General features: G+C 68.0%; 52 protein-coding genes, 1 tRNA gene and 1 other RNA gene (2 of these 54 cut by a window edge). 20 read left to right on the top strand and 34 right to left on the bottom strand.

Annotated features, from left to right (window positions below; translation table 11 throughout):
* Positions 1-2,430, bottom strand: the 5' portion of a protein-coding gene (locus LX88_RS44220) for an FkbM family methyltransferase (protein WP_258947572.1). It extends 1,101 nt beyond the left edge of the window; 2,430 of the gene's 3,531 nt are visible here — the first part of the coding sequence; its start codon is at positions 2,428-2,430; its stop codon lies beyond the left edge, outside the window.
* An 18-nt stretch (positions 2,431-2,448) separates the two neighbouring features.
* Positions 2,449-3,792 carry a type I glutamate--ammonia ligase gene (gene glnA, locus LX88_RS10815; protein ID WP_030481022.1) on the bottom strand — a complete coding sequence of 448 codons (1,344 nt, stop codon included), beginning with the start codon at positions 3,790-3,792 and terminating at the stop codon, positions 2,449-2,451.
* Between the two features lie 81 nt (positions 3,793-3,873).
* Here glnA and LX88_RS10810 point away from each other — a divergent pair, with 81 nt between their 5' ends.
* Both LX88_RS10810 and LX88_RS10805 read left to right on the top strand, forming a co-directional pair.
* Positions 3,874-4,509, top strand: coding sequence for an LppX_LprAFG lipoprotein (locus LX88_RS10810; protein WP_258947571.1), 636 nt, complete (start codon positions 3,874-3,876; stop codon positions 4,507-4,509).
* A complete protein-coding gene (locus tag LX88_RS10805; protein ID WP_258947570.1) occupies positions 4,510-6,042 on the top strand; it encodes an MFS transporter in 1,533 nt (510 codons plus the stop codon).
* Here LX88_RS10805 and LX88_RS10800 read toward each other — a convergent pair.
* Both LX88_RS10800 and LX88_RS10795 read right to left on the bottom strand, forming a co-directional pair.
* Positions 5,997-7,520 carry an alpha/beta hydrolase gene (locus tag LX88_RS10800; RefSeq protein ID WP_258947569.1) on the bottom strand — a complete coding sequence of 508 codons (1,524 nt, stop codon included), beginning with the start codon at positions 7,518-7,520 and terminating at the stop codon, positions 5,997-5,999. The two genes, LX88_RS10805 and LX88_RS10800, sit on opposite strands and share 46 nt — an antisense overlap.
* The gene (locus LX88_RS10795; protein WP_258947568.1) at positions 7,521-9,083 is read right to left on the bottom strand and encodes an alpha/beta hydrolase; all 1,563 of its coding nucleotides are present in this window, start codon (positions 9,081-9,083) and stop codon (positions 7,521-7,523) included. It lies immediately after the preceding gene.
* Between the two features lie 29 nt (positions 9,084-9,112).
* Between LX88_RS10795 and LX88_RS10790 the strand changes: the two genes are divergently transcribed.
* The 3 genes from LX88_RS10790 (at position 9,113) to LX88_RS10780 (ending at position 12,756) form a co-directional block, all read left to right on the top strand.
* A complete protein-coding gene (locus LX88_RS10790; protein WP_258947567.1) occupies positions 9,113-10,825 on the top strand; it encodes an NAD+ synthase in 1,713 nt (570 codons plus the stop codon).
* Between the two features lie 91 nt (positions 10,826-10,916).
* Entirely contained in the window at positions 10,917-12,101 is a 1,185-nt protein-coding gene (locus LX88_RS10785; RefSeq protein ID WP_258947566.1) for a sensor histidine kinase, read from the top strand.
* A 4-nt stretch (positions 12,102-12,105) separates the two neighbouring features.
* Positions 12,106-12,756 carry a response regulator gene (locus LX88_RS10780; RefSeq protein WP_258947565.1) on the top strand — a complete coding sequence of 217 codons (651 nt, stop codon included), beginning with the start codon at positions 12,106-12,108 and terminating at the stop codon, positions 12,754-12,756.
* A 6-nt stretch (positions 12,757-12,762) separates the two neighbouring features.
* Here the strand turns inward: LX88_RS10780 and lysX are convergent, their stop codons facing one another.
* Positions 12,763-16,065: a bifunctional lysylphosphatidylglycerol synthetase/lysine--tRNA ligase LysX gene (gene lysX / locus LX88_RS10775; RefSeq protein WP_258947564.1), complete on the bottom strand. Its 3,303-nt coding sequence runs from the start codon at positions 16,063-16,065 to the stop codon at positions 12,763-12,765.
* Here lysX and LX88_RS10770 point away from each other — a divergent pair.
* Positions 16,027-16,866 carry an alpha/beta fold hydrolase gene (locus tag LX88_RS10770; RefSeq protein ID WP_258947563.1) on the top strand — a complete coding sequence of 280 codons (840 nt, stop codon included), beginning with the start codon at positions 16,027-16,029 and terminating at the stop codon, positions 16,864-16,866. The genes lysX and LX88_RS10770 overlap by 39 nt on opposite strands.
* A gap of 138 nt (positions 16,867-17,004) precedes the next feature.
* The gene (gene panB, locus LX88_RS10765) at positions 17,005-17,859 is read left to right on the top strand and encodes a 3-methyl-2-oxobutanoate hydroxymethyltransferase (protein ID WP_258947562.1); all 855 of its coding nucleotides are present in this window, start codon (positions 17,005-17,007) and stop codon (positions 17,857-17,859) included.
* A gap of 10 nt (positions 17,860-17,869) precedes the next feature.
* Here panB and LX88_RS10760 read toward each other — a convergent pair whose 3' ends face one another.
* On the bottom strand, positions 17,870-18,727 hold the full coding sequence (locus tag LX88_RS10760) for a glutathione S-transferase family protein (RefSeq protein WP_258947561.1): 858 nt from the start codon (positions 18,725-18,727) through the stop codon (positions 17,870-17,872).
* 18 nt (positions 18,728-18,745) lie between these two features.
* Between LX88_RS10760 and pip the strand changes: the two genes are divergently transcribed.
* Positions 18,746-19,687 (top strand): prolyl aminopeptidase, encoded by a 942-nt coding sequence (gene pip / locus LX88_RS10755; RefSeq protein WP_258947560.1) that lies wholly within the window; start codon positions 18,746-18,748, stop codon positions 19,685-19,687.
* Here the strand turns inward: pip and LX88_RS10750 are convergent.
* The 12 genes from LX88_RS10750 to LX88_RS10695 form a co-directional block, all read right to left on the bottom strand.
* Positions 19,684-20,109 carry an RICIN domain-containing protein gene (locus LX88_RS10750; protein WP_258947559.1) on the bottom strand — a complete coding sequence of 142 codons (426 nt, stop codon included), beginning with the start codon at positions 20,107-20,109 and terminating at the stop codon, positions 19,684-19,686. The two genes, pip and LX88_RS10750, sit on opposite strands and share 4 nt — an antisense overlap.
* Positions 20,110-20,159: 50 nt before the next feature.
* Positions 20,160-20,921, bottom strand: a complete 762-nt coding sequence (locus LX88_RS10745; RefSeq protein WP_258947558.1) for a helical backbone metal receptor — start codon at positions 20,919-20,921, stop codon at positions 20,160-20,162.
* Positions 20,921-21,586 carry an NADPH-dependent F420 reductase gene (gene npdG / locus LX88_RS10740; RefSeq protein ID WP_258947557.1) on the bottom strand — a complete coding sequence of 222 codons (666 nt, stop codon included), beginning with the start codon at positions 21,584-21,586 and terminating at the stop codon, positions 20,921-20,923. Before npdG ends, LX88_RS10745 begins: the two co-directional genes overlap by 1 nt.
* 56 nt (positions 21,587-21,642) lie before the next feature.
* Positions 21,643-23,052, bottom strand: coding sequence for an RNB domain-containing ribonuclease (locus tag LX88_RS10735; RefSeq protein ID WP_258947556.1), 1,410 nt, complete (start codon positions 23,050-23,052; stop codon positions 21,643-21,645).
* Positions 23,053-23,081: 29 nt separating this feature from the next.
* Positions 23,082-23,276 carry a hypothetical protein gene (locus LX88_RS10730; protein ID WP_258947555.1) on the bottom strand — a complete coding sequence of 65 codons (195 nt, stop codon included), beginning with the start codon at positions 23,274-23,276 and terminating at the stop codon, positions 23,082-23,084.
* Positions 23,273-23,689 carry a hypothetical protein gene (locus LX88_RS10725; RefSeq protein WP_308203430.1) on the bottom strand — a complete coding sequence of 139 codons (417 nt, stop codon included), beginning with the start codon at positions 23,687-23,689 and terminating at the stop codon, positions 23,273-23,275. The genes LX88_RS10730 and LX88_RS10725 overlap by 4 nt, the downstream gene beginning before the upstream one ends.
* Positions 23,690-23,764: 75 nt before the next feature.
* Positions 23,765-24,766, bottom strand: a complete 1,002-nt coding sequence (locus LX88_RS10720) for a C40 family peptidase (protein ID WP_258947554.1) — start codon at positions 24,764-24,766, stop codon at positions 23,765-23,767.
* 3 nt (positions 24,767-24,769) lie between these two features.
* On the bottom strand, positions 24,770-25,366 hold the full coding sequence (locus LX88_RS10715) for a hypothetical protein (protein WP_258947553.1): 597 nt from the start codon (positions 25,364-25,366) through the stop codon (positions 24,770-24,772).
* A gap of 12 nt (positions 25,367-25,378) precedes the next feature.
* A complete protein-coding gene (locus tag LX88_RS10710; RefSeq protein WP_258947552.1) occupies positions 25,379-27,262 on the bottom strand; it encodes a hypothetical protein in 1,884 nt (627 codons plus the stop codon).
* Entirely contained in the window at positions 27,259-30,120 is a 2,862-nt protein-coding gene (locus tag LX88_RS10705; RefSeq protein WP_372511237.1) for an ATP-binding protein, read from the bottom strand. Before LX88_RS10705 ends, LX88_RS10710 begins: the two co-directional genes overlap by 4 nt.
* Positions 30,095-30,571 carry a hypothetical protein gene (locus LX88_RS10700; protein WP_090011217.1) on the bottom strand — a complete coding sequence of 159 codons (477 nt, stop codon included), beginning with the start codon at positions 30,569-30,571 and terminating at the stop codon, positions 30,095-30,097. Before LX88_RS10700 ends, LX88_RS10705 begins: the two co-directional genes overlap by 26 nt.
* A gap of 3 nt (positions 30,572-30,574) precedes the next feature.
* Entirely contained in the window at positions 30,575-30,853 is a 279-nt protein-coding gene (locus LX88_RS10695; protein WP_170176263.1) for a hypothetical protein, read from the bottom strand.
* A gap of 434 nt (positions 30,854-31,287) precedes the next feature.
* On the opposite strand from LX88_RS10695, the gene LX88_RS10690 reads away from it, so the two are divergent.
* The gene (locus LX88_RS10690) at positions 31,288-31,551 is read left to right on the top strand and encodes a ParB family protein (protein WP_245982911.1); all 264 of its coding nucleotides are present in this window, start codon (positions 31,288-31,290) and stop codon (positions 31,549-31,551) included.
* A gap of 48 nt (positions 31,552-31,599) precedes the next feature.
* Here LX88_RS10690 and LX88_RS10685 read toward each other — a convergent pair whose 3' ends face one another.
* From LX88_RS10685 to rnpB, 3 genes are all read right to left on the bottom strand, one after another.
* A complete protein-coding gene (locus LX88_RS10685) occupies positions 31,600-33,183 on the bottom strand; it encodes a DUF6345 domain-containing protein (RefSeq protein ID WP_258947551.1) in 1,584 nt (527 codons plus the stop codon).
* A gap of 155 nt (positions 33,184-33,338) precedes the next feature.
* A complete protein-coding gene (locus tag LX88_RS10680) occupies positions 33,339-34,463 on the bottom strand; it encodes a threonine synthase (protein WP_258947550.1) in 1,125 nt (374 codons plus the stop codon).
* A 17-nt stretch (positions 34,464-34,480) separates the two neighbouring features.
* Positions 34,481-34,872: RNase P RNA component class A (rnpB, locus tag LX88_RS10675), an RNA gene on the bottom strand.
* A gap of 174 nt (positions 34,873-35,046) precedes the next feature.
* Here rnpB and LX88_RS10670 point away from each other — a divergent pair.
* Entirely contained in the window at positions 35,047-35,568 is a 522-nt protein-coding gene (locus tag LX88_RS10670) for an NAD(P)H-dependent oxidoreductase (protein ID WP_258947549.1), read from the top strand.
* A gap of 39 nt (positions 35,569-35,607) precedes the next feature.
* A complete protein-coding gene (locus LX88_RS10665) occupies positions 35,608-35,889 on the top strand; it encodes a hypothetical protein (RefSeq protein ID WP_258947548.1) in 282 nt (93 codons plus the stop codon).
* Between the two features lie 2 nt (positions 35,890-35,891).
* Here the strand turns inward: LX88_RS10665 and LX88_RS10660 are convergent, their stop codons facing one another.
* Entirely contained in the window at positions 35,892-36,980 is a 1,089-nt protein-coding gene (locus LX88_RS10660) for a bifunctional RNase H/acid phosphatase (RefSeq protein WP_258947666.1), read from the bottom strand.
* A gap of 65 nt (positions 36,981-37,045) precedes the next feature.
* On the opposite strand from LX88_RS10660, the gene LX88_RS10655 reads away from it, so the two are divergent.
* Positions 37,046-37,128 (top strand) — tRNA-Leu (locus LX88_RS10655).
* On the opposite strand, the gene LX88_RS10650 is transcribed toward LX88_RS10655, so the two are convergent.
* The 6 genes from LX88_RS10650 to LX88_RS10625 all read right to left on the bottom strand — a co-directional run bounded on the left by LX88_RS10650 (position 37,110) and on the right by LX88_RS10625 (position 42,610).
* Positions 37,110-38,873, bottom strand: a complete 1,764-nt coding sequence (locus tag LX88_RS10650; protein ID WP_258947547.1) for a recombinase family protein — start codon at positions 38,871-38,873, stop codon at positions 37,110-37,112. The two genes, LX88_RS10655 and LX88_RS10650, sit on opposite strands and share 19 nt — an antisense overlap.
* 151 nt (positions 38,874-39,024) lie before the next feature.
* Complete coding sequence (locus LX88_RS10645; RefSeq protein WP_258947665.1) at positions 39,025-41,118, bottom strand: FtsK/SpoIIIE domain-containing protein; 2,094 nt, start codon at positions 41,116-41,118, stop codon at positions 39,025-39,027.
* Entirely contained in the window at positions 41,115-41,756 is a 642-nt protein-coding gene (locus tag LX88_RS10640; RefSeq protein ID WP_258947546.1) for a hypothetical protein, read from the bottom strand. Before LX88_RS10640 ends, LX88_RS10645 begins: the two co-directional genes overlap by 4 nt.
* On the bottom strand, positions 41,753-42,085 hold the full coding sequence (locus LX88_RS10635; RefSeq protein ID WP_258947545.1) for a hypothetical protein: 333 nt from the start codon (positions 42,083-42,085) through the stop codon (positions 41,753-41,755). Before LX88_RS10635 ends, LX88_RS10640 begins: the two co-directional genes overlap by 4 nt.
* Positions 42,082-42,420, bottom strand: coding sequence for a WhiB family transcriptional regulator (locus tag LX88_RS10630; RefSeq protein WP_258947544.1), 339 nt, complete (start codon positions 42,418-42,420; stop codon positions 42,082-42,084). The genes LX88_RS10635 and LX88_RS10630 overlap by 4 nt, the downstream gene beginning before the upstream one ends.
* The gene (locus tag LX88_RS10625) at positions 42,413-42,610 is read right to left on the bottom strand and encodes a helix-turn-helix domain-containing protein (RefSeq protein WP_093602853.1); all 198 of its coding nucleotides are present in this window, start codon (positions 42,608-42,610) and stop codon (positions 42,413-42,415) included. The genes LX88_RS10630 and LX88_RS10625 overlap by 8 nt, the downstream gene beginning before the upstream one ends.
* A 166-nt stretch (positions 42,611-42,776) precedes the next feature.
* On the opposite strand from LX88_RS10625, the gene LX88_RS10620 reads away from it, so the two are divergent.
* The 3 genes from LX88_RS10620 (at position 42,777) to LX88_RS10610 (ending at position 45,251) form a co-directional block, all read left to right on the top strand.
* Complete coding sequence (locus LX88_RS10620) at positions 42,777-43,181, top strand: helix-turn-helix domain-containing protein (RefSeq protein ID WP_093602851.1); 405 nt, start codon at positions 42,777-42,779, stop codon at positions 43,179-43,181.
* A gap of 145 nt (positions 43,182-43,326) precedes the next feature.
* Positions 43,327-44,904, top strand: coding sequence for a transcriptional regulator (locus tag LX88_RS10615; RefSeq protein ID WP_258947543.1), 1,578 nt, complete (start codon positions 43,327-43,329; stop codon positions 44,902-44,904).
* Positions 44,901-45,251, top strand: a complete 351-nt coding sequence (locus LX88_RS10610; protein ID WP_258947542.1) for a signal peptidase I — start codon at positions 44,901-44,903, stop codon at positions 45,249-45,251. Before LX88_RS10615 ends, LX88_RS10610 begins: the two co-directional genes overlap by 4 nt.
* On the opposite strand, the gene LX88_RS10605 is transcribed toward LX88_RS10610, so the two are convergent.
* Positions 45,252-46,811 carry a transcriptional regulator gene (locus tag LX88_RS10605; RefSeq protein WP_258947541.1) on the bottom strand — a complete coding sequence of 520 codons (1,560 nt, stop codon included), beginning with the start codon at positions 46,809-46,811 and terminating at the stop codon, positions 45,252-45,254. It lies immediately after the preceding gene.
* Between the two features lie 202 nt (positions 46,812-47,013).
* Between LX88_RS10605 and LX88_RS10600 the strand changes: the two genes are divergently transcribed.
* Positions 47,014-47,916, top strand: coding sequence for a Scr1 family TA system antitoxin-like transcriptional regulator (locus tag LX88_RS10600; RefSeq protein WP_258947540.1), 903 nt, complete (start codon positions 47,014-47,016; stop codon positions 47,914-47,916).
* A 675-nt stretch (positions 47,917-48,591) separates the two neighbouring features.
* Here the strand turns inward: LX88_RS10600 and LX88_RS10595 are convergent.
* Both LX88_RS10595 and LX88_RS10590 read right to left on the bottom strand, forming a co-directional pair.
* Entirely contained in the window at positions 48,592-50,193 is a 1,602-nt protein-coding gene (locus LX88_RS10595) for a hypothetical protein (protein WP_258947539.1), read from the bottom strand.
* Between the two features lie 112 nt (positions 50,194-50,305).
* On the bottom strand, positions 50,306-51,334 hold the full coding sequence (locus LX88_RS10590; RefSeq protein ID WP_372511260.1) for a YaaC family protein: 1,029 nt from the start codon (positions 51,332-51,334) through the stop codon (positions 50,306-50,308).
* Between the two features lie 739 nt (positions 51,335-52,073).
* Between LX88_RS10590 and LX88_RS10585 the strand changes: the two genes are divergently transcribed.
* The 4 genes from LX88_RS10585 to LX88_RS10570 all read left to right on the top strand — a co-directional run bounded on the left by LX88_RS10585 (position 52,074) and on the right by LX88_RS10570 (position 54,785).
* On the top strand, positions 52,074-52,715 hold the full coding sequence (locus LX88_RS10585; RefSeq protein WP_258947537.1) for an RNA polymerase sigma factor: 642 nt from the start codon (positions 52,074-52,076) through the stop codon (positions 52,713-52,715).
* Between the two features lie 34 nt (positions 52,716-52,749).
* The gene (locus LX88_RS10580) at positions 52,750-53,403 is read left to right on the top strand and encodes a hypothetical protein (protein ID WP_258947536.1); all 654 of its coding nucleotides are present in this window, start codon (positions 52,750-52,752) and stop codon (positions 53,401-53,403) included.
* A 123-nt stretch (positions 53,404-53,526) separates the two neighbouring features.
* Positions 53,527-53,796, top strand: coding sequence for a hypothetical protein (locus LX88_RS10575; RefSeq protein ID WP_258947535.1), 270 nt, complete (start codon positions 53,527-53,529; stop codon positions 53,794-53,796).
* Between the two features lie 89 nt (positions 53,797-53,885).
* Positions 53,886-54,785, top strand: a complete 900-nt coding sequence (locus tag LX88_RS10570) for an NADP-dependent oxidoreductase (protein ID WP_258947534.1) — start codon at positions 53,886-53,888, stop codon at positions 54,783-54,785.
* Positions 54,786-54,818: 33 nt separating this feature from the next.
* On the opposite strand, the gene LX88_RS10565 is transcribed toward LX88_RS10570, so the two are convergent.
* From LX88_RS10565 to LX88_RS10555, 3 genes are all read right to left on the bottom strand, one after another.
* Positions 54,819-55,796 (bottom strand): NAD(P)-dependent alcohol dehydrogenase, encoded by a 978-nt coding sequence (locus LX88_RS10565; protein ID WP_258947533.1) that lies wholly within the window; start codon positions 55,794-55,796, stop codon positions 54,819-54,821.
* Positions 55,793-56,470 (bottom strand): DUF2306 domain-containing protein, encoded by a 678-nt coding sequence (locus LX88_RS10560; protein WP_258947532.1) that lies wholly within the window; start codon positions 56,468-56,470, stop codon positions 55,793-55,795. The genes LX88_RS10565 and LX88_RS10560 overlap by 4 nt, the downstream gene beginning before the upstream one ends.
* A 95-nt stretch (positions 56,471-56,565) precedes the next feature.
* Positions 56,566-56,663: the final stretch of a response regulator gene (locus LX88_RS10555; RefSeq protein WP_258947531.1), read on the bottom strand. 574 nt of this gene lie beyond the right edge of the window; 98 of the gene's 672 nt are visible here — the last part of the coding sequence; its start codon lies beyond the right edge, outside the window — the gene reads right to left on this strand; it ends in the stop codon at positions 56,566-56,568.

Genomic DNA, 56,663 nt, shown 5'->3' with positions numbered 1-56,663 from the left:
CTGCCGGCGGCCCTGACCCGCCATGTCCGCGCGCACGCGCACGACCCCGTCGTCGACGCCGACCAACTGGTCGACGAAGTGCGACTGCCGTTGCGCGACCTGCTCGACCTCGGCGCGGAGCAGTTCCAGCTCACCGGCACCGACGCCGGCCTTCAGCGCGTCCTGCCTGTTGACCAGCTCGGACACCGTGCGCTCGACCCCGTCGATCAGGGTGTGCAGCACCTGGCGCATGTGGTTGTCGTAGTGGTCCAGCGCGCGCAGCACGACCTTGCGCAGCGCGGGTGCCATCGGCGTCCGATGAGGGCCGTCCACCGTCGGCTGCCTCAGTAACGCGTGCTTGGCCGACTGCAGCGCGAGCATCGGGTCGACCTCGGCCTTCTTCTTCGGCCGGCGGGCCCGCCATCCGCGGTACGCGTGCTCGACGCGTTCGCGGAGGACCTCGGCGACTCGTGAGACCGAGCGCACGGACAGCACGTGCTGACGGCCGGCCGCACCGAGCGCGGCGGCCGTGGGCAGGTCGTCGGCCAACGAGCGCAGCAGCTTCGCGGCGGCCTGCACGTCCGGTTCGGCGCCCTGGTGGCACGGCACGAGAACAGCCGTCTTGCCGAACAGCTCGGCGACGGCGCCGTGGTCCGACGCGACGACCGGGACTCCCCGCACGGCGAGCTCGGCCAGGCGCAACGCGATCCGGTCGTCCGCCCCGCCGCGGTGCAGCGACACCACGGCGTCGGCGGTCGCGGCCACGTCGAGGCCTTCGACCAGCGAGATCCTCGGGTCGGAGGACGTGGCCAGGCGCAGTCGCTCGGCCGCCTCCGGGTGTTCGAGCGCACCGGACACGGCGATCTTCAGCTCGACGTCCGTCCGGTCCGGGAACGCGGTCAGGAACGCGGACACGGCGCCCAGCACGTTGCCCGGCCTGTCGAAGTCGTGGTCCGCGATCGCCGCGAACACCACCACTTCGCCGGGCTCGTGGTCACGCGCGCCGACGTCCTGCACGGGCACAGGCACCACACGCACGATGGGCCCGCCGATGCGTTCGGCGGCAGCGCGCGACGCCTCGGACGAGAGCCATAGTTCGTTCACGCCCGTGCGGTCGTCCGCGGCGGTGGCGTCCAACGCGACGTCGACGACGAACCGGCCGGAGGGCACCTCGTCCGAAGAAGAGGCGCGCACCACGACGGGATATCCGGCGGCGGCCGACACCGGCAGTCCCGACGCGCGCGCGGCGGCGAGCATCAGTTCCGCCAGCTGTCCTGAGCCGATGACGGACACACCGAGCTGGTCGAGCAGCGCCGGCCCCTCCGAGCGGGGCTGCGGCACGGCGGGCGCGGGCAACCGCCCGGAAGCGACGCCGACCCCGGCGCACCACTCGCGCCAGGCCTCCGCGTCCGCGCCGAAGGGCACCGGGAACTGCTGCTGCAGCGCGGTGTCCGCACGCCACACGGCGTCGGCCCAGCGCGTGCCACCGGCCTCGGTCTGCTCGCACGCCCACATGAGGAACCCGCCGCCACCGTCCTCACCGAACGCCGGCGGCGGTGTCTGCGCGGAGGCCCGGTAGTCGGCGCGCAGCTCGGACGGGATCTGCGTGCCGTCGATCAGGGAGTCGAACCGGTACGGCACGGGGGCCACGGACCAGCCGCACCGCACCAGTTCGGCGCGGTAGGACTGGCAGAGCTCGGCCACCTCCGGATGTTCCGAGAGCAGCACACGGGGACGTTCGGCGAAATCGGCGGACAGCAACCAGGGCCGCCGTGGGTCGAACCCGCGGAAGTGCACCGTCAGCAGGTCCTGGCCGATCACGGCCAACGAACCGGATTCGGTGCGGTGCAACGGCCGGTCCGCGACGTTCCACACGGACACACCGATCCGTGCGTCGCGCACGACGTGGTGCGGCACGATCGCCGGCATGTCCAAAGAGGTCAGGTAGGGCTCGGAACCGGGGCCGACGGCGATGAAACCGGGGTCGAATGCGCCCTGGTCGTGCAGGTCGGCGGGACCGGGCTGCAGGCCGTCGGACGCCAACGGCCGCAACGTGCGCGGCAGCATCACGACCGGTGCGGTGCGCAACGCCTCCAGCACGACCTTCGTGAGCGACCCGAACACCTGCACCCACGGGTCGAGGTACAGCACGGGCATGCCCTGCGACAGCAACGCCTCCAGCAGCCGCGGCACCATCGCGGCCTTCAGCCCGGCGGCGTCCAGGGACGTCGCGAGCACGTGCAGCTCGTCCTCGGCGACGCCGATGTCCAGCGGCGTCATCAGTCCGGGCCCCGCGTGCTCCGGCTGCGCGTCGACGACCAGCGCGACGAACCGGCCCTCGGGGTGCTCCGCGAGGAACGAGCTGGACAGGACCTTGACCGCGGGCAGCTCCGCCGCCGTGGCGACGGTGCACGCGCAGATCGTCGGCTGGAACTCGGGTACCTCAGTCACGGAGAGCACGTATCTGCCTCACAGCATGGGGAGAAGTGTGCGCAACTCGTACGGGGTGACGCTACGACGGTACGCGTCCCACTCCGTCCTCTTGTTGCGCAGGAAGAAGTCGTAGACGTGCTCGCCCAGTGCCTCGGGGAGCAGCTCCGAGTTCTCCAGTTCGGTGAGGGCCTCGCCGAGGTTCTGCGGCAGGTTCGCGTACCCCGCCGCGCGCCTTTCGCGGTCCGTCAGCGACCACACGTCGTCCTCGGCGGGCGGCGGCAGCTCGTAGCCCTTCTCGATGCCCCGCAGGCCGGCGGCCAGGATCACCGAGTACGCCAGGTACGGGTTGCACGCGGAGTCCAGCGAACGGACCTCGACGCGGCGCGACGACGACTTGCCGGGCGAGTACATGGGCACGCGCACCAGTGCGGAGCGGTTGGCGTGGCCCCAGCACACGGCCGTGGGGGCCTCACCGCCGACGATCAGGCGCTTGTACGAGTTGACCCATTGGTTCGTGACACCGGAGATCTCGCGCGCGTGCTTCAGGATGCCCGCGACGAACTGCTTGCCGATGTCGGAGAGCTGGTACGGGTCTTCCTCGTCGTAGAAGGCGTTGCGGTCGCCCTCGAACAGCGAGAAGTGCGTGTGCATGCCCGACCCGGGCTGGTCGGAGAACGGCTTGGGCATGAACGAGGCGCGCACGCCCTGCGTGATCGCGACCTCCTTCACCAGGTAGCGGAACGTCATGACGTTGTCCGCCATGGTCAGGGCGTCGGCGTAGCGCAGGTCGATCTCCTGCTGGCCGGGCGCACCCTCGTGGTGGCTGAACTCGACGGAGATGCCCATCGCCTCGAGCGCCTCGATGGCGTGGCGGCGGAAGTGCGTCGCCGTCTCGTGCGAGGTCTGGTCGAAGAAGCCGCCGTTGTCCGCGGGCTCGGGCTCGCTGCCGTCGCCGGGCAGGCCCTTGAGCAGGAAGAACTCGATCTCGGGGTGCACGTAGCAGGTGAACCCGGCCTCGCTGGCCTTCGACAGCGTGCGGCGCAGCACGTGGCGCGGGTCGGCCCACGACGGGGAGCCGTCCGGCATGGTGATGTCGCAGTACATGCGTGCCGAGTAGTTGCTGCCGTCCGGTGTCTGCCAGGGCAGCACCTGGAACGTCGAGGGGTCCGGCTTCGCGACCATGTCCGACTCGTAGACGCGGGCGAAGCCCTCGATCGCCGACCCGTCGAACCCGATGCCCTCGCTGAAGGCACCTTCGAGCTCGGCCGGTGCGACCGCCACGGACTTCAAGAAGCCCAGGACGTCCGTGAACCAGAGCCGGACGAACCGGATGTCGCGTTCCTCTAGCGTGCGGAGCACGAACTCCTGCTGGCGGTCCATAGAGCGCAGCTTAGGGCCCGCCGACGTACGTTTCTAAGCGGAGGCGGCATTTGACACAGTAGGAGTCTCTACGATCAGCGCATGTCCGCCCGTTGGTTGTTGGTTTGCGCACTCGCCCTGCTCACGAGCTGCACGTCCGGGGGAGATCTCCCCGATGGTGCGACCTTGCTCTCGAAGTCGGCCGACTCGATGCGCTCGGTCCAGAGCGTCCACTTCACCATCAAGGTCGACGGTGAGCTGCCGGACGTGCCGGTGAAGGAGGCCGACGGCGACCTCACCTCGGCCGGTGACTCGAAGGGCACCGCGAAGGTGACGTTCGGCGGGCAGCTGCTGTCCATCTCCTACGTGCTGACCGGCGGAAACCTGCACTTCAAGGGCCCGACCGGCGGGTTCACGAAGCTGCCGGCGGCGTTCGCGGGCCAGGTGTACGACCCCTCGGCCATCCTGAACCCGGACAAGGGCGTCGCGAAGGTCCTGTCCAGCTCGAAGGACGCCAAGACCAAGTCGTCCGGTGACGTGTCGGTGATCGAGGCGACTGTGCCGAAGGACGTGGCGGCCGGGCTGGTGCCGGGCATCTCCGCGGACGTGAAGGCGACGTTCTCGATCGACAAGGACAACAAGCTCAAGAGCGCGCTGTTCGAGCTCCCCGCCGGTCAGAAGGTCGACATCGGCCTCACGGACTTCGACAAGCCCGTCACGGTCACGGCACCCGCGTAGATGCCGGCCAAGAAGACGGCGAGCAGAGTCGCTCTCGCCGCGTCCGGCGCGGCCGTGCTGCTGGGGGCGCTCGACGCGTACGTCGTCGTCGGCGTCCTGACGGACATGGTCCGTGACCTGGGCATCGCGGTGAACGAGCTGGAGCAGGCGACGCCGATCGTCACCGGGTACCTGCTCGGGTACGTGGCGGGCATGCCGCTGCTCGGGCAGCTGTCGGACCGGCTCGGGCGGCGGTTCGTGCTGCAGGTCTCGCTGCTCGGGTTCCTGGTGGGCTCGGTGATCACGGCGCTGGCCGCGGACGTGCCGTTGCTCGTCGTCGGGCGCGTGGTGCAGGGCCTGGCCGGTGGCGCGCTGCTGCCGGTGACGATGGCGCTGGTCGCGGACCTGTGGGAGGAGCAACGGCGGTCGGCCGCTCTCGGGACCGTTGGTGCCGCTCAGGAGCTGGGGTCTGTTCTCGGCACGCTGTACGGCATCGCGGTGGCCTCGCTGTTCAACGCGTGGCCGTTGTTCGAGGCGTGGGAGCCGCAGAGCTGGCGGTGGATTTTCTGGGTGAACATCCCGTTGGCGATCATCGCGATGGTGGTCGTGCAACGCACCGTGCCGAACACACGGCGCGAGGTCCGCATCGACGTCGTGGGCGGGATGTTGCTGGCGGCGGCGTTGTCGTTGCTGGTCGTCGCGCTCTACAACCCGACGCCTGCCGAGTCCGTGCTGCCTTCGTGGGGCTGGCCGACGCTCATCGCGGCGTTCGTCGTGCTGGGCGGCTTCTTCTGGTGGGAACGCCGTAGTGCCGTGCGGCTCATCGACCCTGACGGCGTGCAGTGGCGGCCGTTCTGGGCCGTGCTCGGGGTGTCGCTGGCCGCCGGAGCGGCGTTGATGGTGACGCTGGTCGACGTGGAGTTGTTCGCGCAGACCGTGTTGCGGCGCGACTCGGCGTCCGCGGCGACGTTGCTGACGCGGTTCCTGATCGCGTTGCCGGTCGGCGCCGTGCAGGGCGGGTTCCTCGCGTCACGGCTCGGTGACCGCTGGGTGTCGTTCGGCGGGCTCGCGATGGCATCGGTGTCGTACGTGTTCATCGCGCAGTGGCCCGCTGACGTCAGTGGGCTCGTGCTCACGCGTGACCTGGCCATCGCCGGTTTCGGGCTGGGCCTGGTCATCGCGCCGTTGTCCGGTGCCGTGCTGCGTGTCGTGCCTCCCGTCCGGCACGGCGTGGCGTCGGCGTTCGTCGTCGTCGCGCGCATGACGGGCATGCTCGTCGGTGTGGCGGCGTTGTCCGCATGGGGACTACACCGGTTCCGCGAGCTCACGGCAGGCCTGAACACACCGCTGCCGTTCGGCGTCGAACCCGCTGAGTTCCAGCGGCGGATGGCCGAGTACCAGCGCGGGCTCACCGAGGCGCTGCTCACCGAGTACCACGAGATCTTCCTGATCACGGCGGTGATTTGCGCGCTCGGGGCGCTGGGTTCGGTCTTCCTGCCCGGAAGGGCTCAGCAGACCGAGTCCGTTTCGGGCAGCCTCAGGTCCACCAGGTAGTTCGTGCCCACGCCGTCGACGCAGCCGATGCCCGCGAGGAACGCCGTGTGCTGGTTTCCGTTGTACGTCAGCAAACGCGCCCCTAACGCCTGCGCGAGGTCCACACCGGACTGGTAGGGCGTCGCCGGGTCACCGGTCGTCGACACCACCAGCACCTGCGGCAGTCCCTGCACTCTGGGCGGGTGCGGTTCCGACGTGTGCGGAGCCGGCCAGAACGCGCACGGGCCGAGCGCGGTCTCGTCGGTGGGGATCGTGTCGTTGCCCAGCAGTTCCAACAGCCTCCGACGGTTGGACTCCAGGGTGGCCCGGTCCTTGATCGGCGGTTCGTCGACGCAGCGGATGGCCACGAACGCGTCCTGGATGCGGCTGTAGGTGCCGTCCTGGGCGCGGCCGAGGTACTGGTCGGCGAGCTGCAGCAGCGTGTTGCCCTTGTTCTGCCGCAACTCCTGGAGACCCTTCAGGGCGGTCTCCCACAGCCGGTCCGTGTACATCGCCTGGATGATCGCGGTGTTCGCGTCCGAGTGGGACAGCCTGCGGTCGCCGACCTGCAGCGGGGTCTTCTTGAGCGGCTCGATCATCTGCCGGAACTTGGACTCCGCGGCGCTCAAGTCCCTGCCGATGGGACAGTCGCGTTGCGCGCACCAGCCGGCAAAGCGCTGGAACGACTCCTCGAAGCCCTGCGCCTGGCGTGCCGACGCGGCCACCTTGTCGCTGTTGGTCTCCACCGCACCGTCGAGAACCATCGCGCGCACGTTGCGAGGGAACATCTCGGCGTACAACGTGCCGATGCGCGTGCCGTAGGAGTAGCCGAGGTAGGTCAGCTTGCTCTCCCGCAACGCGCCGCGCAGCACGTCGACGTCGCGTACGACGTCACGGGTACCGACGTTGCGCAGCAGGTCGATGCCGCTGCGTTCGGCACAGCGGTCGACGAAGAACTTGTTCTCCTGCTCGGTCAGGTTCGCGCTCTCGCCCTTGGGCCGCAGCCGTTGCGCGTCGCGTTCGGCGTCGGTCAGGCACTGGACGCGGGGCTGGCTCGCCCCCACGCCGCGCGGGTCGAAGCCCACGACGTCGAACCGCTTGCCGACCGGGTTGCCCGGCTGCATGTTCGCCACGTGCGACATGCCCGACCCTCCCGGACCGCCGGGGTTCACCACCAGGGAACCGACCCTCCGGTCCTTCTCCGCGGCAGGGCGCCGCAGCAGGCCGACGGTGATCGTCCCCGCGTCCGGGTTCTCGTAGTTGAGCGGAACGTACAGCCGAGCGCACTGGATGCCCTCGCGCTCGTACAGGCCCTTGCTCTTCGCGTCGGTGGCGTAGGGCTGGCACGCACCCCACGCCAGCGTCTGCTCGTAGAAGCGCGCCAAGCCCTTGCGCGCGGCGACGGGTGAGCCGTCGATGCGCGCGTAGGACGTGGACGTGCCGAGCAGAACGATCAAGGCGAACAAGGCCGCGGTGACTCGGGATCGCCTCTTCGTCATTTAGGCGCACCGGGTTCCGTCGGCGGGCAAGGTCTGGTCGATCAGGTACTTCACGCCGGCGCCGTCCACGCACTGGTCGCCCTGCAGGAAGACCGTGTGCTGGACGCCCTCGTAGGTGAGGAGCCGGGAGTTGAGCGCTTTGGCCAGGTTCACGCCCGCCTCATAGGGCGTGGCCGGGTCGCCGGTCGTGGAGATGACCAGCAGCGGCGGGATGCCTTCTGCCTTGGGCGGGCCCGTGCGCGCGGTGACCGGGGCCGGCCAGAACGCGCACGAGTCGAGGGCCGCGCCGGCCGGGTTGCCGTCGTCGAGGAACGGTGCCGCCTCCTTGTACTTCTTCTGGGTCTCCAGCAGCGCGTTCTTGTCCGTCAGCCGTGCGTCGTCAACGCAGTGCACCGCGTTGAACGCATCCGTGATGGTCGAGTACTGGCCCTGTTCGTCGCGGTCGAAGTACGCGTCCGCGAGTCGCAGCAGCGTCGTGCCCTTGCCGCTCTTCAGCTCCTGGAGGCCGTCGAGCAGGAGGGGCCACAGCTGTTCCGAGTACATCGCCTGGATCGCCGCGGTGATGGCGTCGTTGTAGGACAGCTTGCGACCACCGACGTCGACCGGCTTCTGGAGCAACGGGGTGGTGAGCTGCCGGAAGCTCAGGTTGGCGTCGGCGTCGAGTGGGCACTCCTTCTTCTCTCGGCACCACTTCACGAACTCGTCGAACGCCTTCTGGAAGCCGGCCGCCTGTGCGACCAGCGACGCGAGCTGGTCCTGGGTCGGGTCGACGGCACCGTCGAGGATGAGCGCGCGCACGTTCTGGGGGAAGGTCTCGGCGTATTCAGTGCCTATGCGGGTGCCGTACGAGTACCCGACGTAGCTCAGCTTCGCGTCGCCGAGCGCAGAGCGGAGGACATCCATGTCCTTAACTACGTCCCGCGTGCCCAAATTGGCGAGCATTGATGCACCGAATTTTGTACCGGCGGCACACTTCTCGGCATATGCCTTGTTCTCTTGCTCCGTTTGGGCGATTCCGGCCGGACTTGTGTCCGTGTCGAGGTCCAAACGCTCTGCGTCGCGCTCCGGTCCGGTGAGGCAGCTGACCGCCGGCTCGCTCGCGCCGATGCCCCTCGGGTCGAACCCGATGAGGTCGAACCTCGCCGCGAGGCCGGTCTTGCGGTAGGCCGGGACCATGCTCGCGGCCGACGCCATGCCGGAGGCTCCGGGACCGCCGGGGTTGGTCAGCAACGAGCCGATCTTCTGCCCGGTTGCCTTGTACCGGAGCACGCCGATGGTGATCGTGTCGCCGGTTGGCTTGCTGTAGTCGAGGGGAACCTTCAGGCGTGTGCACTCGACGTCGCGCCTCTTGCCGTACGCGTCGCGGCTCGACCCCGTCGTGGCGTACGGCTCGCAGTTCTCCCAGGCCAGCTGCTGGCCGTAGAACTCCTCCAAACCGGCCGGGACGACGCCGGCCGGGCCGACCTTTTCGAAGGTCACGCCCGGTTTGGCGGTCCCTTCGACGATCGACGTGCAGGACGCGAGCAGCGGAATGACGAGCAACACGCTCAAGAGACGGACCACAGCCCGATGGTATGGGAGATGATGAGGGCATGCCGCAGCTTCGGATCGCGCTGGCCCAGGTCAACGCCACTGTTGGTGATCTCCAGGGCAACGCTTCGCTGGTCGTGGAGTGGACGCGCAAGGCCCGCGAGGGCGGTGCGCACGTCGCCGTGTTCCCCGAGATGGTGCTGACCGGCTACCCGGTCGAGGACCTGGCGATCCGCACGTCGTTCGCGCGCGCGTCCGCCGAGGCGCTGGAGGCGCTGGCCGGGTCGCTGGAGAACTCGGGCCTCGGTGACGTCGCCGCCGTCGTCGGCTACCTGGAACACGACTCCGTCGGCCCGCGCAACGCCGTCGCCGTCCTGCACGGCGGCCGTGTCGTCGCACGGCAGTGCAAGCACCACCTGCCGAACTACGGCGTGTTCGACGAGCGCCGCTACTTCAAGCCGGGTTCGTCGCTGGACATCGTGCGGATCAACGGTGTCGAGGTCGGCATGGTGATCTGCGAGGACCTGTGGCAGGACGGCGGCCCGATCACCGCTCTCGGTGACGCCGGCGTCGACCTCGTGGTCTCGCCCAACGCCTCGCCGTACGAGCGCAACAAGGACGACCAGCGGCTGCCGCTGGTCGCGCGCCGTGCCGCGGAGGCCCACGCGCCCCTCGCGTACTGCAACCTGGTCGGCGGCCAGGACGAGCTGGTGTTCGACGGCGACTCGCTCGTCGTCTCCGCCGACGGCCAGCTGGTCGGGCGGGCACCGCAGTTCGTCGAGCACCTGATGTTCGTCGACTTCGACGTGCCGGGCGGCCGCGAGTACGAGCAGGGCCAGATCGGCGACTTCTACGTGCGCCGCGTGTACCTCTCCGACGCGATCCCGGCGTACGAGCCGTTGCCCGCGCCACGCGTGTTCGAGCCGCTGTCCGACGAGGCAGAGGTGTGGCACGCGCTGGTGACCGGTCTGCGCGACTACGTGCACAAGAACGGCTTCCGATCCGTGGTGCTCGGTCTGTCCGGTGGCATCGACTCGGCCGTGGTGGCTGCTCTGGCCGTGGACGCTCTGGGCGCCGACGCGGTCTACGGCGTCTCGATGCCGTCCTCCTACTCGTCCGAGCACTCACGTTCGGACGCCTCCGACATGGCTCAGCGCACGGGCCTGCACTTCACCACCGAGCCGATCGGCGAGATGGTGTCGACGTACGTCTCGCAGCTGGGGCTGACCGGCCTCGCCGAGGAGAACATCCAGGCCCGGTGCCGCGGCATGCTGCTGATGGCGTTGTCGAACCAGCACGGCCACCTGGTGCTCGCGACGGGCAACAAGTCCGAGCTCGCGGTCGGCTACTCGACCATCTACGGCGACGCGGTCGGCGGCTACGCCCCGATCAAGGACGTGCTGAAGACCCTGGTCTGGGACATCGCCCGGTGGCGCAACGCCGAGGCCGAGAAGCGCGGCGAGATCCCGCCCATCCCGGAGAACTCGATCTCCAAGCCACCGTCGGCCGAGCTGCGCCCCGGCCAGGTCGACAGCGACTCGCTGCCGGACTACGAGGTGCTCGACCGCCTGCTGGACGACTACGTCCACTGCGACCGCGGGTACGACGCGCTGCTGGCCGCCGGGCACTCGCCGGAGCTGGTGGACCGGGTACTGCGGATGGTCGACAAGGCCGAGTACAAGCGCCGTCAGTACCCGCCGGGCACGAAGATCTCGAACAAGGCTTTCGGGCGCGACCGGCGGTTGCCGATCACGAACGGGTGGCGCGAGGGCTGAGCACCGCCACGTACCCGGTCACTGAGGTGATCCACGGGAGTGGAGCCTGCTCTACCGCGCCGGACCTGGTCAGACCGCTACGTTTGCTCCCATGAAACGGTTCTGGGCGGCGCTGGCCTATCTGGCGACCGGATTGCTGACGGCCATCGCGGCCTGGCTCGCCATCGGTGTGCTGCTGCTGTCCGTGGTCGTGCTGCCGTTACTGCCGGTCACCGCGCCGTGGATCCGGCGGATCGTGGACTTCGACCGCCTGCGCCTGGCGCGCTTCAGCGGTGTCGAGATTCCGCCGTCGCCGCCGCTCGACGGGCCGTGGTTGCACCGGGCGCAGCGGGTGCTGGCCGATCCGGACAGCCGGCGGGACGGGTTGTGGGTGGTGCTGCACGCGCTGTTCGGCACGCTTTTCGGTGCGATCGCCATCGGCGTCTTCGGCGCGTTGGTGCAGCAGCCGGTGGCGGCGTCGCTGTGGTGGGCGGTACCGATGGAGAACTCGTTCGGCCTGCGCGTCGACTCGTGGGGGAAGGCGGCGCTGAGCGTGCCGATCGCGATCGGGCTGGCGTTGGTGCTGACCCAGTTGCCGCGGCTGGCGGAGCTGGACGCGAAGTGGGCGCGCAAGTTGCTGGCGCCGCCGAAGGCCTCGCTGGAGAAGCGGCTGGCCGAGGTCGTGGCGACCCGGGCGGCGGCGTTGCAGGCGCACGGGGCCGAGTTGCGGCGCATCGAGCGGAACCTGCACGACGGCACGCAGAACAAGTTGGTCGGTGTGGTCATGATGCTCGGCATCGCGGAGCGGACGCTCCAGCAGAACCCGGACAACGCGTTGCAGGCGCTGCTGCGTGCACAGGACGCGGCGGGCGACGCGCTCGAAGAGCTTCGCAACGTCGTGCGCAGCATTCATCCGCCGGTGCTGGATGATCTGGGACTGGACGGGGCGATCCAGGCGCTGGCGGCGCGCTGCCCGGTGCCGTGCGTGCTGCAGGCCGACCACCTCGGCCGGTTGCCCGCGGCGGTGGAGGCGGCGGCTTACTTCGCGGTGGCCGAGGCGCTCACCAACGTGGCCAAGCACAGCGGCGCCCGGCACGCGTGGGTCAGCCTGGGCATCAACGAGGACCACCTGACCGTTGTCGTGCACGACGACGGCAAGGGTGGCGCGGACGAGAAGCAGGGGACGGGCTTGGAAGGCATTCGCGGCAGGGTGGCGGCGTTGGACGGCAACGCGGAACTGAGCAGTCCCGAGGGCGGGCCGACCGTGCTCACCGTCGTGCTGCCGACGGGGAGGTGACCCGATGCGCATCGTGATCGCCGAAGATGACGCGCTGCTCCGCGAGGGGCTGACGTTGTTGCTGCGCAACGAAGGGCTGGAGGTCGCGGCGGCCGCGGACAACCCGGCCGACTTCCTCCTGGCCGTCGCCGAGCACGAGCCGGACATCGCCGTGGTCGACGTGCGGATGCCGCCGACGTTCACCGACGAAGGTCTGCGGGCCGCGGTGGAGGCACGCCGGCGGCACCCGAAGCTGGCCGTGCTGGTCCTGTCCGCGTGGGTCGAGCAGAGCTACGCGCACGAACTGCTCGCCGGCTCCGGCAGCGGCGGTGTCGGCTACCTGCTCAAGGAACGCGTCGGCAAGGTCGCGGACTTCCTCGACTCGCTGCACCGCGTCGCGAACGGCGGCACGGCGCTCGACCCCGAGGTGGTGTCGCAGCTGCTCGTGCGGCGCAAGGCGGACGACGCGCTCGGTGTGCTGTCACCGCGTGAGCGCGAGGTCCTCGGACTGATGGCGGAAGGTCTGTCGAACGCCGCCATCGGCGAGAAGCTCGTGATCAGCGCTGGAGCCGTGCACAAGCACATCGGCAACGTCTTCCTGAAGCTCGGCCTCAACAGCGAGGACGGCTCAGGAGACCGTCGCGTCCAGGCCGTGCTCGCCTACCTCGATCACTGAGCCGGTTCACTGAGGACGGACGAACGGGAAGAGCACGGTCTGCCGGATCGACGTGCCGGTCAGCATCATCAGCAACCGGTCGACGCCCATGCCGAGCCCGCCGGTCGGCGGCATGCCGTGCTCCAGCGCCCGCAGGAAGTCCTCGTCCAGCTCCATCGCCTCGACGTCACCGGACGCGGCCTTCAGCGACTGCGCCTCCAGCCGCCGCCGCTGCTCCAGCGGGTCGGTCAGCTCCGAGTAGGCCGTGCCGATCTCCGCGCCGAACGCCACCAGGTCCCACCGCTCGGCCAGGCGCGGGTCGACGCGGTGCTGGCGGGTCAGCGGCGACACCGACGTCGGGAAGTCGATGTAGAACGTCGGGCCGACGGTCGAGGCCTCCACGAAGGAGTCGTAGGCCTCCTGCACGAGCTGGCCGTGGTCCCAGTCCTCGTTGATCTCCACACCTCGTGCGCCCAAGTGCGCCCTGAGTTCCGCAACGGACGTGTCCGGGGTGACCGACGCGTTCAGAGCCCCGGAAACCGCCGTGTAGACCGGAATCACCGGCCACTCCCCCGAGATGTCGAACGAGCCCTCGGGCCGCACAGCGATCTCCGAGCCGAAGGCCGTGCGGGCCGCGTGCTGGACCAGCGTGCGCACCAGGTCGAGCATGACCCGGTAGTCCGCATAGGACTGGTAGGCCTCCAGCATCGTGAACTCGGGGTTGTGGGTGGCGTCCGCGCCCTCGTTGCGGAAGTTGCGGTTCAGCTCGAACACCCGGTCCACGCCCGCGACGCAGAGCCGTTTCAGGTACAGCTCCGGTGCGATCCGCAGGTACATCCGCATGTCGTAGGCGTTGATGTGGGTGACGAACGGGCGTGCGTTCGCGCCGCCGTGCACCGCCTGCAGCATCGGCGTCTCGACTTCGAGGTACTCCTGCGAGTGCAGGAACTCGCGCACGCTGCGGATGACGTCGCTGCGCAGCTTCAGCAGGTGCGCCGAGTCCTGGTTCACGACCAGGTCGAGGTAGCGCTGGCGGACGCGCGCCTCCGGGTCGGTGAAACCCTTCCGCTTGTCCGGCAACGGGTGCAGGCACTTCGCGGTCATCGTCCACGACGACGCCAGCACCGAGATCTCGCCGTGGTCGGACTTGACCACCTTGCCCGTGACGCCGACGTGGTCGCCTAGGTCGACGTCCGACTTCCACGACGCCAACGCCCCGCCCAGCGAGTCGACGGTCAGCATCAGCTGGATCTCGCCGCTGAAGTCCCGCACCCGCGCGAAGCAGAGCTTGCCCATCTCGCGCAACGCCACCACGCGTCCGGTGACCGAGACCTCCTCGCCGAAGCGTTCGCGGGCCCCGGCCAGGAGATCGGTGCGCGCGAACCCGACGGGGTACGGGTCGACGCCCTGCGCGACCAGCCGTTCGACCTTCGCGATCCGCACCCGGACCTGCTCCGGCCTGCGCACGGACTTCGGTTCTACCCGGATCGCGTCGATCTCGACGACCTTCGAAGCGAACTCGTCGCTGACATCCGTCTTCTGCAACGCCCGCTTGCGCAGGGAACGCAACGACGGCACGAAACCCTCGGCGACACCGGCTGCGATGCTGACCCGCGGCAACGACCGGGACCGCTGGTAGCAGAGGAACCTCGGCTCCCACTCCGGCAGGTACTTGGCGTTCGACCGGTACAGCGACTCCAGCTGGAAGAACCGCGACGCGAGCGACAGCACCCGCCGCCACGCCCGCAGCACCGGGCCGGCGCCGATCTTCTCGCCCTCCTCGAACACCGCGCGGAACATCGCGAAGTTCAGCGAGATCCGTTGCACGCCCAGGTGTCCGGCGGCGGCCGCGAGCTGGGCGACCATGTACTCGTTGAGGCCGTTCTCCGCCGCGCGGTCGCGGCGCATCAGGTCGAGCGACACGCCCCGGCGGCCCCACGGCACGAACGACAGCAGGCCTCGCAACGCACCTGACCTGTCGTAAGCCTCCACCATCACGCAGCGGCCGTCGCTCGGATCTCCCAGGCGCCCCAGCGCCATCGAGAAGCCGCGTTCGGTCTCGGCGCCGCGCCAGGCCTCCGCCAGGTCCAGGATGGACGCCATCTCGTCCGGCGCGATCTCGCTGTGCCGGCGGACGCGGGTGGTGTACCCGGCGCGTTCGACGCGCGACACCGCCTGGCGCAGCCCGCGCCGTTCCGGACCGGCGAGGACGAACCGGCGGACGTCCAGGATCGCCTCGTCGCCGATCTCCAGCGCCTTGAGCCCGGCGCCGGCGTAGACCTGCGCACCTCGTTCGGACGCGCCGAGCACGCCCGGTGTCCAGCCGTACGTGCGCGCCTCGGACAGCCACGCCCGCACGGCCTCGGGCCAGTGCTCCTCGTCGCCGATCGGGTCGGCGGAGGCCAGCGTCACGCCGCCGATCACCCGGTAGGTCAGGGCGGCCCGGCCGGACACCGCGAACACGACGCTCTTGTCGCGCCTGGTCGCGAAGTACCCCAGCGAGTCGGGCTCGCCGTCGGCCGCGAGCAGCCGGCGCACGTCGAGCTCCTGGTCGCCGGTGATCACGCTCTGGCTGCGGACACCGCGGAAGAACAGGTACATCGCCCGGATCGCGACCAGCACGCCGAACAGGCCCAGCACCACGCTCAGCCACTGCGGGCCCTCGGGGACGTCGAGCCGGCCGAGCCGGACCACCTCGCCCGTCGCCTGGTTGGCCGCCCACACGATCTTGTCGGTCTGCGCGACCAGCCCGCCGGGGAAGATCTCGGCGAGGCCCCAGCCGACCACGACCAGCCCGATCATGCCCAGCACGAACGACGCCAGCGCCCGCCGCAACGCGCCGCGGGCCAGCCGGGCGGGGAACGCCTCGCGCACCACGAACAGCAGCGCCACGAACAGCACCGAGGTCGTGGCGCCGACACCGAGGAACACCCAGTGCGGTTCTTCGCCCGGATCCAGGACTTCTTCAGGCGCCAGGGCCAGGATGACCATGATGGAGCCGACCAGCACCAGGCCGATGACCTGGAACAGCAGCAGCGTCCACAGAGCCGCTCGCTTGTGCCTGCGCAGGGCGGCCCCGAGCACGAAGAACACCATGGCGATGAACAGGTTGCCGTCGATCGGCAGACCGAAGAAGTACCCGATGCCGTCGGCGAGGTCGGTGAACCAGCCGTCCTCGGGCAGAATCACCCTGAGCAGCGACAACACCCCGGCCAGCTGCACGATCGTCGCGATCGCGCCCGCGGTCTTCCACTTCCACGCCGGTGCCACTACCACTCCCGAGGTCAGCCGATGACCGTCATGATCCCGTCTTCCGCCGGAAGGGTGCATGTCGCCGCCTCCGGGCGTGTCGACGGACCCGTCGTGGTGCTCAGCTCAGGACTGGGCGGGGCGTGGTTCGACTGGGACCGGACCGTGCGGCTGCTGGCACCCCACGCCAGGGTGATCGTGTTCGACCGTCCGGGGCTGGGGTTGAGCGGCCCTGCCCGGCGCGGGCCGTCGCTGGCACGGGAGGTGGCGGTGCTCGACGCGGTGTTGCGCGGGGTGCCGCGGGCCGTCCTGGTCGGGCACTCGATGGCGTCGATGCACGTCGAGGCCTACGCGCGGCTGCGGCCGCACCGGGTCGGTGGCCTGGTCCTGCTGGACCCGGACGCCGAGACGCCGGGCTCCGGAGCCCCGTTCGACGTGTCGGCGGTGGTCGCGCAGGGCGTGCGGGCCATCGGCAGCCGCTGGCTCGGTGCCCGGATCACCGAGCGGTACGGGCACTCGTTCCGCAACCTGCTGACCGCGGTCTCGACGCTCGGCGTGACCGATCCGGCGCCTTCCGACCTGGTCGAACTCGTCTACCGGCGCCCAGGCGTCGGGCGGGCGGTGCTGTGGGAGCTCGCGTCGTACCCCGGTCAGGTGGCGACGCTCGAACGGCTGCGGAAGCGCCGGCCCTTGCCGCGTGTGCCCTGGTTGGTGCTCACGGCCGGGCGGAAGGTGTGGCCGGAGCACCGGTCGTTGGCCGCTCTCGTGCCGTGGGGACGCAACGTGCCGGTACCCGGAAGCAGGCACATGATTCAGATGGACCGGCCGGACGCCGTGGTCATGGCCGTCCGCGAGGCGCTTCGGGGCCTGCCCGGCGAGTGATTCCTGCTACCGGGCATGTGATGGAAGCCGCATCTGCGTTCCGTTTCCCGCCAACGGTGCCACTCTGGTGTTCGGCAACCGTGCACAAAGCGCCCGGGGACCCACTCAGGTGGGCTTCGAGGAAAGGAACGGTCGACGATGACCACTGCCGAAGTTTCCGCGCCCTACGGCTCCGGAGCGGGCCAGAAGCCCCCGGCCAAGCGGGTTCGCGTTCACCACCTGCGTGAGATGAAGGAACGCGGCGAGCCGTGGCCCATGCTCACCTCGTACGACACCTTCACCGCCTCGATCTTCGACGAGGCCGGCATCCCCGTCCTGCTGGTCGGCGACTCGGCCTCGAACACCGTCTACGGCAACGACACCTCGCTGCCGGTCACCGTGGACGAGCTCGTACCGCTCGTGCGCGCGGTGACGCGTTCGGTCAAGCGCTCTCTCGTGGTCGCCGACCTGCCGTTCGGCTCCTACCAGGTGTCGGTCGAACAGGCCGTGGCGACGGCGGTCCGGTTCATGAAGGAAGGCCAGGCGCACGCGGTCAAGCTGGAGGGCGGCGCCTACTTCGCACCGCACATCCGCGCGATCACGGCCGCGGGCATCCCGGTCATGGCGCACATCGGCTTCACCCCGCAGTCCGAGCACCAGCTGGGCGGTTACCGCGTGCAGGGCCGCCACGACAACCACGACGTCGTGGTCCAGGACGCGCTGGCCGTGCAGGAGGCGGGCGCGTTCGCGGTCGTGCTGGAGATGGTGACCGCCGAGGTCGCGAAGCAGATCACGCACGACCTCGTCATCCCGACCGTGGGCATCGGTGCCGGTCCGGACACCGACGCCCAGGTGCTGGTGTGGCAGGACATGATGGGCCTGAACCGCGGCAGGGCACCCCGGTTCGTCAAGCGCTACGCGAACATCGGCGACATCATGCTGGGCGCCGCCGCGGAGTTCGCCAACGAGGTGCGCGGACAGCAGTTCCCCGGCCCCGAGCACACCTTCCACTGATCACGTGCGTCTAGCGGGTCCAGAACTCCGGGTCTGGGCCCGCCGGCACGATCCCGCTCGGATTGACGTCGTGGTGCGTCACGTAGTAGTGGCGCTTGATGTGGTCCCAGTTCACGGTGTCCCCGAACTGGGCGTAGAGGCGTTTCGCGTACGCCCACAGGTTTGGCATCTCGGTCAGCTTGGTGCGGTTGCACTTGAAGTGGCCGTGGTAGACCGCGTCGAACCGGACCAGCGTGGTCCAGAGCCTGATGTCGGCCTCGGTGAGCTGCTCTCCGACCAGGTAGGTGTGGTCTTCGAGGTGGGCCTCGATGCGGTCCAGCTCGGCGAACAGGTTCGTGTAGGCCTGCTCGTAGGCCTCCTGCGACGAGGCGAAGCCGGCCTTGTAGACGCCGTTGTTGACGTTGTGGAAGATCGGCTCGATCCAGGCGTCGACCTCCTCGCGCAGGTGCTCCGGGTAGAGGGTGCTCTCCGGGCGCCACCTGAGGCTGAAGTCCAGGGTGATCTGCGGGTAGTCGTTGGTGACCACCTCCCCGGTCGTGGTGTCGACCAGCGCCGGGACGGTGACGCGGCCCTCGTAGGTCCCGTCGGCCTTGTCGTAGGCCTGCTTGAGGTAGTCGATGCCGAGCACCGGGTCGGTTTCCTGGAAACGCCAGCCCTTCTCGTCGCGGATCGGGTCGACGACCGCCAGGGAGATGGCGTCCTCGAGGCCGAGGAGCTTGCGGACGATGACCGCGCGGTGCGCCCACGGGCAGGCGAGGCTCACGACGAGCCGGTAGCGGCCCGGTTCGGGCTCCGGCCGTGCCGTGAAGCGGTTCGGCTGCCTGACGAACGCCCCCGTGGTGGAGGTCTCCTGTGAGAACTGCGCCATGTGTCCGACGATAGGCCCATGTACCCGGAGATCGAGCCCCACGCGTCGGGCCACCTGGAGACCGGTGACGGCAACCTCGTGTACTGGGAGGAGTGCGGCAACCCGTCCGGCAAGCCCGTGGTCTTCCTGCACGGCGGTCCCGGCGGCGGCTGCTCGCCGTCGCACCGGCGCCTCTTCGACCCGTCCGCCTACCGGATCGTCCTGTTCGACCAGCGCGGTTGCGGGCGTTCGCTGCCGCACGCCTCCGTGTCCGGTGATCTGTCACTGAACACGACCTGGCACCTCGTGGACGACATGGAGAAGCTGCGCACCTCGCTGGGCATCGACCGCTGGCAGGTCTTCGGCGGCTCCTGGGGTTCGACGCTGGCGCTGGCCTACGCCGAGACGCATCCCTCACGCGTGTCGGAGCTGGTGCTGCGCGGCATCTTCACGCTGCGGTCGTCCGAAGTGGACTGGTACTACCGCGGCGGGGCGGCGAACCTCTTCCCCGACCTGTGGGAGAAGTTCACGGCGCCGCTGGCCGGACTGTCCGGTGATCCCGTCGAGCTGTACGCCAAGCTGCTGGCGTCCGAGGACCCCGAGGTGCACGGGCCCGCCGCCGTCGCGTGGAGCACGTGGGAGGGCGCGACGGTGACGCTGCTGCCCCGCCCTGAGCTGGTGGCGGAGTTCGCCGTGCCGGAGTACGCGCTGGCGTTCGCGCGGATCGAGAACCACTACTTCGTGCACCGCGGATGGTTCGAGGAGGGGCAGCTCATCCGGGACGCCGTGCGGCTCGAGGACATTCCCGGCGTGATCGTGCAGGGGCGGTACGACATCGCGACCCCGGCGGTGTCGGCCTGGGACCTGCACAAGGCCTGGCCCGAGTCGGAACTGGTGCTGGTACCGGACGCCGGGCACGCCTACGACGAGCCCGGCATCCTCGCGGCCCTGCTGGCGGCGACGGATCGGTTCCGCGACTAGCGCAGGCCGTTCCACCTCGAGCTGGAAGTGCTGCAGGTCGCGACCGTCACCTGTGCGGTGAGGCACTTGCCGGTGCCGACGTTGCGGAACTGGAACGAGCTCCCCGCCGGCACCCGGCGCCAGCGCTGGTTGGCGCTGGTCGTGCAGGCCTGGCCGAGCACGTCACCGGAGGCGGTCGCGCCGAGACACCTGTCGGTGAGCATGTTGTGCGGCCAGTCGACGCCACCGCTGATCGGGACGATCCAGCGCTGCTCGTCGGAGAGTTCGTTGCACGTCAGCAGAACGACGTTGGTGCCCACGTCGGCGAGGCAGCGGTTGCTGCCGGCGAGCTGGTAGACGACGACGGGTTCGGCGCTGGCCGGGACGGCGGTGAGCGTGAAGGTGGCGGCGGCTGTCGCGATGATCGCGGCTAGTTTCCCCATGGGCGAGAATCCTGGCAGTGCACGGGGTTCCGCGAATCCACCCGAGGTTGTCAACCCTGGCCGTAGTCCAGTGCCCTCTGGAGGGCAGGCTTTGCTTCCACGAGCGAAGGCCCGTACCAGGTGAGGTGCCGGCCGTTGACGAGCGCGTAGGGCAGGCCGGGGAAGCTCTCCGGGCCGTCCTCGTGGGTGAACACGTACGGCTCGTCCGGGAGGACCACCAGGTCGGGGCGCTTGTCGTTGAGCTCGTCGAGGCCCGGACGCGGGTAGCGCTCGTCGTGCGTCGCGTAGACGTTCTCGATCCCCAAGCGCCGCAACACATCGGTGGCGAAGGTGTCGCGGCCGACGACGACCCACGGGCGGCGCCAGACCGGGATCAACGCGGTGAGCTTCGCGGGTTTCGTGTCGCGCCACAGCTCTTCGGCCTCGGTCAGCCACTCGGGAACGAGGTCCCAGCCGAGCGCGAAGAGCCTCCTGAGCGACTCCAGCGCCATCGGCACGGTCTTCGGCGCCTCGGTCACCCAGACGTTGACGCCGTTGGCGCGCAACCGGTCCACGTCCTCGGCGCGGTTCTCCTCGGAGTTCGCGATCACGAGGTCGGGCCGCAGCGCCAGGACCTCCTCGACGTCCGGGTACTTCGAACCGCCGACGCGGGCCACGTCGAGATCGGCCGGGTGGGTGCAGTAGTCCGTTGCGCCGACCAGAGATCCGGGGACGCTCACCGCGACTGCCTCGGTGATCGACGGCACCAGGCTGACCACGCGTCGAGGCTGGTCCAGCGGCACCGGCTCACCGAGGTCGTCGACGGGGAGCATCAGACTCCCGTGATCTTCAGGCCGGCGTGGGTCTTGTACCGGCGGTTGACCGCGATGAGGTTCGCGGTGAACGCCTCGACCTGGTGGGCGTTGCGCAGCCGTCCGCCGTAGACGCCGCGGAAGCCGGGCACGAGCTCGGCCAGTTCCCGGACGGTGTCGGTGGCCTCGCGGTCGTCGCCCAGCACCAGGACGTCCATGTCCACTTCGGACACGGTCAGGTCGGCGAGCAGCACGGCGGACACGTGGTGGAACGCGGCGGTGACCCTCGACTCCGGCAGGAGGAGCTCGGCCTGCTGCGCCGCGCTGCCCTCGGTGACCGGCAGTGCGAACGGCCCCTGCTTGTCGAAGCCGAGGGGGTTCACGCAGTCGATGACGATCTTCCCGGCGAGCTGGTCGCGCAGGCTGGCGAGCAGGTCTCCGTGCCCGTCCCACGGCACCGCGACCAGCACGACGTCGGAGTCGGCGGCGCAGTCGGCGTTGTCCGCGCCCCGGACGTCGCCGCCCGCGATCTCGACGATCTCCTTGGCCGCCAGCTCCGCCCGGTCCGCGCTGCGGGAGCCGATGATCACCTTGAGGCCCGCCTTGGCCCAGCGGATGGCGAGGCCCTTGCCCTGGGCTCCGGTGCCGCCCAGGACGCCGACGGTGAGGTCACGAATGTCTGTCACCCCTGCATCTTCACACGACCCGCCGGGAGCGGGCTGCCCAACGTGACCTTGGGCTCTCAGCGCACGGCCTCGAAGCGCACGCGCCGTTCGGCCGGGTCGGCCTCGGCCAGGCGCACGCGAATCGATTCACCTTCCGGCAACCGCTTCCCCGCGCACTTGGCGAGGATCGGCGGCGCGGACACGAACACCTCGGCCTCGTTGTCGCCGGACCGCAGCACCACGGCGTCGAACTCCTGCCCGACGCGTCCGGCCAGCACCCACGCCTCGACCTGGTCCAGCGACGCCCGCTCCACCTTCGAGGCGAGGGAGTCGGACGCCTCCATCAGCGACGGCAGCTGCGGCAGGGCCTCGGCCAGCCAGGCCGGCAGCTCCTGCCCGGCTGTGACCGCGAGGCACACCTCGGTGGCGAAGCGGTCGACCAGGCGGCGCAGGGGTGCGGTGACGTGCGTGTACGGGGCCGCGACACCCGCGTGCGTCATGAGTTCGGGAACGGACTCGTTGAACGCCGAGTAGCCCGCACCGCGCAGCAGCCGCGTGGCGTCCGTGAACAGCGCCAACGCTTCTGGCGTCGAGGCGTCCAGACCGGCCAGGAACGCGCCCGGCGACAGGTCCGCGGGCCACTTCACCTTCAACGCCGCCGCGGACTTCCGCAACGAGGCCACGGCGGAGTCGTCCGGGTCGGGCAGCGTGCGCAGGACGCCCACCTGGGCCTCCAGCATGATCGACGCGGCGGCCATGCCGGTCATCAGCGAGATCTCCGCGTTCCACGAGTCCACTTCGGCACGGGGCCTGGTGACCAGCTGCCAGCCGTCCCCGCCGGACTCGATCTCCTGCTCGGGCAGCTGCAGCTCGATCGCGCCGCGCTGCCGCGCCAGTGCCCGCCGCAACGGCCCGAACTCGGCCAGCGCCGCCACGGACGGGTGCGGATCGCCCGCGTCGAACGACTTCTGCACCGACTCGTAGTCGAACTGGGCCGTCGAGCGCACCATCGCCCGCCGCACCTCGACCGCCGTGGGAACGCCATCGGCCCCGCACGTGAACGTCCACAGCACCGCGGGACGCACGACTCCGGGCAGCAGCGACGCCGCGCCCTCGGAGAGCGCGGTCGGGTGCAACGGGACGTTGCCGTCAGGCAGGTAGAGGGTCTGCCCGCGCCGCCGGACCTCCAGGTCCAGTGGACCGCCGGGCGTCACGAACAGGCCCAGGTCGGCGATCGCGTAGTGCACGACGAAGCCGTCACCGGACTTCAGGACGCACAGCGCCTGGTCCAGGTCCTTCGCGCCGGGCGGGTCGATCGTCACCAGGGGCAGCGAGGTCAGGTCGGGGCGGTCTCCCGGGGAACGGGAGACCGCCGCCTCTGCCTCGGCGAGCACGGCCGCGTCGAAGGAGGCCGGCAGACCGAACTCGGTGCGGATGCCGTCGAAGGACACGTCCGCACGGCCCGTGCGGATCACCAGGGAAGCCACCCGCACAGACTAGTGGCGTGACCGACGAATCAGTCCTCGTCGTCGCCGCGCCACTTCTTGTCGGACTCGTCGGCTGCCTTGGTCCGTTCGCGGGCGATCTCCAGGGCGCGGGCCGCGGTGGCCTCGTCCGGATACGGGCCCATCCGGTCCGGGCCCTTGCAGCCCTTGCCCTGCTCCACCGTCTGGTGGGTCAGGCAGTAGTACCAACCGCTGGTGTCACTCATACGCGTTCGCCTCCCAAAGGCGCGGGGAACCCCCGCGGCGGCGTGGACTGGTTGGCGTTGGCGTACTCCGCCGGGATCGGGTCCAAACACGAGACCAGCACCGTGCGGTCCTCGGCGTTCTCGATCTTGCGCCCGGACCGGTCGCGGTAGACGAGAGAGCCGTCGGAGTCGATCTCCATGATCGCGCCGACCTCGGCCAGCTGTTCCTCGTCGAGGTCGGCCAGCTTCTCGTAGCGCGACGGCACCACCCGGTACACCGGCCACTTCAGGTGGGCGTAGGTGCGGTGGAAGTCCGCCAGCAGGTGCACGAGGTGCTGCTGGAACGGCAACGGCATGGCCTCGGCCAGAGCACGCGGGATCACCACGTAGTCGGCAGAGACTCCCGGTGCACCGGCCGCCACGTAGTCACGCACTGGTGTGCTCGACGCGGGCGGTCCGGAAGGCCTCGGAATGGGGTCGTGGTTGAACATGGAGCGCCTCCCCGCGATCTACACGCCCGGCCGGACGGCCAGCGGCATCAACTCGTAATAGTCCCAGTTGACCTTGCTGATCTTCACGACATCACCCGTCTGGGGAGCGTGGATGTACTCGTCGCCACCGAGGTACATGGCCACGTGGTGCACCGTCCTGGGGTTCGACGTGTCGGTCGCCCAGAAGATCAGGTCGCCTGCCTGGGCGTCGCGCACCGGGAGGTGGGCGCCGCCCTTCTCGTACTGGTCGTTCGCGACGCGCGGGATGCTGACACCGGCCGCGCCGAAGGCCTTCACCAGGATGCCCGAGCAGTCCCACGCGTCCGGGCCGTTGCCGCCCCACAGGTACGGCTCGCCCAGCTGTTCCTTGGTGAAGCCGATCGCGATGCCCGCCGCGTTGGACGCCAGCAGGAACTCCCCCGCGCCCGAGCCGCAGCCGGCCGGGTCGGTGATCGCGCCCAGCTCACCGAGCAGGAACGCCGCCATGGACTCCCAGTTGTGGTACCGGTCGGGGTACGCCGACCGCTCCACCGCCTGCGCCGAGTCACCGGGGCGCTTGTTCTCCCAGTCCGGCACCTTGAGCAGCACGTCGTAGAACTTGTTGATCGCGTACGTCGGGTCGGTCACCTCGGCCTGCGTGCCCCAGCCCATCGACGGACGCATCTGGAAGATGCCCAGCGAGTCGCGGTCGCCGTAGTTCAACGGGCGCAGGCCCGACTCGGTCATGCCGGCCTGGATCGCGATCTGCCACGCGAGCGGGGGCAGTTTGCGCTCCTGGCCGATGGAGATGATGCGCGCGACGATGTTGCGCTGCTCCTCGTTGAGGCGCGACGCGTCGTGACGGCCCTTGTCGCCGTTGCCCGAGTCCCACGGGCCGATGGCCGCGTTGCAGCTCATCCGCATCAGGTTCGCGCCGGCGGCGGGGTTCGTGGAATTGCTGACGACCTGCGACACGCCTGAGGTCGTGACCGCGATCACTACGATCATCGCCAGCGCCCCGATCAGCAACATCACGCGCATGGCTCAGTCCACCTTCGTGTAGCTGTTCACTCGCCACTTGCCGTCCGGTGCCTTGACCAGCGTGATCCGCACCTTGCCGAGGTCCGTGGGGACCTCGAAGTCGATCGACGACGTCGTCGACTTCACCGCCTTGACCTTGTCGGTGAGCTTGTCCGGCACGTTCCGCGGGTCGATCGTGGCCATCTGCGCGAGGAACTCGGGGGTCGTGTAGTCCTCGAGCTGCTTGAGCCACTTGTTGACGTCGTTGTTCGGCGGTGGCTTGACCCAGGTCTCCGCCCACAGCTCGGCGACCAGCTGCGCGTCGGCGGCAGGGGGCGCCGCCTTCGCCGAGTTGGACGGCGCCGGCGCCTTGGTCGGCAGCGACGTGCTGCTGCCCGGCAGCTGACCGACCTGGGTGCCCTGCGACGACGTCGAGGTCTGCCCGGCGGCGGACGGATCGGTGGGCTTGCGGTCGAGCACCTTCGGGATGATCACGCCGAGGGAGACCACGAGCACCACGAAGATGATGATCGAAGCGGCCAGGTGACGCGGGGAACGCAGCGGCCAGCCCCACAGCCTGCGGTAGACCGCGGCGCGGCCGCGGTTGGTACGGATCGGCACCTACGCCTCCCTTCAGTTGTCCCTGACTTCGAACCCGCGCGACGGCCGGTAGATCACGTGCACCGGACGCCCCGCCACCACTTCCGTCTCCGCTCTGCGCGGTTCCTGCACCGGCGCGGAGTAGGCGCCCGACCGCGACGGCACGAGCACCGCGTCGTCGACCCTGTCCCACTGCCGGTCGGTGACCGTGGGGGTGTCCACCACGCGCGACCGGGCGGCCGGCAGCGCCGCCGGACCGGATCCCGAGGGCAGCGCGCCCGCCCGCACCGACGAGGAGTCGCCACCGTTGACGATCTGGCCGGGCGCGGAGTCCCGGTCGAGCCGCTGCGCCGTCGCCATGACCGGGTTGGACGCCTCCGGGCGCACCCGGCCGCGACCGCGCTGCGGCACCGCGTCGCCGTCGGTCTCGTTCTCCCGCACGGAGTCCCAGAACTCGTCCTGCGGCGTCGGACCCGCCTGCTTCCTGCGGCCCGCGAGCTTCGACCAGACGCCGCCGCTCATCGGCAGGACGTTGCTCGCCGAGCCGACGGACATCTCGACCATCTGCCACATGCGGCGCAGCGGTTTGCCGATCACGAAGCACACGAGCGTCAGCATCAGGCCGAGCAACGTGCGGGTCAGCAGCGACAACCCCGTCGCGTTGAAGATCGCCTGCAGCAGCAACGCGTGCACACCCGCGAGGACCGCGAGGACCAGCACGTTGAAGATCGTCACGGCGGCCGCGCGGGCGACCTTGCGCAGCAGGTCGTGGTGCAGCAGCGCGACCAGGCCGATGAGCGGCCCGGCGAGCGTCAGGATCCGCAGCAGCAACTGGGCCAGCAGCACCGCGGCCTTCGCGAACAGCTGGAACAGCGAGAACGCGATGGACTGCAGCAGCGCCAGGAAACCGGCGCCGGTGCGGCTGCCGTCGGCGCCGTCGAAGTAGCCCTTGGCGGTGCCGAGCTGGGCCTCGAGGGCCTTCCACTCGGCCTTCTTGGCGTCCAGGGCTGCCTGGTCGGCGTCCTTGCCCTCGGCGATCTCGGCCGTGGTCCACGCCTGCGCCTTGAGGATGCGCGGCCCGTACTCGGCGGCCTGCGGTGCGTCCGGCGTGCCGAACGCGCCGCGCAGCCAGCTCTGGTAGACGACGGCGTCGTGCAGTTTCGTCGGTAGTACGTGGAGCGTGCCTTGTTCTTCAGGCGCCTCGATGAACCCCGCCTGGATCTCCGAGGTCTTGGAGACCAGTGTGTTGTCGAGGAGGTTGTAGAACTGCGGCAAGGCCAATGTGGACGTCGCCAGCCACATGGCCGCGAGCGCCCAGAGCCCGCGTTTGGAGATCGCGGCGAAGTCGCCGGTCCAGATCTGCCGGAACATCAGGATCGCGAGGAGCAGCGCCACCAGGCCGAACCAGCGCAGGTAGACGTTGTCGTAGACCTTCTGCACGCCGTTCTTCACGGCGTCGTCCAGCGGGACCAGCAGACCGCGGCCCATCACCGTGTAGTGCAACGCGTTCGTGGCACCGACGATGTTCTTGCCGATGCTGAAGAGCTCGTTGCCCGCCCACGTGTCGAGCGTGGCGTTGGCGTCCGGCAGGACACCGCACTTGGCCTGGTAGTTGTGCCAGACCATGCCCGCGTAGCCGTAGTCGAGGTACGGCGAGCCGGGCAGGCCGTTGCCGACGGGCGGGTCGAGCGCGCCGACCATGCCGGCGCCGGGCCGCTCCGGGTTCGGTGCCTCGCCACAGGATTGGGCGTGCGCCATCGGGGCACCCATGACCACCTGCAACGCCAGGACGGCCGCGACGAGGCCGACCGACCTGGCGCGTGCTGACGTGCGCGAGCTAGTCGACGATCCTGGGCGGAACCGCCGCCTTGCCCAGAGCAAGGCGGCGATCGCGAGCACGATCGTCAGCGCCGTCATGCGCCGCCGTCCCGGTGGCGGTTGGTGCCGTCACCGTGGGCCACGAGCTGGGCCTCTTCCTCCGTCAGTCCTAGCTCCATGTCCGCCGCCAGTTCGTCGTCGATCTCGTCGGGCACGTAGGCGGGCGGCATGGGAGCCGCGTTGGGGTCGTCCGCCGGCACGAGTTCGCCCTTGCCGTTGTCGCGCTTGGCATCGGGGGTCGTGTCGAGGGCGTTGCGCAGGTGTTCCAGATGCGGGCCGCTGAAGTCGATGCGGATCCGCTCCACACCACCGGCGCCGTCACCGAAGATGAACTGCCGCGGCGCGCGGTCGCGTTCGGTCGCGTTGCGCTCGCCACCGGGGCGGCGGCCGAGCGAGGCGATGACCTGCTCGTAGCCGGCGCCGATCGGCACCTTGAGCAGCCGCAGCGCGTCCGCCTGCGCCGAGTCGTCGTCGAGCCGGCCGACGAAGACCGAGTCGAGCAGCGTCACGAAGCCCTGGATCTTCAGGAAGTCGGCGGGGATCTGCGACGACAACAGCACGCGGACGTTCCACTTCCGCGAGTCACGCGCGAAGCGGTTCATCAGCACGCGGCCGGTCGGGACCTCGGAGAGGAAGAACGCCTCGTCGATCCAGACGCCCTTGCGCTGGTCCTTCGGCTTCTCGTAGATCGAGCGCTGGGTGAGCCAGGCGGCGAGGTTCAGCATCTCGACGCCGAGCGACTCCGCGTCCGTCCAGTGCTCGCGGCCGACGCCGTCCTTGGGCAGGTTGAGGCCCGCCATGGTGAGCACGGTGAGGCGGTCGTCGCGCACCTCGTTGTACGGGTCGAGGTTCTCCTCGGGGATCAGCAACGACATGCGCTCGCGCATCTCGTCGAGGAAGTCCGCGACGACGACGGCGTGCTCGTGGTGCTCGGACGCGTCCCGGCGCAGCGCCTCGAAGACGAGACCGGGATGGGCGTCGAAGCGGCCACCGACCGTGCGGACGGCACGCAGCAGCACGATGCGCGTCTGGGGCAGGCGCGCGACCTCGTACGGCAGCAGGCCGGTGAGCACGTCCAGCACGAGGCGGCGGCGGGTGGCGGCCGCGAGGGCCTTCTCCCGGCGCCAGGCCCGTTCCGGGTCGTCCTCGTCGAGGAAGTGGTCCAGCAGCGGCTCGGCGACCACCCGGTACGGGTTGAGGATGCCGGGCTGGGCGTTGAGCAGGTTGATCGGACGCGCGTAAGGCCGCAGTTCCGGCAGTTCGCACAGCGCGGACAGCGGGCCGGACGGGTCGAGCAGCGTCCAGTGCGCGCCGGCCCGCAGGGTCTTGTAGACCATGCCGCCGCCGAGGAACGACTTACCGGCACCCAGGCCCGCGACCATCGCCGTCAGGCCCGAGGCGTCGCGGAGCTCCTGCGCCATCCACGGGTCCCACGCGACCGGGCGGCGGGTGGCCGTCACGGTCTCGCCGAGCAGGATGCCGCGGCGGTCACCGACCTCGGCCGTGGCCGTGGGGACGGCGGACGCGGCCCACAGCACGCTGCCGCGCCGCAGGTACGCGCCGCTGGACAGCGGCTCGCCCGGGATGAACTCGCGCGCGATCGCGTACTGGGCCTCGGGGTGCTCGATCGCGACCTTCGGCTTGTACAGCTCCAGCAGCGACTGGGCCAGGCGCAGGGCCTCGCGCTCGGTCGGGCCGGAGACGGCGAGGCGCCACCACGAGCGCACGCGGGTGCCCAGCGCGGTGAAGCCCGACGTCATCTCGTCGTCGATCTCCAGCACGCGGCCGGCCTGGCGGGCCAGCGACTGCGGCGGTTCCAGCTCGTGCTCGTCGGTGTAGTGGCGGACCTGCGAGCGGACCTTGCTCATCTGCCGCGACAGCTCGCCCGAGACCTCTTCGGGCTTGCGCACGTAGATGCGGGCGGACCACTCGACAGAGGCCGGCAGCCTGTCCGCGCGCTGCACCCACGGGTCGTCGACCTCGGGGATCTGCAGGCCGTGCATGAGACCGACCGTCAGCACCGCGACGTGCCGCTTGATGCCCGCGTTCGAGCCGGTGCGGCCCCGCACGGTCACCGTCGGCGAGTAGGGCTCCTGGTGGAAGTCCGCGGCGTCGGTGAACGACGCCAGGTCCTCCGGTTCCCACGCGGCACCGGGCACGGCGGGCAGGTTGCGCGGCGCGGGCAGGCCCAGCGAGCACGACCTGTGCATCAGCCAGGACATCTCCTCGGCCGTCGCGGGACGGCCTTCGAGGCCGGCGGACCCGATGACCTGGTCGAGGTGCTCGACCTCGGAGTCCAGCGCCACCAGTTCGGCGTCCACGGCGTCCGGGAAGACCTTGCGCAGCACGGGGGCCGCGCGTTCGACGGCGCGGTCCATCATGTTGCGGGTCTGCACCTGAACGCCCAGGTAGACCTCTTTCTCCGCCATCGAGCGGCCCATGAGCTGCTGCTGCTCGCCGACCATGTAGTCGTCGAACGACAGCGTGCCGGGGGTGTCCGGCAGGCGCTTGACGGCGTTGTGCACGTGCGCCTCGGCCCACATGCGGATCGGGTACGGCCGCGTGGTCACCCGCAGGTGCATCCAGCGGCCCTGCAGCTCGGCGTACTGCCCGGCGATGGCGGCGATCAGGTCCTGGCGCTGCGAGTCGCTGCGGAACGACCAGCGCTGCGGCGCGAGCCGGTACCAGGCGTAGACCTCCTGGCCGGTGCGCAGCAGGTGACCGTCGATGCTCCTGGCGGAGATCGACGGCGTGTAGCTCGGCACGGCCTGCTCGCCGGGCAGGCGGCGGCCACGCTTCGAATAGGTGGCCCGGTCGCGGTCGCGGGGGTCGGCCGCGGCGTGCTGGGCGATGTGCTGGGCGGAGCGACGGTCACGGTCTCGCCGGCGTCCGAACACCGCGAACCTCCTTCTTACGGCTGTCTGGCGTCCGGCGGGGCTGGGCCTGCTGTCTCGCCCGTCGTTGTTGTTTCTTGGTCAACTTGGGACGAGGCCGCTGCGGACTGACCCGGATCCGGGCGGCGCTGGCCGCCCCGCCGGTGCTGGCCGTGCGCTCTCGAGGTGCGGTGAGCTCGCGGACCCACATCGACATGACGGCCGTGAGGGGCCGTTCATGGCTGATCCGCTGGGTGATGAAACGAGTGAGGATGATCGTCGCGACGAGGGCCCACGCGGTCGAGAAGAACCCGAACCCGATGCCCATCTGCCGTTCGATCGTGAGTACGACGAGGAAAACGACGATCCCGACACCCCACGCGACGTATCGCGCGCGCCAGGGGAACGTCGCCTTGGGCGGACCGAGCCAGACGGCGTCGACCCGGTAGACCTCGTCGTCGGTGCGGACCCGCACGGATCAGCCTCCGACGAACAAGCCGGCGAGCCACTTGCCGATGTTCGCGCCGGCGTCTGTGGTGACGGCGAGGCCGATGATGGCCAGCGCGACGATCACGCCGCCCAGACGGCGCATGACTCCCGCGTTGTCGCCCTTGCCACCTCCCAGCCAGAGCAGGAGGAGCGCGACCGTCAGCAGCAGCAGGGGAACGATGTTGTTCAGGATCCAGTCACGGACATTGCTTGTGCCCGGCACCGTCGGCTGCTGCTGAGCAAGTGTCACCAGGTCCATGGCGGTCATTCGGTACTCCAGAGGGCGCGGGGGCTAGCGCTACGAGTAGAACACGAGTTCGTCACGACGTGTGGGGCTGTTGCTGCGGGGTGTAGATCATCTGGCCGTTCCGCCTGGGGGGAATTACGTCTAATCTGGCCGACACATCATCACTGAGGAGCCGTCAGTGGGGAACACCAGGATCAAGATTCTCTCCGTCGCTGGCAAGGTTCACCCGACTGCGAACGCCCTGGTCACCCACAGTGCGTGCGCTTCAAACACGCGCATGCGCACACTCGTGCGACTGCCCTGAACGGCCGGTTCGCGACCCCTCTGATCGGCTCTGCCGGCACCGCGGGCGCGTTCCGGAGCGACGACTCCGAGGAGATTCGCTCATGCTCGAACCTGACCTCGTGCCGGACGGAAGTGTGGACGGAATCACAGCCTCCCCTAGTGCTCCAGGCGTGGACGAGCCTACCGGGCAGAGCACGCAATCCCGGCGCCGGGTCCAGCGGACGATCAACTTCGACAGGTCCGTGCTGGAGCGCGCTCGTGCGGCGGCCACCTACCTCGCCTCGTACGAGCCCCAGGCCGGGGTGCGGTCGCTCGCCGACATCGTGAATCCCGCGGTGCTGGCCTACGTGACCGAGTTGGAGGACCTCTACAACAACGGGGAACCGTTCCGGCCCGTGCTGCGGATGCCGTCGGGGCGGCCGGCGAACAGGTGAAGCCCGGCGGCCGAGGGCCGCCGGGCTTCTTCGGGGGGACGCCGGTCGCTAGGAGGCGCCGGAGATCCTCCAGAACACGCCGCTCGAGGCGTAGTCAGGGCCCACCGAGCCCTTGCCCCAGAAGTAGTCGTTGTAGTTGCCGAGCGCACCCGTCGAGGTGACGGGCCCCATGGTCGCCCAGCGGACGGACGCCGGCTGGGTGTCGATGCTGGCCTGCGCCCACGCGTCGCGGACCTTCATCGGGTTGTTCCACCACAGGAACGGCGAGCGCCACATGTAGTGACCGAACTTGCCGCCGTGGTTGGCGGAGTTGTAGCTGACGGTCGTGAAGCTGTTGATCTGGTGAAGGCCGCGGAAGGCCTGGCCCCAGCGCTGCGCCCAGGTCTGGCCGCCGGTGCTGTCTTCCAGGACCTGGCAGGTGAACAGGCTCATCCACTCGACGTCGTTCTGGCCCCAGCGCGCGTCGGTGTTCGCGAGCTTGCCGTCGGTGTGGCTGGAGCAGCCGGTGAAGTAGAAGCCGGTGCCGGAGCCGTGGCCCTGCCAGTAGGTGAGGTCGACGTCGTCGGCCCAGTTGGTGTCGTCACCGCCGGCGAACGCCGGGTCCTTGAAGTCGCTCTCCCACGCGTTGCCGTCGAGCCAGCTGAAGTCGCGGGTGATGCCGTGGTTGCTCGCCTCGGTGTTGAACGTGCCGATGTTGGCGGCGGTGTTGGGCAGGCCGGAGCAGTTGCCGGTGCCCTCGCTGCCGACCTGGGTGCCGACGCCCTGGCTCTTGAACTGCTGCCCGGGCCGCGGCTCCTGGCCCGGTCCCGGCTGCGGCAGCTCGGCGCCGACCGCGGCGGGCAGGGTGATGGCCTGCGGCGCGCCACCGTCGTCGTTGCGGCCGGCGCAGCGGAACGAGGGCTCGATCTTGTCGACCTTCTCCTCCAGCGGCGGGGCCACGTAGACGTAGCTCACCTCGGGCTTGACCGAGGCGCCCAGGTACTTCTGGCACAGCTCGGCGCCGTGCGCGAGGTCGTTCACCTCGACCGTGCCCGCCTTGTCGTAGGTGCGGGCCGCGTGGCTGACCGCCGTCACGCCCTGCGCGTCGAACGAGACGCGGATGTTCGCGCCCTCGCCCTCCAGCGGAAGGCCGCCGAGCTGGAACGTGTACGAGACGCTCGTGTCGAGGTTCGCCGTGAGTGCGTTGCGCCCGTTGACATCGGAGAGCTCGAACGTCGTGTGCTGGGCGCTGGGGGTCGCGTTCTCCGGCAGCACACCCGCTGACCTCAGGGCTTCCTGCGCACGCTTGGCGGCCTCGTCGGCGGGGATGGTCCTGATGCGCTTGATCGCCTCGGTGTCGAGCGCGGTCTGCGTGGTGGCGTTGCCGTCCTCGTCCGGCCTTCCCTGTCCTTTGTCGACGGTCGGCATGTACTGGTAGCGCTGCTCGTCCGCGAAGGACACCGCGCCGGCCTCGGATCTCTGGACGTCCTTGAGGCCGAACGCGCGTTGCAACCTCTGCGCCTGTTCCTGGTCGAGACCGGAGCTCTTCACCCCGTAGACGGGCAGCTCCGTGGCGTCCGCGGTCGCGACGCCGACCGCTCCCGCGGTGACGAGACTGGACAGGGCCAGCACCACCGTCAGCTTGCGTTGCATGTGTCTTCCCTCCCTCGGGGACGGCCGGCTGCAGGGGCCGGCCGTCTGACAGGAGGATCTGGGCTTGTTCGTGGTGATACCGGCAGTGGCCAGTTGCGGCGGGCGCACCACTCGAACGGCCGAAATTGTGTAACACCCTTGGGACGGTGGAGGATCTAGAGGCGGACAGCCGGGTACTTGATGCCCGCGCCGGTGTTCAGCACGACCACTTCGTCGTCCGCCCCGAGCCAGCCGTCCTCGCGCAGTACGCGGACGGCGCTGATCGTCGCGGCACCTTCCGGGCAGAGGAAAACGCCTTCGAGACGGGCGGTTTCGGCGCGGTCGGCGGCGATCTGCTCGTCGGTCACCGCCACCGCCGTACCATCGGTCTCCCTGATGGCCTGGAGGATGATGAAGTCTCCCAAGGGTTTCGGCACGTTGATGCCGAACGCGTCGGTGTAGGCGCCGTCCCAGAAGGTCGACTCGGCCTTGCCCTCGTCGAACGCCCTGACGATCGGCGCGCACCCGGTGGACTGCACGGCGACCAGGCGCGGCAGCTTTCCGTTGATCCACCCGAGCTCGCGCATCTCGTGCAGCGCCTTGTGAATCCCGATCAGGCCGACCCCGCCGCCCGTCGGGTAGACGATCACGTCGGGGACGCGCCAGCCGAGCTGCTCGACGATCTCGTAGCCCATCGTCTTCTTGCCTTCGATGCGATACGGCTCGCGCAGGGTCGACGCGTCGAAGAGGCCGACGTCCGCGATGGCCTTGCCGGCGTCGGCGATGGTGCCCGGCACGATCCGCAGCTCCGCGCCGCTCGCCTCGACCTCCTCGCGGGTGATCAGCGGGGCGTCCTCGGGCATCGCGATGACGCTGCGGATGCCGGCGCGGGCCGCGTACAGGGCCCAGGCCGCGCCCGCGTTGCCGTTGGTCGGCATCTTGATGCCCTCGATGCCGAGCTCCTTGGCCCTCGCCACGCCGACGGCCGCGCCACGGGCCTTGAACGAACCGGTCGGGACGAGCGACTCGTCCTTCATGAGCACGGTCGCGTCCAGCGCCCGGCTCAGCGCGGGCAACGGCACGAGCGGCGTCATGCCCTCGCCGAGACTGAACGCCGGGTCGGGGTCGCGGACCGGGAGGACGTCGCGGTAGCGCCACAGCGAGTTCTCGGCCGTCGGGCGGCGCACGCGCGTGAGGTCGTAGCGGGCCAGCAACGGCGAGGCGCACCCGTGGCAGAGGTTCTGGACGGCGTTGGCGTCGTGTTCGCGGCCGCAACGGGCGCATTCCAGATGCGAGAGCATGGCTTCATGCATACAGGCGGATGAGCCGGCATGTAAGCCGGATCCTGTTCATGGGACCGAGGTCCCAGTCGGCGGCCATCCATCTGGGCCTGCCGTTGCCGACAGGCTCTAGCGGCCTACCCGCGAGCATCGGGCGGGCAGCCCTCGAACGCTCGCGCAGCACCATCACTTGCGATCCGGTGCCCTCTTGGCCTTGCTCCGGGTGGGGTTTACCTAGCCGCCCCAGTCACCTGGGGCGCTGGTGGTCTCTTACACCACCGTTTCACCCTTACCGCGGCTTTCGCCGAGGCGGTCTGTTCTCTGTGGCACTGTCCCGAGGGTCGCCCCTGGTTGCCGTTAACAACCACCCTGCCCTGTGGAGTCCGGACTTTCCTCGACAGTCACCTGCCGCGGCCGCCCTGCCGACTCATCCGCCTCCCGAGGATATCCCAGCGGCTGGAACCGGTTGTCCACCGGTGCGGACGTTGGTTGACTTCAGCCATGACACGACGTCGCCACGTCGACTACGGCCGCGTGGCAGCAAGCCTGTGTTGCCACCTCTGAGTGCGTTCTTCGTAGCCGCGAACTCAGGGAGTGCCTTGCCATGTCCGATCTGCTGATCATCTCCGGTGCGCCGTCCCACTCCGCGCCCACCGGTGTCGTCGTGTCGTTCGTGGAGGAGCAGCTGCGAGCCGCCGGGCACCGCGTGTCGCTGCTCGACGTGCGGTCGCTGCCCACGTTGTCGCTGCTCACCGAGGACCTGCGGGACCCGCAGATCGCCGCGGCCGTGAGCGGGCTCCTGGCCGCGGACGGCCTCGTCGTCGCCTCGCCGGTGTACCGCGCGGCGTACAGCGGCCTCGTGAAGGCGTTGCTAGACCTGCTGCCGAAGAAGGCTTTGCGCGGGCGTGCGGTGCTGCCGCTGGCGACGGGCGGCAACCAGGGTTTCCTGGTCGCGATGGACTACGCGCTGCACCCGTTGCTCGCGGCCAAGGGCGCGGACCAGGTGGTGCGCGGCGAGTTCGTGCTGGACCGGAACGTCGGAACGCCCGCCGCGGCGGCGGCCCTGGAAGCGGCGGCCGACCGGTTCACCGCGGCGCTGACGCCCCGGCTGCGCAAGGTCAGCTGACACTTGCTCCTCCCTGGGACACTGCTCCGGGGAGGACCGATGAGACCGCTCCACATCGCCTTGGCCGTGGCGGCCGCAGCGCTGGCCGCGGGCGCGGTCCTGCTGTTCAGCAGCCAGGAGAAGACGGCCTCGACCCAGGTGAGGTCGACCACGGTGCCGTCCGGCTCACCCGGCGCGGGCTGGACCGAGGAGGAGATGCGCAACGCCCGCGGCCAGGACATGACAGCCGGCCCGAGCGTCGAGGTCCTGGTGATCGGCGGCACCGGTCTGGCCGCACTGACGATCCTGCTGGTGGCGCGCCGCCGTTCCTCGTCGCGCTGACCTCAGCCGAGGTGCGAGGTGTCGTTGATGAGCTTCACCGACGCGTGCCCGTCCGGGTAGAACTCGGCGATCGAGACGCCGGTGAGGTCGAGGTGCATCCGGAACAGGAACTGCGGCCCGACGTCCAGCGCCTGCCGAAGCAGCGTCTTGATCGGCGTGACGTGACTGACCAGCACCAACGTCTTGCCGCCGTACCGCGCGATGATGTCCGTGCGCGCCTTGCGAACCCGCGCGTGCACCTCGTCGAAGCTCTCGCCGTCCGGCGGCTTCACGGCCGTGTCGCCCAGCCACCTGCGGTGCACCTCGGGGTCCTGCTTGCTCGCCTCGGCGAACGTCAGCCCTTCCCACGCGCCGAAGTCGGTCTCGATCAGCCCCTGGTGGGTGACGACCTCGAGCCCGATCCTGTCCGCGAGCTTCTGCGCGGTCTGCTGCGCCCGCTGCAGCGGCGACGAGATGACGCCCGCGATGCCGTCCACCTTGGACAGCCGCGCCGCGGCCTTCTCCGCCTGCTCCAGCCCGAGCTCCGTCAGCGGGTGATCACCCCGCCCCGAGTAGCGCCGGTCGACCGACAGCTTCGTCTGCCCGTGCCGCAGCAGGATCAGCCGCGTGGGCTCCCCCGCCGCACCACTCCAGTGCGGCTGCTTGGCACCTTCGGCCTCCTGGGACCCTCGGGGCTCTTCGGGCTTCTGGGGTTTGGCCTCGTCGTCCATGGCCTCGTTCGCGAGCCTGTCCGCCTGCCGGTTGCGCTCACGGGGGATCCACTCGTACGCGATCTTCTGGAAGTCGCGCGCGACCTCCTGCGCCTCCCGCGCGAGGGGCTGCATCGAGGGGTGCTTGATCTTCCAGCGCCCGGACATCTGCTCGACGACGAGCTTGGAGTCCATCCGCACGTCGACGGTCTCGGCGCCGAGCTCCCTGGCCGCCCTGAGCCCCGCGATCAGCCCCTGGTACTCGGCCACGTTGTTGGTGGCGACGCCGATGAACCCCTTGCGCTCGGCCAGCGTCTCGCCGCTGAGCTTGTCGCGCACGACGGCGCCGTACCCGGCTGGACCGGGGTTGCCCCGCGAGCCGCCGTCAGCCTCGACGATCACCTTCACGGGCCGATCGTAGCCCCGCGTGCAGGTGCCTCCGGACGGCCTGTATTCTGTTCACATCAGTCTGGGTGGCGGAATGGCAGACGCGCTAGCTTGAGGTGCTAGTGCCCGAAAGGGCGTGGGGGTTCAAGTCCCCCCTCGGACACGGACGTTAAACACACGCGGAGAGGTCGTCGCATAGACGGCCTCTTCTGCTATGTCGTACCTGAGTTCGATGCCGAGGTCTTCATAGAGCTTGGCGAGCCTTTCCGGCTTCCCTTCCGTGATGATCGTCGTCACGTCGTCGAGCCCGTCGAGCCTCGCTTGGACTTCAGCGGCCGTGAGTGTTGAGGGCGCGGGCAGGCCTTTCAGTTCGGCGCTCGCCGCCGCGCGCTGTTCCTCCGCCTCGTTGATCGCCTCCACCAGCGCAACCGGATCGACCCCTGCCGCAATCGCCGCCTGAAACCGCCGCAATTTGGCCTCGGCGACTTCAAGCCGCTTCTTCGCTGCATCACGCGTCGTCGACTTCTCCGCCGAGCCACCCTGCGACTCGACGAGGTGAGCCACCGTCCGATCGATGCTCTTGCGGTCGAAGATCTGGCACAACCACTTGTTCAGCGGCTCCAACACCACGTTCTCGGCAAGATTCACCGTCCTGGGATGGCTGTTCAACGCCGCTGACCCCGGAGCCAACGAGCGCGCCAGACACCGGTAGTAGGTGTGCTCTTTCCGGATGATCGCCCCTTGCATCTTCCGCGTGCAGATTCCGCACCGCATCCGGCCTTTCAGGATGTACGGCCGTGCTCCGCTGGTGCGAGTGCGTTCGAGCTTCGCCCTTCCTCTCATTCCACCGGCTGCACGCGACTTGCGCAGTAGCTGGGCCTGTGTGAAGTCCTCGACCGACACGAGCGCCGGGTGAGCAGGTCGGCGAGAGCGAACGACGCGGTCCGGGCTCGACCGTCGGAACTTGACGACGTGACCGGCCGCCACGTCGTCCGGGTCGAGCAGCGTCTCGAACTTCCGCCACCGCCCAAAGAACGCGTAGCCCGTGTAGCGGGGGTTCTCCAGAATCGCCCGGACCGTGCTGCCCTGCCAGCCGTCGCCCTGTCGGTGCCGGTTCTGATCCGGCCGCAGGGCCGACGGGCACGGCACGCCGTCTCGGTTGAGCCGGGTCGCAATGGCCCTGTCCCCGAGGTCGCCGCCGAGATAGTCGGCGAAGATCCGGTGCACCGTCTCTGCCGACGAGTCGTCAACGGCGAGCACTCGCAGCCTGTAGCCCTCGGCCGACTTTCGAGGGTTCGGGTGAGGGCCACCGTCCACCACGACGTAGCCGTACGGTGCTCGGCCGCCCTGGTGCCGTCCCTCGTTGACGACCTGGGCATCCATAGCGGCACGGACGCGCGCCTGCACGTGCTGTCGCTCCGACTCGCTCATGCCGCCGAGCACGCTCATCAGCATCTTGTGCGATGGGTTGCGGGCGTCGAACTTGCCGCCGAGTTCGGGAACCCAGAGGTCGACTCCGTAGGCCTCGAACCGGGGTGCGATCAACGAGAACTGGTTGCCGAACCAACACCGCGTGCCTTCGCCGACCACAACGCCGGTCCAGCCCCGGTTGGGGTCTTTCAACGCTTCCAGCAACCGTGCCGCTTCGGGCCGCCGTTCCCAGGGCACGGACCGTGACTGACCAACATCGAAGAACTCCTCGACGACGACTCCGCCGAGCGGCTCGACGAACTTCTGGGCGTTGCCGAACTGCCAGCCGCGAGACGTCTCCGGGTCTTGGTTGTCCTCAGTCGAGCATCGGCCGCTGAACGCCAGTGGCCCGATTCCCTCGTCGATGACGCTCGCCACCTCGACGCCCCACAGGCCGTCGAGCGTCGCCCATGGGTCTGTGCTGATTTCAGCAGTCATCACACCTCCCCTCTCCGAGGTACGTCGAGTACCTCGATCTCGGTTTTTTCGATCAGCATCGCTAGCAGTATGCGGCTTACCTGCTTGGTTAGGACAGGTGGATCTACCGGCACGTGCACCGTGACCCGCTTCGCTTGCTGGTCATCGGCGGTCATGACGAGCCACCGGAAGAACTGATTTCAATGATCGCTGCTCGGACGTCGGCCGTCAGGTAGCCGCGTACTCGCCGGGTGTTGTCACCGTCCTGGACGTACTGGCGCGTCGGCCGACACTCGAACTCGGCCATGTCCGCACCGAACGCCGTCGCCTCGACTTCCAGCGCTTCGATGAGTTCGGCTGTGGGCACGAAGTCCCGCTCGTTCAGGTCGTCGCCGAGGTAGCCGACGAGTGATGCCAGCGGTTCGGGTAGCTCGACCTCAGCCAGGTTCGCCACGGTGCCGGTTCCGATGGCCTTGACAGCCGCCGAGCGGTCGAGCATCGGCGGAACGTCTTGCCCTGCCGCGTGTCCGCCCAGCGTCCCCTCTGCCTCACGCAGGGCACGCCCGCGCTGGCAGATCTCGCGCCAGTCCTCGTTGGGCATGTAGTAGGTCCGTACGGTCAGCGCGAGTACGTCGGCACCGGCTTGGGTCTCACCGTCCGGCCGCAGGATGCCTACGCCGCGATGGGACGGAAGTAGGCGACTGCTGTCGTATCCACGTGTGTTCATCTGCTCGCCGAGGATGATGTTGCTGTCGCGGAAGTCCATGACGCGCAAGGCGAAGCGGGAGCCGAGCACAGCGCGCAGCTTGGTCGGGATGGTCTTGCTGTCCGGCCGCTGCGTAGCCAGCACGAGGATGACGCCGGCGGCAGGAGCTTTCTTGGCCAGCCACGCCAGCAGCTCTCCGATGTACTCCCCTGCTGTGAGCTTCTTCCCTTGCACCTCAACGGGAGTGCGGTCCTCCAGTGCGATGTGGACCTCGTCGACGATCAGTGCCGTGATCGGCATTGCCAGCGACTGGTCACGGGACATGTCCGGTGTCACCTTCGACTCGGGACAGGTCACGTCGTCGAGATCCTGCATCCTCCGGTAGCGGTTCTGGACATCCGCGACCAGTTCGACGAGCCAGTCGAGGAACGCGAGTACGTGTTCGGCGTCGTCGCCCGCCATGAACCGATGGGCGACGTTCTCGGCGGCTTTCCAGTCCTTGCCGTTCTTGAAGTCGGCGACATAGAGCCGGACGTGCGGGTCCAAGATCAAGCCCGCGGCTGCCAATCGTTCGGCCATTGTCTTGCCCTGCCTGGGAAGCGCACCGATCAGGAGCGACGTCCACACCAGCGGCAGCGTGATCCGTCTGCCCCGTGCGTCGGTGCCGAACGGCACCGACCGCCATGCGTCCCAACGTTCGGCCGCCAGCAACGGCGTGCGGATCGGCGGCTTGGCGTACGGGTCCTCATCGGCAACCCACATCGCGACGCGTCCGGCGTGTCCACCGTTGCCTCGCACTCGCTCGACACTGAGTTGGATCTCGTCCACCGCCAGAGCCGACGCCAGGTCTTCCCTGTGCTTCACGACGTCGGCCGCCTTGCGGGTGGCGGGTAGGTCGACAGTGACCGCCCATCCCCCGCCCTGGTGCTTCGCTCGCTCGACGAGCCGCAGGCTCTCGTCCTTGCCGATCAGCTTCGCGTCGCGGAACGCGTCCACCAGGATCTGTGGGTCCATCGTCCACGCGAGCGAACGTGGCCCGGCGAGAGCGGCCTTCCGTCCGGGATTCCCGTCCTTCTGTCTACCGAGGATCGCCAACGCCGCCGAGCCGACGACGCCGGCAATCCACAACACTCGGTGCCCGTAGACGAGATCGAGGATCGCAAGGGAGACAACGAAAGCGACAGCTACAGCGCCGGTCACCTTCCATCGGAACAGCGTCAGTCCACGGATCTCAGCGAACTTGTCCGCGAGCTTCTCCGACTGCTCGGCCGCCTCGCGGTAGTCGCGCACTCGCACCCATCGCCGCCAGCCACGCACCGCGACCACCAGGCCGCGACACACAGCCCGGACGAGGCGGAACGGCGACCGAACCAACCACTCAAGCCTGTCTTTCGCGGCGTAGGCGAGTGCCTGCCGCGACTTCAACGCCGCCGGAACGAACCGCGATCGCAGCCACCAGCCGGCGAGCCGGTGGCTAGGTGGCGGCTGGATCGCGTCCTGCTGGTCATCGACGAGTTCACCCTCAAACACCGGTCCCGCCGGAACCACTTCGCCGTTCATGGCTTCACCTCGGCGTTCAGTGCCGCAGCCAACCGTGAGGACAGGCCGCGCGAGCACGCCGTCACCTCGCGCACCCACGCGGGCGTGACCGCCACGTCCGGCGTTCGTGCCGCTCTAGCAACCGCGAGGTAGTCGTCAAACGACGTCCTCGGATTCGCGCGCTTCGGCGCCTCTCGCCGAGGACTCGGTGAAGCCTGCGGTTCCGCCTGCACCGCTGTGTACGCGGCGACCGCCGAGCCGAGCTTGTCCCGAAGGTCGGTCACCGCCTCGGCGGCGACGAACACGACGAGTGGCGGAACCGAGTGCAGCACCACCAGCGCGGCCGATCCGGCGGCGTACGCGCTCCAGGTGTTCATGACGTACGTCGCGCCGAGCGTGAACCATTTCGCCGCTCGCACCCAGCCACCCATGCGGACGCCATGCCGTGCCGTGACCTGCTCGGCTCGGAGGATCGCCAGCAGCACCAGCGACACCATCGGGTCGAGCAGCCACGCGGCGGACCAGGCGAGCGACCACACCGGAGAACCGGCCGCCGCGAACTGCTGAACGTTGGTCATCGTGAATGCCAGCCCGAGCAGAATGCCGGTCCAGCACAATCGATCGACCTGTACCGCTACGCGCTCGATCGGTTCACTCATCGCCGTTCACCGCCTCGGCGACGAGGCTCGTACGTCGTCACGGTCAGGGCCTTGGTCAGGGTGTACGACGCGAACAGCGCGGGCACGGCCAGCACCGCGACGAGCAGCCAGCCGCTACCACGTTGGGTGATCACGATCCACTGCGCCACGACGATCAGCGCGGCGTTGAACAGCACGCGCCCGGCAAGCGAGGCGAACCGTGCACCTGTGCGTGCCGCGCTCGCCGCAGCCTTCGCGCGACGGGACGCCGTACGCCACACGAGCACCAGGACCAGCAGCGCGCCTACAGCGGCCATGATCTGAGTCGGAGTGAGGGTGAGAGCGTTCATGAACGCGGCCCCCTCTCGAAGCGGTCACCGCGTCGGAGCCAGTGCGGGTACAGCTCCCGCCGGTCGTCATCGGTGAGCGCACCCCATACACCGGTGGTGTTCTCACCAGCCGTGCGCAGCTCCAGTTCCAGGCACTCGTCTTGAACGGGGCACCCGGCACAGGTGCGCGCGGCGAGTTCGTGATCGGTCAGTTCTTCGCCAGCGTCGGGTGGCTCGTTCGTGAACGCCCACATGCACAGGCCGTCACGCTCGACGACCTCGGCGAGTTGGTCGGTCGGCACCCAGCGCAGGCGGTCCAGCGACCACGCGATGCCGATCAGTCGGTCGTCAGTCACGGAGCACCCCCGGACCGGCGTTGGCGAGCAGCGGCAGGAGCGCGCTCACAGGGATGACGGTCTGGCCGCGCCGACGTTCGGCGTGCAGCTTGCCGAGTCGGATGGCGCGGCAGACCTCGGACCGGTCGACGCCGAGGAGCCACGCGGTCTCGCGGATGGTGTGAGCGGAGGAAGACAGAGAAGTACGCATGAGGAATAGCCTTTCTGCGAGAAATGATGATTTCAGTTTCGTTTGTGCTGATATCAGCACTCTTGAAGACATGTGAAGTCGCAAACGGCGCGTGAAACGCCGTGTCACGGCGCAGCGCTCGAAACAGTGACTAATCTCAGCGCCGAGGCGGAGCGCGGAGGAATACGTGTCGGAGGATTGGGCGGCAGTCGCCAAGGCGATCAACCAGCGGGTGGACGAGCTGGGATTGCGACAGAAGGAACTCGCCGAGCGGTCGCACGTATCGCTCGCGATCGTCCGCGAGATTCAGCACAATCTCGTGGAGCGCCGGCGAAGCCCTCGAACCCTGGAATCCCTGTCCACAGCGCTGGGTTGGCACCCGCTGCACCTGGACGCCGTGCTGCGGGGGCGCACGCCTCCCGAGGTCGGCGACCCCGTGGTGGACCTTGCCGACACCCTGTGGACTCGAATGGACCGGGTCGAAGAGCGACTCGAAGACATCACCGATCGGCTTGACGCTCTCAAATCGGATATCGCATCGGTAATGGGCCAGGTCGCGGAAGTGGCGAAGCATGTCCGCGGTCGTCGTTAGCGCTGTGTTCCTGCTGGTGGAGCGGCTGTTTCCATGGCACTAATTTCACTGCGGAATCGCTCCGAATCCCATGCAAGACCTATGCAACTCCACCACAAAACCGCAGCAAGTTCCCTGCAAATCGCGCTTCGGGGGTAGCGACGAGATGAGCTTGACCAACGGTTGGACCGGTGCGGACGCGCGCATGTTGCAGGACGCTCTGCGGCTCAGTCAGGAGGCGTTCGCCGAGTACCTCGACGTCCACCCGCGAACGGTCGGCTACTGGCATCAGAAGCCCAGCTCACGACCCAAGTCTGAGATCCAGCAGATGTTGGACACCGCGCTCGATCGAGCGCCCGCAGACGTTCAGGCACGCTTCGCCGAGCTACAGGGCACCAGCACGTCCCCCGCCGCGACCGAGGCAGGCCCAGTCAAGGCGGCGGCCGAGGCCGAACAGCGGCTCGCCTCCGATCCGAACATCGTCGCCGCGCTCGACTGGCTCGACGAGCGCGGCACGCGCGAGCCCGGAACCGCCCGCCGCGCCGTCGCGTCACGGCTCGTACAGGTCGACGTGAATTCCTTGCAGGACAGGGGAAGTCGTCGCGGTCGCATTGATCAGCGCAAGGTCGCGCAGGCTCTCGCGGACTACTACGGCCGTGGTTCCGATGGCTACGGCCGATATGCCGCCCGGTTCGGCGACGTCGAGGCCGACACGAGCGTCTTCACGCGCTCCGACTGGCTCGATCTCAACTGTCCGCTGATCGCGACTCATGACCGTCTCAAGCTGATGCGTGCGGCCGGTGCCGCGCCGGTCTCCCTCGACGAGGAGGCGTTCGACCAGGCCGCTCAGCGTCTGGCCGAGTCGCTCGCACTCGGCATCCGCTTCGTCAACATGCCGCTGTACCGCCTACTTGGCGTCGACATGCGTAGGGAGTCGCTCGGCGGCACGGTCGGGGTCTCATCGTTCGTCGAGTACATCGTGACGATGGATCTCCTCGAAGGTGAGCTGGTCGATGCGCTGGCCAGCGGCGTGCAAGCGGGCGAACTTCCACTTCGTGACCGCTACCTGCCGGATCTCGACACCGTGTTGGACGTCGGCGGACGTCTCACCGCAGGCGGCACGCTCGCGCTGTGCGCGTTCGCTCGACCGGCAGACCCGTTCCGAGGCCCAGCAGACTACGTTCTTCTGGTGCAGGAGCGCTCAGGTCACGTCATCAACGCCGCCCGTCGGCTTGCCGTGATCCCGAAGGGCTTCCACCAGCCGCTGGTGGACTTCCGAGCTGACGCTCAAGTGGGCGCAACACTCCGACGCGAGATGGAAGAGGAACTGTTCGGCCGCCACGACATCGACAACACGGTGGGCGACCAACGCAGCGCCGATCCGATGCACCCGAGCCGCCTCTCCGAGCCGATGCGCTGGCTCCTCGGCGAACCGGGCCGTCTGCGGATGGAGTGCACCGGCTTCGGCCTGAACCTCGTCAGCGGGAACTTCGAGTTCCCGAGTCTGATCGTCGTTGACGACGAGGAGTTCTGGCAGCGCTACGGCGGGCAGATAGAGGCGAACTGGGAGACGGCGAATCTTCGCCAGTACTCCAGTGCCGATGCCGAACTCGTCGAGGAGCTCGCGGCCGACACGGCGTGGAGCAACGAGGGCTTGTTCGCACTCCTGCAAGGGCTTCGCCGACTCAAAGAGATCGGCGGTAGCCGCGTGAACGTGCCAACGATCGAATGGGAGATACGGTGACCGCGAACTGGAGCCAGGGCAACGCTGCGGAGGACGGAAGTTCTACTCGCGGCTGGCTGGTCGGGCACTTCATCGACCCGTCCGAGGGCGTGCGGGCGTCGAAGGACGTCGAGGTCAAGTGGTTCAATCACCCGGCCGGTGACAAGCGTATCGAGTGGACCTCGGACGACCAGCGAACGACCCTGGTTCTGTTGGTACAAGGGCACTTCCGCGTTGACCTGACCGAGGGCAGCGCGACGATGACCCGCCAAGGCGACTACGTCATGTGGGGCCCCGGCATTGACCACTCGTGGGAAGCCGTCGAGGACTCGGTGGTCATGACAGTCCGCTGGCCGTCGCAGACCTGATCAGCCGCCAAGCCGCCACTCGACCGGCGGCAGGCTGACACGGTCGCCGCCGACCTCACTCAGCCGACGCAGACCCTGGAGCAGCGCGAACAGTCCCTCGTTGCTCCAGGTCTCTTGCCTGATCAGCTCGCTTACAAGGTCGCCGTCGAGACTGGAGTACAGCCGCAGTCCGGCCGCCTCCCAGTTGGCCTCGACCTGTCCGCCGAACCGACGCCAGAACTCCTCGTCCTCGATCACGACGAGACTCGCGAACTCATAGTTCCCGCTGACGAGGTTCAGCCCGAAACCCGTACACTCCATGCGCAACCGGGTCGGTTCCTCGGCGAGCCACTTCATTGGCTCCGACCAACGGCCCGGATGCATCGGTACGGCCGGGCGCGCATCGCTAGCGGTCGCATCCACGTCGGGGCGGCCGAACAGCTCCTCTTCCAGCTCTCGCCGGAGTGTGGCCCCCACTGCTGCCTCGGCTCGCACGTCGGTCAGTGGCTGGTGGAAACCTTTCGGGATCACCGCGAGCCGTCCGGCCGCGTTCAACACTTGGCCGGACCGCTCCTGCACCAGCAAGGCGTAGTCTGCGGAACCGCGGACTTGATCATGCGGCCGAGCGATCGCACACAGCGCCAGAACGCCGCCCGCACACACGCGGCCCGACAGGTCATATACCGAGTCAAGACTCGGCAAATGCTTGTCTCGCAGGGGAGTTCGCTGAATGAGACTTCCGATCGAAACCGCATCGGTCAGCTCTCGTTCGAGTAGATCAGCAGTCAGCGCGTACTCGACGAAGGGCACGACGCTGACGCGTCCACAGACCCTCTGGCGGCCGAGGTCGACGCTCCGCAGTCGGTAGAGAGGCAGGTTGGTGAACCGCACGCCGAGCGCGACGGACTCGGCAAGACGTGACATTGCCGCCGATGCTTCGACATCGTCGAGCGGAGCACGACAGCCGTTGTCATCAGCGAGCGTCAGTCGATCCTGCGTACCGTCGAGCGGGCACGCCAAGTCGAGCCAGTCGGCACGGGTGACGACACTGGTCAAGATCTCAGCATCCGCGTAGACGCCTCGGTATATGCCGCGCTCGCCGTAGTAGTCGACAAGCGCGCGAGCGAGGAGCGTCCGCCCGACCCTGGTTCGCCGCGCGCCCGCGTCCAGCAAGTGCCCCAGGTCAAGTTCCGCCAGCCGTGCCCGTACCTTCGATCGGCTTGTTCCGGACTGCCACCCTGCCCGCTCGTCGAGCCAGTCGAGCGCGGCGGCCAACTCGACCGTGTCCCGCTCCGGCCGTTGCTGCTCGACGACCTCAGGTGGTCTCGGCTCTGACAACAGGTCGTCAATACGGACATCGAAGATCCGTTCCAGCAGACGCGCGGTCGCCGGCTGAACGGTCGGTCCTAGCGGCTCACCAGAGGGCTTTCGACCAGCGATAAGCCGCTGAAGATGCCGGACACCGATCGTTCCCGCCTCGTTGTGCTCGCGCGCGAACACCTCGGCGAACTCGACGAACTCCTGGAGTGTCTGACGCCGTTCCCGGATCTTCTGCTCCAGGACTGTCCGGAACGTCCGCAAGTCGCGCCACCTCCCAAGTCACCCATGTCGCCTTCATGTCGCCGCCAGGTCGTTCCGCTGACCAAGTGCTGATGAGACGTTGATTTCAGTTTGACACGGACCGCCTTGCAGCGGTCCCCCGAGCCGTCCGGCGGCGTGGACACCTCCCGTCCGCCTCAGCGCCGCCGGACACCCCACCTCACCAAGGATCTGAGGCCTACCGGTGAAGAACGACTTTCGCGCCTCAATGACAGAGCGGTCCGTTGGGCGAGTTCTGCGCAGATGGCGGGACACCCTCGGCTTGAGCCTTGCGGAAGCCAGCGCGAAAGCCAGATTTTCAAGCGCCAAACTCAGCATGATCGAGAATGCGGTTCAGCCATTGGACCCGCTTGACATCATGGTGCTGGGCCACGTCTACGGGGTGCCTAACGACGCATGGAAGCGAGAGGTTAGGCGCGCTGAACCCGTATCCGACATGCGCACCACTCCGGGCACTCGTACGAACAACGTCACCCTCAATGCAGCCGAGGATGTAGACGACGTCTACCTCGAAGCTACGACACTCCGAATGTTCGGCGCGGACATCATCCCGCGCTGCCTCCAGACGCCCGAATACCGTCTTGCTGCCCGGAAGATGGGTCGCCCCACGTATGTTGCAGACGATGCAATACGGCGAACAGAGGCACATGAACGCTGGATAGAGCGCTTTTGCGCTCCGCAGAATCAACGAGTCGTCGAAGTGCTGCTCACCGAGGACGCCGTTCGGCAAGTCCCTGGCGATCCAGACACTGCGAACGCGACACTCGTCCAGCTAATACAACTATCGGAGCTTGAGCGATTCACTGTTCAAGTTCTGACACGTGAACGGTGCCTCGATTCCCGACTGGCAACTTCATTTATCCACATCGTTTTTCCCCATCGGCAACATAACGACGTCGTCTATGCGGAGGACTCGAAAAACTGCCAATACATCGAGGATCCTTTGGTGTGCCAGTTAGTACTACAGAGTTTTAAAGAACTTCAACGAGCAGCTCTCGATCCGATCCAGTCTGTTGGGCTAATGGCCGAGATCGCGAGTTCGCTGACTTACGATTCAGCCGACCAAGCCACAGCAGGGGAATCTTAGATGGACAATCGAATCTTTGTTGCCCTGCACAGACTGAGTCCTCAAGGACTTGCCCTCAAGCGGCATATTCTCCACCGACTCCAAGAAGCAGCACCAGACTCCTTGATCGCTGCAGAAGTAAGAAGAGGAGGCCCGTCGCGAAACCCTGGGTCCGTCACTTACGCACTGCGAGCGCTCCAACGGATCGGCGCGGTCGAGTTCTTGCCAAGAGACTGCCCATACAAAAATGATCGTTGGCGCCTAAAACCTGCGGCGAACGATGCTGTTCGAGAGTTCCTCAAGGAGGCTCCCCAAGACGAGCAGATAGCCGTTGTCCCACTTCCACTCACCGATCGGCACCGAACAATTCTGGGCCTCCTGCGCGGTTCACCAAACAGATCATTCGCCGTCTCGGAGCTGACAAACAAGATTCCTGGCAGCAATGAAACAACGATCCGAAAACACGCCATGCAACTATTTGAGGCTGGCCATGTTCTGCGCACACTGTCCGACAGCAGCAAACCAGGAATTCCTCGGTACGTGTTTCAACTGAACCCCGCGGCGGAACATTTTTACCGCACTCAGATCGAATAAGGGTGGATACCGCGCCATAGACGCGCATGAGGACCGTCGATCACACAGAGCTTCGGCACGCTTTGAACGAATTTTTGGCGATTTTCTACTCATTTCTGGTACTTAAGGTTCAGGGATCTCACCCAGCTCTACCTCGATATCCGTCCCCTCGCTGGGCACGATCCTGAAGTTCGTCGTACCGCGACGAGTCGCACCTTCTACGAGCTCCGCACTGGGGACGTAAATGACATGTGCGCCAAGCTCAAGATCATTTCCAGCTATTTTCGCAACGTACGGGTCTCCAGTAGACATGCGCAGCGAACCCGGAGTTCGAATAAATGCTTCGCGGATATACTTTGGCTTCTTTGAGCTGACCTTCACATGGTTGATATTGGCGACGACGCGACGGCCCTCCAGCATTTCCACAACGCGGCGCGCTTCCTTTATATCCGTCGCAGTCCACCTGTGAGGCATTGGGAACGGCTCACCCAATACCGCCTGAATCCTTTCGAGATCTTCCGCAAACTGCACGACCTCGGCAGGTATCGAGATACTCTCTGGAGCCGGAATAGGTCTGGTCGTCAACTCATCGAGTGAAACGGTAATTGTGTTAACTGGCAAGGAGTGTTGCTGAAAACGCAGAATTGGAAGTATTGCGCCCGGCAACCTGGGCTTCGACCACTCGTACGACAAGTTCAAGGTGAAACGCCGATCCTCAGGAATGACCTTGAGTTGAACCTTGACAACTCCCGAAAGGTCCGAGCCGAAGATCGTGATTCCCCTTGTTCCCGCGACGCGCGTGGACCAGCGAATTGGGAGACTCGCCAAACGCTTCCCTATAGGATCTTGAAGTACTATTCGCCCGTTAAGGTCGATCTTCTCAGGCTTGACGGGCCCGATTTGAATGTGAACACTATCGTGACTCGCTTCAAATCCCGGAGGACCAGAGATCACAAAATCGCGTACATCGCTTGGCGAGAGCTCTATCCTTTCACCCCATTCTATCGCTGATTTCAGGCGCTCAATCATCCCCGGTTGCGTGTCGCCCGCTAGCACCGTGAACTGCATCGTAACTGGACTATCTTTCTCTGCATCACGATACTTCGGCCGAAGTCGAGCGTTAACGATCCGACCGTTTTCGACCGAGAAGTCGACCCGGTAAAATGGGTTAGAATCATCTATTTTGGCCGCGAGAAGCTCGATGCGCGGACGGGCAGCTTCCATACCGTGCACTGCGATTTCAGCACATGCTGCTTGTTCCTCCCTTAGTTCGCGGAGAAGATTAACGTACTCTTCCTCGGCGCCCATAAAGTGACGAACGATCGACGGGTGTTGCGCTAGATTAGCCTCTAGCCAATCACCACCCCTCCATACGAGCGGAAACGAGTAATTTCTCGAAACATCCTCGAACCACTCCCGTTCCGTTCGATTCGGGATCATTGGAGTGACGAGCGACCAGGCTGACGGCTTAGATTCCGCTGCAGCATCTAGGCTCTCTAGAATCTTGCGTTTGCGACTTCTAGACTTTGACAGGCGGTCTACATACCACTTTGACTGCCAAATATGAAGCTCATCACCGCTTCGCAACTGGTGGTCTCGCCCGCCGTCACCTCCAGACCCATCGATTCTTTCGGATTCCGGATGAAGAGTACTCAGCAGCGTACTAACGATTTTTTCAAACCGCTCTCCACTGCCGACGTTGACCCAGTTGATTCCATCTTTCACGAGAACTGCCGCTCCTTTTAACTTGAAATTGCCAGAGCCGATAATTTTATGTCACAAAATCGCCCTACCATCCTGCGATTTCAATGAGGCCCTGTGACCGCGTCAGCCACCACTAAGACTTCCCGGCGACTTCAATGATTGTCCTATGTATAAGTTCCGGCACGACCGCCAGAGAGCGATCCAGAAGGTACTCAATGGGTGCGGCGTCGTTACTTTCACTTACTGACGTTCTCTCAACCCATACCCGTGGCTCGTACCTAGCCAGCATGGACAACGCGTAAAGCATTGACCACCATATAAGAAATGGATGAGCCGCCAGGTCGCTCCCCCCAATTTTTGGGAAAGCACATACCATGCCTCGATAGTCGACCGTATGCTCCCTCAATGCCGCTTCCTCCGCGCCACTGACGCGTCGATCTGCTACCCACTCGATCTGAATTAGCGCGTTTCCGTCCGAGTCAAACCTAGGCTTGAGACGATCGCCATCCGACTCGGGAAATCTCCAGCTTCCTAAGGTTGGATATCTCCCAAGGTAATTGCCTATCCTTGCCCGCTCGGCGGCTACGTCTTCCGGCGTCAGCGACTCTGGCACCGAGCCATCAGGCGCTAAGCACAGCAGGTTACGCGGCACAGGATGAACTTCAATAGGCACCGCATCCATTGTTCTTATGATACTTGGCGACGCAATTGAGACCTGAAGAGGAATCAGATTGCGAGGCTGATCGAGCGGGAACCGCAGACTTTCGGGCAGAAGGCCCCAGATGTCGCCAAACCTTGTGGGATCGAAGTATGACGCGGCCTCAAGGATACCCGCAAGCTGCGGAAAAGCTCCCGAATCATGGTTGACGAGAGAAAGTTCAGCCAGTCGAGCATTCTTCCCAATCTCCTCCATGTTGTTTGCCACACGTATTCCATGACCAGAGATTCGGTACCCTTTATTGTCGACATTTCCAGCGGCAGCCGCGACTGCTCTACCTGCCTGCGAAATTCCGTAGAACGCAAGCAAGGGTCGAGACGCTGGGCCGACGTTAGATGCGGCGGTAAAGAGTTGTTCCGCTTGCTCTAATGCCGCTCCAAATGTGTCTTTTCGATGCCCTCTGGTTGCTCGACCAGGCGGATTCCACCGAAGACTGCGTAGCATCTGCCACGCAATCTTCGGTGGAGTAGTCTGCAAGTCAAGATAGGTTTGCCCGTACATTCAGACCCTCACAATGGACGCTCGGCGGCTGGACAGTTACTCGCCCTGGTTCTACACCCAACTTATGCCGGAGTTGAAGAGGACGCGCCAGCGCGACCGAAGTCCTTGGATCTATATACCAAGATGCGCGTCCACCGTGGACAATCTCGAACCCGCCGGAGTTCTAGTTTGCGCAGGTAACAACGCCAGCAGGAGCCGACCATGTGCAGCGCCCGCTGCTGCACCGCCGCCCTGCACAGGAACAACTGCCTCATCAGTTACCTCGTCCCGTCCGGCGTGAGCAGCAGTCGCCCTGGACACACACGCGCCAGATCCTGGGACAGCGGGACGGGGTGCTACCACCCTGTCCCGCTGTCGCCGCTCGGACCGTCTACGCAGCTAGACGATGGGTTTCTGGCTGTCCCGCAGGCTCGTCCCAACTTCTCACACTCATAGGACGGCTGGGACGGGTCTCGACCTACATCAGGCGTGTGCTTAGCGTGCAAGATCGTCCTCGGACACTGAAAATGATCAAGCAAATGAGGTCGCCGATAAGGCGGCCTCATTTGCTTTGTCGTACGTCCGCTTGATCCGGGTGCATCCGCTGACCTGCGGGGAGTGGACGCTCCACAGTGGACGGGCCCGCCTCCGCCCGGACGGCGAAGACTTGGCATCGGGCGAATAGTCGTTCAGGATGCCGCGCGTGCAGAGTGCGGCGAGGTTCGGCGACAGCGGTGAGATCTCCGGTGTCGCGTGGTCGATGCGCCGCGCGGATCCCGGGAACCCCGCTGGGGACACGGTCCTCGCGGCAGCGCGCCGAGGTGACGAGGACGCCTTCCGCGCCCTCTACCGGGACATCCAGCCGAAGCTGTTGCGGTACCTCCAGGTGCTGGTCGGAGCCGATGCCGAGGACGTGGCGTCCGACGCCTGGCTGCAGATCGCGCGGGACCTGGGATCGTTCCGCGGGGACCTCGACGGGTTCCGCGGCTGGGCGACCACGATCGCCCGCAACCGCGCGATGGACCACCTGCGCCGTCAGCAGCGCCGGCCGGTCGTGCACGGGACCGTCGAGGACGTCGCCGAGCCCGCTGGGCCGGAGGACACGGCTCAGGCGGCGCTGGACTCCGCGGCCACCGACGCCGCGCTGGCCCTGATCGCCGGGCTGCCGCGGGACCAGGCCGAGGCCGTGCTGTTGCGGGTGGTCGTCGGGCTGGACGCGAAGACCGCGGCCAAGGTGCTCGGCAAGCGGGCCGGGGCCGTGCGCACCGCGGCGCACCGCGGGCTGCGCGCGCTGGCCGAGCACCTCGCCGCAACGTCCCCACCAGGGCCGACATCGTCGGAGTGACAAAAAATCGGGCCCTGACGCTGAAGGACATGAGATGAGCACCCACCGATCCCGTCGCATCGACCGGCGTACCGCGGAGCAGCTGCTGCGCGCTGCGCCTGGCGGGCTGCCGGTCGCCGGGCACGACCGGCTGAGCGACCTGCTCGCGGCGGCGGGTGCGCCTGCCCGCGACCAGGAGCTGGCCGGTGAGCGGGCTGCCATGGCAGCGTTCCGCGACGCTCGTCTCGCTACCGCCCCTCAGCGATGGAGGCCCCGGATGCTCAAGGCCGCACTGGCGAACCTGCTCGCTGTGAAGATCGCCGGTGTCGCGGTGCTGACCGCCGGCGGCATCGCGCTCGCCGCCGCGGCGGGCACGTTGCCCGGTCAGCAGCGCGAGGAACCTGCCGCGCCTGCCGGTACGACCGTCGTCAGCACGACGTCCGCCACCACCGCCGCGCCGTCGAAGGGGCCGGAGCAGAAGCCCGACAACAGCGCCTCTCCCTCGCCGTCGCTCAAGGGCCTGTGCCAGGCCTACACGGCGGGCGCGGGTTCGGAACACGGCAAGGCGCACAACAACCCGGCGTTCAGCGCCTTGATCACGGCCGCGGGCGGCGCCGAACGGGTGCCCGGCTTCTGCGCCGACCTGCTCGGCGAGAAGCCCGGCAAGTCAGACCACACGCCTGGCAAACCCACTCGCTCGAACCGCTGACGCGCCACGACATGCGGGCGACCCGACCGCCCCTCACCGGGTCGCCCGTTCCGGACGGGCGGCGGCCTGTGACCGACGCCGCCGCTCGTCCACCCTTTCCGCCGCCCAGAAGTGGAGGAGCCCGTGACCGACGCCTGTCCGCACGCTTTGTCCGCCGGCAGCTACCTGCTCGGTCTGCTCACCGCCGAGGAGACCCACGAGTTCCGGCAGCACTGCACGAGGTGCTCGCACTGCCGGGAGGAGCTCGTGGACCTGATGCCCGGTGCCCTCTACCTCCAGGAGCTCAGGGCGGACGTCCTCGCGGCCGGGCGGGGCCCCTGCACGGACCGGCCCTTCCTCTCCACGGTCGTGGCACGGGAACCGAGGTGGATCGCCGGCTGCGGCACGGCCTGACCCGCTGCTGACGCGCCGGAAGTCGCGTCCGGGGTCACACTGGTTGCCGCTCAGCTGGGGGAATCCCTTCGGCCGAAAGGCAGACCGCCATGCGTGCAGTTCGTTTCCACGAGTTCGGCGACCCGCACGTCCTCACCGTCGAGGACGCCCCGGCTCCGCACGCCGGACCTGGAGAGATCCGGATCAGGGTCCAGGCCGCGAGCGTGAACCCGATCGACTGGAAGATCCGGGCCGGCTACATGTCCGAGATCATGCCGACCACGTTCCCCGCCACCACGGGGGCCGACGCGACCGGTGTCGTCGACGAGATCGGCGAGGGCGTCACCGGCGTCGAGTCCGGTGACCGGGTGTTCGGCCTGGGGCAGGGCACCACCGCCGAACACGCGGTGCTCACCGCCTGGGCGCCCGTGCCCAGCACCTGGACGGTGGAGCAGGCTGCCGCGGCCGGCCTCGTCTCCGCCACCGCCATCGCCGCCCTCAACGCTCTCGGTGACCTCACCGGCAGGACCTTGCTCATCGAGGGCGCCGCCGGTGGCGTCGGTTCCGCCGCCGTGCAGATCGCCACCGCTCGTGGCGCCACGGTGATCGGCACCGCGAGCGAGGCCAACCACGACTTCCTCCGCGAACTCGGCGCGACACCCGTCACCTACGGCGAAGGTCTGGCCGAGCGGGTCACCGCGGTCGCCCCGGCCGGGGTCGACGCCGCGCTGGACACCGCCGGCTCCGGCTCGCTCGCCGACATCGTCGCCGTCGTCGGCGACGCCTCGCACGTCGTGACCGTGGCCGACTTCGGCGCCGCCGCCCTCGGCGTCGCGATCATCGCGGGCAACACGAACGCCGCCGTCACCCTCGCGGACGCCTCTCGACTCGGGGAGACCGGGGCCTACACCCCGCGCGTGCAGGCCGGCTACCCACTGGAGAAGGCCACCGACGCACACGCCCACGTCCAGGGCGGCCACACCCGAGGCAAGGTCCTCATCACCCTGTGACGCGCACGCCGCCAACCTTTGTCCGGACACCGATCACACGGTGATGACGACCTTCGCGCGGGCGTGTTCGGTCTCCACGTAGCGGACGGCATCGGGCGCCTCGTCCAGCGAGTAGGTGCGGTCGATGACCGGTGTGAAGCCTCCCGACTCGGCGAGGTGCCGCAGCGCCGTGAGGATCTGCCGGTCGGGCGTCGTGGTGAGCACCAGCAGCCGGTCGCGGGCAAACGGGGCCAGCAGCTTCGCCCTGATGATCAGCCACATCGGCCCGGCGAGGCTGCCGCCGCTGGACACTCCGCCGCCGGAGAGCACGATCGTCCCGCCTGGCGTGAGCGCACGGCGCAACGCGGTCAGCGAGTGGTTGCCGACCAGATCGAGGACCAGGTCGTAACGCGTGCCGTTCCTGGTGAAGTCGTCCTCGGTGTAGTCGACGACGTGGTCCGCGCCTAGTGACGACACCAGTTCGACGTTCCTCGTGCTGCACACGCCGGTCACGGTGGCGCCCGCGGACTTCGCGATCTGCACGGCGAACGTGCCCACGCCTCCGGACGCTCCGTTGACCAGGACGTGTTGTCCCGGCTGGAGGGTTCGCAGTCCCTGCAACGCGGTGTGCCCCGCCAGCGGTACCGCGGCGGCCTGTTCGAAGGTCAGGTTGGCGGGCTTGGTCTCGACGAGGTCTTCGGACACGCACACGTATTCGGCGAACGCTCCGTCGGCGGCGCCGAGGTCGCCGTAAACGTCGTCACCGGGCCGGAAACGCCGCACGTCCCTGCCCACCGCCTCCACCGTGCCCGCGAAGTCGCGGCCGCGGATCTTCCTCCTCGGAGCGGTGACTCCGATGCCGGTGAGCCGGGCCAGGTAGGGGTCTCCGCGCATGACGTGCCAGTCGTACGCGTTGACCGAGGTCGCGTGCACTCGTACTTGCACCTCGTTGCCGGAGGCTGCCGGCGGTTCCACGTCGCGGAGTTCCAGCACGTCGGGTGATCCGTACCGGTCCTGGACCACTGCCCTCATCGGGTCTCCCCGAGCGCGAGCGCGACTCCGGCGCGGATCGGGCGGGCCGGCGACGGCCGGCGGCGGATGATCCACTCCGCCACGGCGGCGTTGACGAGCCAGGCGGCGAGCATCAGCAACGCCTTGCTGAGCCGGTCGGGCGGGCCGACGGCCACGAGCCACGCGGTCAGCGCCACCGCCTGTGTGGCGGCGCCGAGCCCGACCGCGAAACCGCGGATCATCCAGGCGCGGTGCCGGGTGACGTCTCGGCGGAGGATGGCGGCGACACCGAGGGCGAGGAACACCATCCACGCCGTGCCGAACACCAGCCGGACGCCGGTGAGCAGGGCGCCCACGTCGTCGGGCTTGGGGTAGAAGACGGTCATCCACAGACCTGACAGCGCCCCTACCAGTCCACAAAGGACCAGAAGTCTTCCTGCGGCGCGATGCCATCCCGGTCTGCGGCGGCGGAAGCCGGGAGCGAACTGGAACGCACCGAGGATCGAGTACACGCTGACGGTGACGGCGTGCACCACCACGGGCACGGGTGAGGCGAAGAACCGCGCGTTGTCCGGTGTGATCTCCGCGCCGCCGCCCAGCTCGGCCAGCCGCAGGACGCCGCCGAGCACCGGGATGACGCTGAACAGGATGATCGCGGCCGGGATGAGCTTGTCCAGCTTGGTGGAGGAAGGCATGCGTCAGATCGTGCTGCCTGCGGTGGTGCCGGCTCATCGGCACATGGGCCCCGATCGTCCCGGCCGATGGTCCGACCCGCTCGTCGTACTTTCGGCTACTGACGCCGGAGTCCACTCCGGACGCGCTTGGTCTCGTAGGCCCAGATCGCGATCTCGACGCGGTTCCTGGCACCGATCTTGGCCATCAGGCTGG

Origin of the sequence: Lentzea californiensis, from assembly GCF_024648825.1 — a bacterium.
Taxonomy (GTDB): Bacteria; Actinomycetota; Actinomycetes; order Mycobacteriales; family Pseudonocardiaceae; genus Lentzea; species Lentzea californiensis.
This window is presented reverse-complemented; position numbering and strand designations above follow the sequence as displayed.

What these genes read in the sequence shown, in the direction of transcription:
- glnA (WP_030481022.1), bottom strand. Translation starts at nt 3,792, where the DNA reads ATGGACCGCCAGCAGGAGTTCGTGCTCCGCACGCTAGAGGAACGCGAC.
- LX88_RS10810 (WP_258947571.1), top strand. Translation starts at nt 3,874, where the DNA reads ATGTCCGCCCGTTGGTTGTTGGTTTGCGCACTCGCCCTGCTCACGAGC.
- LX88_RS10805 (WP_258947570.1), top strand. Translation starts at nt 4,510, where the DNA reads ATGCCGGCCAAGAAGACGGCGAGCAGAGTCGCTCTCGCCGCGTCCGGC.
- LX88_RS10800 (WP_258947569.1), bottom strand. Translation starts at nt 7,520, where the DNA reads ATGACGAAGAGGCGATCCCGAGTCACCGCGGCCTTGTTCGCCTTGATC.
- LX88_RS10790 (WP_258947567.1), top strand. Translation starts at nt 9,113, where the DNA reads ATGCCGCAGCTTCGGATCGCGCTGGCCCAGGTCAACGCCACTGTTGGT.
- LX88_RS10785 (WP_258947566.1), top strand. Translation starts at nt 10,917, where the DNA reads ATGAAACGGTTCTGGGCGGCGCTGGCCTATCTGGCGACCGGATTGCTG.
- LX88_RS10780 (WP_258947565.1), top strand. Translation starts at nt 12,106, where the DNA reads ATGCGCATCGTGATCGCCGAAGATGACGCGCTGCTCCGCGAGGGGCTG.
- LX88_RS10770 (WP_258947563.1), top strand. Translation starts at nt 16,027, where the DNA reads ATGACCGTCATGATCCCGTCTTCCGCCGGAAGGGTGCATGTCGCCGCC.
- lysX (WP_258947564.1), bottom strand. Translation starts at nt 16,065, where the DNA reads ATGCACCCTTCCGGCGGAAGACGGGATCATGACGGTCATCGGCTGACC.
- panB (WP_258947562.1), top strand. Translation starts at nt 17,005, where the DNA reads ATGACCACTGCCGAAGTTTCCGCGCCCTACGGCTCCGGAGCGGGCCAG.
- LX88_RS10760 (WP_258947561.1), bottom strand. Translation starts at nt 18,727, where the DNA reads ATGGCGCAGTTCTCACAGGAGACCTCCACCACGGGGGCGTTCGTCAGG.
- pip (WP_258947560.1), top strand. Translation starts at nt 18,746, where the DNA reads ATGTACCCGGAGATCGAGCCCCACGCGTCGGGCCACCTGGAGACCGGT.
- LX88_RS10750 (WP_258947559.1), bottom strand. Translation starts at nt 20,109, where the DNA reads ATGGGGAAACTAGCCGCGATCATCGCGACAGCCGCCGCCACCTTCACG.
- LX88_RS10745 (WP_258947558.1), bottom strand. Translation starts at nt 20,921, where the DNA reads ATGCTCCCCGTCGACGACCTCGGTGAGCCGGTGCCGCTGGACCAGCCT.
- LX88_RS10730 (WP_258947555.1), bottom strand. Translation starts at nt 23,276, where the DNA reads ATGAGTGACACCAGCGGTTGGTACTACTGCCTGACCCACCAGACGGTG.
- LX88_RS10720 (WP_258947554.1), bottom strand. Translation starts at nt 24,766, where the DNA reads ATGCGCGTGATGTTGCTGATCGGGGCGCTGGCGATGATCGTAGTGATC.
- LX88_RS10710 (WP_258947552.1), bottom strand. Translation starts at nt 27,262, where the DNA reads ATGACGGCGCTGACGATCGTGCTCGCGATCGCCGCCTTGCTCTGGGCA.
- LX88_RS10695 (WP_170176263.1), bottom strand. Translation starts at nt 30,853, where the DNA reads ATGACCGCCATGGACCTGGTGACACTTGCTCAGCAGCAGCCGACGGTG.
- LX88_RS10685 (WP_258947551.1), bottom strand. Translation starts at nt 33,183, where the DNA reads ATGCAACGCAAGCTGACGGTGGTGCTGGCCCTGTCCAGTCTCGTCACC.
- LX88_RS10680 (WP_258947550.1), bottom strand. Translation starts at nt 34,463, where the DNA reads ATGCTCTCGCATCTGGAATGCGCCCGTTGCGGCCGCGAACACGACGCC.
- LX88_RS10670 (WP_258947549.1), top strand. Translation starts at nt 35,047, where the DNA reads ATGTCCGATCTGCTGATCATCTCCGGTGCGCCGTCCCACTCCGCGCCC.
- LX88_RS10665 (WP_258947548.1), top strand. Translation starts at nt 35,608, where the DNA reads ATGAGACCGCTCCACATCGCCTTGGCCGTGGCGGCCGCAGCGCTGGCC.
- LX88_RS10650 (WP_258947547.1), bottom strand. Translation starts at nt 38,873, where the DNA reads ATGACTGCTGAAATCAGCACAGACCCATGGGCGACGCTCGACGGCCTG.
- LX88_RS10645 (WP_258947665.1), bottom strand. Translation starts at nt 41,118, where the DNA reads ATGAACGGCGAAGTGGTTCCGGCGGGACCGGTGTTTGAGGGTGAACTC.
- LX88_RS10640 (WP_258947546.1), bottom strand. Translation starts at nt 41,756, where the DNA reads ATGAGTGAACCGATCGAGCGCGTAGCGGTACAGGTCGATCGATTGTGC.
- LX88_RS10635 (WP_258947545.1), bottom strand. Translation starts at nt 42,085, where the DNA reads ATGAACGCTCTCACCCTCACTCCGACTCAGATCATGGCCGCTGTAGGC.
- LX88_RS10625 (WP_093602853.1), bottom strand. Translation starts at nt 42,610, where the DNA reads ATGCGTACTTCTCTGTCTTCCTCCGCTCACACCATCCGCGAGACCGCG.
- LX88_RS10615 (WP_258947543.1), top strand. Translation starts at nt 43,327, where the DNA reads ATGAGCTTGACCAACGGTTGGACCGGTGCGGACGCGCGCATGTTGCAG.
- LX88_RS10590 (WP_372511260.1), bottom strand. Translation starts at nt 51,334, where the DNA reads ATGCTACGCAGTCTTCGGTGGAATCCGCCTGGTCGAGCAACCAGAGGG.
- LX88_RS10580 (WP_258947536.1), top strand. Translation starts at nt 52,750, where the DNA reads ATGAGCACCCACCGATCCCGTCGCATCGACCGGCGTACCGCGGAGCAG.
- LX88_RS10570 (WP_258947534.1), top strand. Translation starts at nt 53,886, where the DNA reads ATGCGTGCAGTTCGTTTCCACGAGTTCGGCGACCCGCACGTCCTCACC.
- LX88_RS10565 (WP_258947533.1), bottom strand. Translation starts at nt 55,796, where the DNA reads ATGAGGGCAGTGGTCCAGGACCGGTACGGATCACCCGACGTGCTGGAA.
- LX88_RS10560 (WP_258947532.1), bottom strand. Translation starts at nt 56,470, where the DNA reads ATGCCTTCCTCCACCAAGCTGGACAAGCTCATCCCGGCCGCGATCATC.